At 69.4% G+C, this 46297-nt stretch carries 44 protein-coding genes, 2 tRNA genes, 1 rRNA gene and 1 pseudogene; 29 read left to right on the top strand and 19 right to left on the bottom strand.

Annotated features, from left to right (window positions below; all coding sequences use genetic code 11):
* Positions 1-497: 497 nt before the first annotated feature.
* Both EXE42_RS13570 and EXE42_RS13565 read left to right on the top strand, forming a co-directional pair.
* Positions 498-1694, top strand: a complete 1197-nt coding sequence (locus tag EXE42_RS13570) for a DUF418 domain-containing protein (protein ID WP_137693491.1) — start codon at positions 498-500, stop codon at positions 1692-1694.
* Between the two features lie 65 nt (positions 1695-1759).
* On the top strand, positions 1760-1987 hold the full coding sequence (locus tag EXE42_RS13565; protein ID WP_092924203.1) for a flagella cluster protein: 228 nt from the start codon (positions 1760-1762) through the stop codon (positions 1985-1987).
* A 134-nt stretch (positions 1988-2121) separates the two neighbouring features.
* Here EXE42_RS13565 and EXE42_RS13560 read toward each other — a convergent pair whose 3' ends face one another.
* The 3 genes from EXE42_RS13560 to EXE42_RS13550 all read right to left on the bottom strand — a co-directional run bounded on the left by EXE42_RS13560 (position 2122) and on the right by EXE42_RS13550 (position 5429).
* Positions 2122-2529, bottom strand: a complete 408-nt coding sequence (locus tag EXE42_RS13560; RefSeq protein WP_092924206.1) for a transcriptional regulator — start codon at positions 2527-2529, stop codon at positions 2122-2124.
* A gap of 141 nt (positions 2530-2670) precedes the next feature.
* Positions 2671-4290, bottom strand: a complete 1620-nt coding sequence (locus EXE42_RS13555; RefSeq protein ID WP_137706718.1) for an MATE family efflux transporter — start codon at positions 4288-4290, stop codon at positions 2671-2673.
* A 44-nt stretch (positions 4291-4334) separates the two neighbouring features.
* Positions 4335-5429, bottom strand: coding sequence for a mechanosensitive ion channel family protein (locus EXE42_RS13550; RefSeq protein WP_137706717.1), 1095 nt, complete (start codon positions 5427-5429; stop codon positions 4335-4337).
* Between the two features lie 294 nt (positions 5430-5723).
* On the opposite strand from EXE42_RS13550, the gene trmB reads away from it, so the two are divergent.
* The gene (gene trmB, locus EXE42_RS13545) at positions 5724-6776 is read left to right on the top strand and encodes an HTH-type sugar sensing transcriptional regulator TrmB (protein ID WP_092924215.1); all 1053 of its coding nucleotides are present in this window, start codon (positions 5724-5726) and stop codon (positions 6774-6776) included.
* 58 nt (positions 6777-6834) lie between these two features.
* Complete coding sequence (locus EXE42_RS13540; RefSeq protein ID WP_092924218.1) at positions 6835-7188, top strand: hypothetical protein; 354 nt, start codon at positions 6835-6837, stop codon at positions 7186-7188.
* A 20-nt stretch (positions 7189-7208) separates the two neighbouring features.
* On the opposite strand, the gene EXE42_RS13535 is transcribed toward EXE42_RS13540, so the two are convergent.
* On the bottom strand, positions 7209-7850 hold the full coding sequence (locus EXE42_RS13535) for a ribonuclease HI family protein (protein ID WP_137706716.1): 642 nt from the start codon (positions 7848-7850) through the stop codon (positions 7209-7211).
* Positions 7851-7987: 137 nt separating this feature from the next.
* Here EXE42_RS13535 and EXE42_RS13530 point away from each other — a divergent pair.
* Together EXE42_RS13530 and EXE42_RS13525 are read left to right on the top strand one after the other, a co-directional pair.
* Positions 7988-8329 (top strand): annotated as a pseudogene (locus EXE42_RS13530) (aldo/keto reductase); the annotation flags it as partial.
* Between the two features lie 145 nt (positions 8330-8474).
* A complete protein-coding gene (locus tag EXE42_RS13525; protein WP_092924224.1) occupies positions 8475-8945 on the top strand; it encodes a universal stress protein in 471 nt (156 codons plus the stop codon).
* Between the two features lie 12 nt (positions 8946-8957).
* Here EXE42_RS13525 and EXE42_RS13520 read toward each other — a convergent pair whose 3' ends face one another.
* The 6 genes from EXE42_RS13520 to EXE42_RS13495 all read right to left on the bottom strand — a co-directional run bounded on the left by EXE42_RS13520 (position 8958) and on the right by EXE42_RS13495 (position 16562).
* Positions 8958-9611 (bottom strand): DJ-1/PfpI family protein, encoded by a 654-nt coding sequence (locus EXE42_RS13520; protein WP_137706715.1) that lies wholly within the window; start codon positions 9609-9611, stop codon positions 8958-8960.
* Positions 9612-9678: 67 nt separating this feature from the next.
* On the bottom strand, positions 9679-12909 hold the full coding sequence (gene carB, locus EXE42_RS13515) for a carbamoyl-phosphate synthase large subunit (protein WP_137706714.1): 3231 nt from the start codon (positions 12907-12909) through the stop codon (positions 9679-9681).
* Between the two features lie 194 nt (positions 12910-13103).
* Entirely contained in the window at positions 13104-13328 is a 225-nt protein-coding gene (locus EXE42_RS13510) for a hypothetical protein (RefSeq protein WP_086221077.1), read from the bottom strand.
* A gap of 128 nt (positions 13329-13456) precedes the next feature.
* Entirely contained in the window at positions 13457-13990 is a 534-nt protein-coding gene (locus EXE42_RS13505; RefSeq protein ID WP_092924233.1) for a DUF5815 family protein, read from the bottom strand.
* Between the two features lie 68 nt (positions 13991-14058).
* Positions 14059-14280 (bottom strand): hypothetical protein, encoded by a 222-nt coding sequence (locus EXE42_RS13500; protein ID WP_092924236.1) that lies wholly within the window; start codon positions 14278-14280, stop codon positions 14059-14061.
* A 59-nt stretch (positions 14281-14339) separates the two neighbouring features.
* Positions 14340-16562, bottom strand: a complete 2223-nt coding sequence (locus EXE42_RS13495) for a CDC48 family AAA ATPase (protein WP_092924239.1) — start codon at positions 16560-16562, stop codon at positions 14340-14342.
* 227 nt (positions 16563-16789) lie between these two features.
* Here EXE42_RS13495 and larC point away from each other — a divergent pair, with 227 nt between their 5' ends.
* Complete coding sequence (gene larC, locus EXE42_RS13490; RefSeq protein ID WP_137706713.1) at positions 16790-18223, top strand: nickel pincer cofactor biosynthesis protein LarC; 1434 nt, start codon at positions 16790-16792, stop codon at positions 18221-18223.
* A 27-nt stretch (positions 18224-18250) separates the two neighbouring features.
* On the opposite strand, the gene EXE42_RS13485 is transcribed toward larC, so the two are convergent.
* Positions 18251-18598 carry a hypothetical protein gene (locus EXE42_RS13485; protein ID WP_137693485.1) on the bottom strand — a complete coding sequence of 116 codons (348 nt, stop codon included), beginning with the start codon at positions 18596-18598 and terminating at the stop codon, positions 18251-18253.
* A 553-nt stretch (positions 18599-19151) separates the two neighbouring features.
* On the opposite strand from EXE42_RS13485, the gene aspS reads away from it, so the two are divergent.
* The 3 genes from aspS (at position 19152) to EXE42_RS13470 (ending at position 21750) form a co-directional block, all read left to right on the top strand.
* Positions 19152-20456, top strand: a complete 1305-nt coding sequence (gene aspS, locus EXE42_RS13480) for an aspartate--tRNA(Asn) ligase (RefSeq protein ID WP_092924249.1) — start codon at positions 19152-19154, stop codon at positions 20454-20456.
* Positions 20457-20690: 234 nt separating this feature from the next.
* On the top strand, positions 20691-21002 hold the full coding sequence (locus tag EXE42_RS13475; RefSeq protein WP_137706712.1) for a hypothetical protein: 312 nt from the start codon (positions 20691-20693) through the stop codon (positions 21000-21002).
* A gap of 1 nt (position 21003) precedes the next feature.
* Entirely contained in the window at positions 21004-21750 is a 747-nt protein-coding gene (locus tag EXE42_RS13470) for a DUF4382 domain-containing protein (protein WP_394348002.1), read from the top strand.
* Between the two features lie 290 nt (positions 21751-22040).
* On the opposite strand, the gene EXE42_RS13465 is transcribed toward EXE42_RS13470, so the two are convergent.
* Entirely contained in the window at positions 22041-22736 is a 696-nt protein-coding gene (locus tag EXE42_RS13465; RefSeq protein WP_137706710.1) for a VTT domain-containing protein, read from the bottom strand.
* 75 nt (positions 22737-22811) lie between these two features.
* Positions 22812-23639 (bottom strand): NAD(+)/NADH kinase, encoded by an 828-nt coding sequence (locus EXE42_RS13460; RefSeq protein WP_137693482.1) that lies wholly within the window; start codon positions 23637-23639, stop codon positions 22812-22814.
* Between the two features lie 197 nt (positions 23640-23836).
* Here EXE42_RS13460 and EXE42_RS13455 point away from each other — a divergent pair, with 197 nt between their 5' ends.
* Together EXE42_RS13455 and EXE42_RS18605 are read left to right on the top strand one after the other, a co-directional pair.
* Positions 23837-25216, top strand: coding sequence for a KaiC domain-containing protein (locus EXE42_RS13455; RefSeq protein ID WP_137693481.1), 1380 nt, complete (start codon positions 23837-23839; stop codon positions 25214-25216).
* 111 nt (positions 25217-25327) lie between these two features.
* Positions 25328-25498, top strand: coding sequence for a hypothetical protein (locus EXE42_RS18605; protein WP_157746005.1), 171 nt, complete (start codon positions 25328-25330; stop codon positions 25496-25498).
* Positions 25499-25609: 111 nt separating this feature from the next.
* Here EXE42_RS18605 and EXE42_RS13450 read toward each other — a convergent pair.
* Positions 25610-25680 (bottom strand) — tRNA-Gly (locus tag EXE42_RS13450).
* A gap of 118 nt (positions 25681-25798) precedes the next feature.
* Between EXE42_RS13450 and EXE42_RS13445 the strand changes: the two genes are divergently transcribed.
* Complete coding sequence (locus EXE42_RS13445; protein WP_137706709.1) at positions 25799-27289, top strand: M28 family metallopeptidase; 1491 nt, start codon at positions 25799-25801, stop codon at positions 27287-27289.
* A 32-nt stretch (positions 27290-27321) separates the two neighbouring features.
* Here EXE42_RS13445 and nadE read toward each other — a convergent pair whose 3' ends face one another.
* Positions 27322-28254, bottom strand: coding sequence for an NAD(+) synthase (gene nadE, locus EXE42_RS13440; protein ID WP_137706708.1), 933 nt, complete (start codon positions 28252-28254; stop codon positions 27322-27324).
* A gap of 409 nt (positions 28255-28663) precedes the next feature.
* Here nadE and EXE42_RS13435 point away from each other — a divergent pair, with 409 nt between their 5' ends.
* Positions 28664-29197: an Rrf2 family transcriptional regulator gene (locus EXE42_RS13435; RefSeq protein WP_092924270.1), complete on the top strand. Its 534-nt coding sequence runs from the start codon at positions 28664-28666 to the stop codon at positions 29195-29197.
* Positions 29198-29221: 24 nt separating this feature from the next.
* On the opposite strand, the gene truA is transcribed toward EXE42_RS13435, so the two are convergent.
* Entirely contained in the window at positions 29222-30139 is a 918-nt protein-coding gene (gene truA / locus EXE42_RS13430; protein WP_137706707.1) for a tRNA pseudouridine(38-40) synthase TruA, read from the bottom strand.
* Entirely contained in the window at positions 30136-30651 is a 516-nt protein-coding gene (locus tag EXE42_RS13425; RefSeq protein WP_137706706.1) for a universal stress protein, read from the bottom strand. Before EXE42_RS13425 ends, truA begins: the two co-directional genes overlap by 4 nt.
* Positions 30652-30864: 213 nt before the next feature.
* Here EXE42_RS13425 and EXE42_RS13420 point away from each other — a divergent pair, with 213 nt between their 5' ends.
* The 10 genes from EXE42_RS13420 (at position 30865) to EXE42_RS13375 (ending at position 37641) form a co-directional block, all read left to right on the top strand.
* Positions 30865-31431, top strand: coding sequence for a peptidylprolyl isomerase (locus EXE42_RS13420; RefSeq protein ID WP_137706705.1), 567 nt, complete (start codon positions 30865-30867; stop codon positions 31429-31431).
* 139 nt (positions 31432-31570) lie between these two features.
* Positions 31571-31679, top strand: a tRNA-Glu gene (locus EXE42_RS13415).
* An 86-nt stretch (positions 31680-31765) separates the two neighbouring features.
* Complete coding sequence (locus tag EXE42_RS13410; RefSeq protein ID WP_092924282.1) at positions 31766-32959, top strand: cystathionine gamma-synthase; 1194 nt, start codon at positions 31766-31768, stop codon at positions 32957-32959.
* A gap of 111 nt (positions 32960-33070) precedes the next feature.
* The gene (locus tag EXE42_RS13405) at positions 33071-34018 is read left to right on the top strand and encodes a D-2-hydroxyacid dehydrogenase (RefSeq protein ID WP_092924285.1); all 948 of its coding nucleotides are present in this window, start codon (positions 33071-33073) and stop codon (positions 34016-34018) included.
* Between the two features lie 195 nt (positions 34019-34213).
* Positions 34214-35212 (top strand): phosphate uptake regulator PhoU, encoded by a 999-nt coding sequence (locus EXE42_RS13400; protein ID WP_092924288.1) that lies wholly within the window; start codon positions 34214-34216, stop codon positions 35210-35212.
* A gap of 95 nt (positions 35213-35307) precedes the next feature.
* On the top strand, positions 35308-35691 hold the full coding sequence (locus EXE42_RS13395; protein ID WP_092924291.1) for a hypothetical protein: 384 nt from the start codon (positions 35308-35310) through the stop codon (positions 35689-35691).
* Between the two features lie 77 nt (positions 35692-35768).
* Complete coding sequence (locus EXE42_RS13390) at positions 35769-36050, top strand: ubiquitin-like small modifier protein 1 (RefSeq protein WP_137706704.1); 282 nt, start codon at positions 35769-35771, stop codon at positions 36048-36050.
* On the top strand, positions 36047-36406 hold the full coding sequence (locus tag EXE42_RS13385; protein WP_092924302.1) for a hypothetical protein: 360 nt from the start codon (positions 36047-36049) through the stop codon (positions 36404-36406). The genes EXE42_RS13390 and EXE42_RS13385 overlap by 4 nt, the downstream gene beginning before the upstream one ends.
* Positions 36406-36846, top strand: coding sequence for a hypothetical protein (locus tag EXE42_RS13380; RefSeq protein ID WP_137706703.1), 441 nt, complete (start codon positions 36406-36408; stop codon positions 36844-36846). The genes EXE42_RS13385 and EXE42_RS13380 overlap by 1 nt, the downstream gene beginning before the upstream one ends.
* 69 nt (positions 36847-36915) lie before the next feature.
* A complete protein-coding gene (locus tag EXE42_RS13375) occupies positions 36916-37641 on the top strand; it encodes a fumarylacetoacetate hydrolase family protein (protein ID WP_092924308.1) in 726 nt (241 codons plus the stop codon).
* A gap of 39 nt (positions 37642-37680) precedes the next feature.
* Here EXE42_RS13375 and EXE42_RS13370 read toward each other — a convergent pair whose 3' ends face one another.
* Positions 37681-38505, bottom strand: a complete 825-nt coding sequence (locus tag EXE42_RS13370; protein ID WP_137706702.1) for a hypothetical protein — start codon at positions 38503-38505, stop codon at positions 37681-37683.
* Between the two features lie 113 nt (positions 38506-38618).
* On the opposite strand from EXE42_RS13370, the gene EXE42_RS13365 reads away from it, so the two are divergent.
* The 4 genes from EXE42_RS13365 (at position 38619) to EXE42_RS13350 (ending at position 44828) form a co-directional block, all read left to right on the top strand.
* Positions 38619-39761, top strand: coding sequence for a hypothetical protein (locus tag EXE42_RS13365; RefSeq protein WP_137706701.1), 1143 nt, complete (start codon positions 38619-38621; stop codon positions 39759-39761).
* Positions 39762-39890: 129 nt separating this feature from the next.
* A complete protein-coding gene (locus EXE42_RS13360; protein ID WP_092924317.1) occupies positions 39891-42143 on the top strand; it encodes an NADP-dependent malic enzyme in 2253 nt (750 codons plus the stop codon).
* A 93-nt stretch (positions 42144-42236) separates the two neighbouring features.
* Positions 42237-43049 (top strand): MarR family transcriptional regulator, encoded by an 813-nt coding sequence (locus EXE42_RS13355; protein ID WP_137706700.1) that lies wholly within the window; start codon positions 42237-42239, stop codon positions 43047-43049.
* A 573-nt stretch (positions 43050-43622) separates the two neighbouring features.
* Complete coding sequence (locus EXE42_RS13350) at positions 43623-44828, top strand: Cdc6/Cdc18 family protein (protein WP_137693472.1); 1206 nt, start codon at positions 43623-43625, stop codon at positions 44826-44828.
* Positions 44829-44949: 121 nt separating this feature from the next.
* Here the strand turns inward: EXE42_RS13350 and EXE42_RS13345 are convergent, their stop codons facing one another.
* Entirely contained in the window at positions 44950-45510 is a 561-nt protein-coding gene (locus EXE42_RS13345) for a TATA-box-binding protein (protein WP_004046033.1), read from the bottom strand.
* A gap of 661 nt (positions 45511-46171) precedes the next feature.
* Between EXE42_RS13345 and EXE42_RS13340 the strand changes: the two genes are divergently transcribed.
* A 16S ribosomal RNA gene (locus EXE42_RS13340) occupies positions 46172-46297 on the top strand; the annotation flags it as partial.

The following is a 46297-nucleotide window of genomic DNA, read 5'->3' as shown; positions in this document are numbered from 1 at the left end:
GCCCGCGAGGGACGCGGTGAGCGCTCGGAGAGCGCGAACCGCGAGGCTGGGGAGGTGTGAGGTGCGGTCGCTGTGCGGGGCGGGACTCAAAGGGGCAGCCGGGAGGACGAAGACGCGCGACGCAAGGACCACAGGGAGGGAGCAATAGCGACCGACCGAGGACCACAGCGAGCGCATCGAGTCCTCCCGGCTGGGGCTTTGAAGCCGTTTGTGGTCGATCCACAGTCAACCATTTATAAGCAAGCGACTGGGGTTTTGGAGACTGGCATCCCAGCAGCGGTGATCACTCATAAACAGCCGACAACAACACCACAACTCTCCTTATAAACGACCCCACTCACAACGTACTACACCTACTCCCGGTATCGATCGGGAAGCACCGGTCATCGATCGACTGTTTCAGATGAGAATCTGTCAGCGACGACGCCCCGACCGTCGGTGACGCCCGCCGCGATGGGAACCTATTCGGTGCTGGGGGCACTTCCGTCGGATAACTCGTGACCAGCGATCCCGGCCCGACGCCGCCCTCCGAACGGATCACCAGCCTCGACGCGCTCCGGGGGTTCGCGCTGCTCGGCATCCTCGTGATCAACGTCTGGGTGTTCGCGATGCCGGAGTCGACCCTGACGAACCCAACCACGTACGGCGACTTCACCGGCGCGAACTACTGGGCTTGGTTCGTCGGCCACGTGTTCGCGCAGAACAAGTTCATCACGCTGTTCTCGGCCCTGTTCGGCGCCGGGATCGTCCTGTTCACCGAAAGCAAGGAGCGGAAGGGACAGGACGCCGTCCGGCTCCACTACCGCCGGACCGCGGTGCTCATCGCGATCGGACTCCTCCACGCCTACCTCCTGTGGTACGGCGACATCCTCGTGGCCTACGGCCTCTCGGGGTTGTTCCTGGTGTTCGTTCGCGACCTGGAGGCCCGGAAGCTGGCCGCGCTCGGCGTCGGCTGCCTGCTGCTTTTCGTCGGCCTGCGGCTGTTCGCCGCGGTGTCGCTCGGTCCCGAGGCCGTCAGGGGGTTCTGGGCGCCCTCGGAGGCCGCGATCCGACGGGAGGTGATGGCCTACCGCGGCGGGTGGCTCGAACAGTTCGACCACCGCGCGCCGACCGCGTTCAACCGACAGGTCGGGATCGTCCAGAGCTTCTGGCAGATCGGCGGCACCATGCTGCTCGGCATGGCGCTGTACAAGTGGGGCGTCCTGACCGGCGACCGGTCGCGGCGGTTATACCGGCGGCTCGTCGGCGTCGGCGTCGTCGGCCTCGCGGTCGTCGTCGCGGGCGTCGCGTACATCCAGGCGAACGACTGGAGCGCCGACGCCGCGCTGTTCTACCTCCAGTTCAACTTCGTCGGGAGCTTCCTCGTGGCGGGCGGGTACCTCGGCCTCGTCATGCTGTACGCGGAGCGGCGCCCCGACGGTCCCGTGACGCGGGCGTTCGCCGCCGTCGGGCGGACCGCGTTCACGAACTACCTCCTCCAGACGGTGATCGCGACCACGATCTTCTACGGCCACGGCTTCGGGCTGTTCGGGTACGTCAGCCGCGTCGAGCAGTACGGGATCGTCGTCGCCATCTGGGCGGTCCAGGTCCCGCTGTCCGTGCTCTGGCTGCGGTACTTCCGGTTCGGCCCGGTCGAGTGGGTGTGGCGGACGCTCACCTACGGGGAGAAACAGCCGATGCGACTGAAGAGCTGACCGCGCGTTCTCCGAACTGAGACTCGCGAGGACACGTTCAACACCCCGCCGGCGAATCGCCGCCCATGACGAGTTTCGATGTCCACGACCACCGCCACGAACTGAAACAGCTCCGCGACGCGGGCGCGACGAGCCTCTGGGCGAACCGCGAGGGGATGGCGTGTCCCGTGTGCGACGACGCCTTCTCGCGCCTGTTCGTCACCCGACAGAGCGGGACGACGTTCCCCGAGAACGACGGCGCGCGGTTCTGTCTGCTGCGCGACGACGACGCGGTGTACCTGTTCAGACACTGAGCGCACAGGCGACCGGTTATCGGAGCGTCGGCTCAGCTGAAATCTCTTCTTCAGACGTATATTCGCCTGAAACGGCTGGTCGCTGAAGAGTGCGAATTGATCGCTGAGAATCCTCCAAGCTTGAGACGAACCGATTACGCACTCGCGGGGGCGCTGTCGGCATCCCCGTCATCGATGAGCGGGTAGTCCATGTGGACTTCGATGCGGTCGAATGGGACGACCGGTTGTATCGCGCCGCCGGGGCCGCCCTCTTCGAGCGTCAGGATACCCAGTACTTCCAGCTGCTTCAGGTTAGAGTGGACGTCGGACACGTCTCTCTCGACGAGCCGCGCCGCTTCGCGCATGCTTTCGGGGGCCTCCTCGGCGATCGCTCGGACGAGATTCAGGCGGAGCGGCGTGAGGCTGTCGACGAAGTCGTCGTAGGTTCCGAACTGGAGCGTCGCCTTTCCGTCTTGGTCGTCGTCCTCGACGTCCCGGACGAACTGGAGTGCGTCCTCACGGAGCTGTTCTCGGTCGCCGACGGTGATGTGGAGTGTGGTCATGGGTGGGGTGGCGGTGGATCATAAATGACCTCACTCATGATGTACTATACTCACTCCCGCAATCTCTCATCGCTACCCCAGTATTGAGCGCGATTGGGTCGGAATATCTCACTCGTGACGGATCGCAACTGATCCGGGGCGTCAGTCGTCGCCCAGCGGGTCGACGCCGGGGTCGGGGTCCTCGATGTAGCGCTCGGTCCACGTGCCGCGCGAGAACCACGCCACGCCGACGACGGCGCCGAGGACGTTCCCGAGCGCCATGCCGACCCAGACGCCGGTCTCGCCCCAGCCGGCGACGAACACGAGGTACCCCACGCTCGCGACTCGGCCCACCCAGAGGGTGAGAATCGAGATGACCATCGCGGTCTTCGTGTTGCCGGCGCCGCGGAACGCGCCTAAGATCACCTGCGAGACGCCGATGAAGGCGAACTCCACCGACCGGATCCGGACGTACTCGACCGCGTAGGAGATGGTCTCGGGCGCGTCCGGGACGTCGCCGAGGAACGCGCCCACGATCGGCTCGGTGAACGCGACGGCGACGACCGCGACGAGGAACATCACGCCCGCGCCGGTCGTGGCGGCGAACTTCACCGCCTTGGCGGCGCGGTCAGCGCGGTCGGCGCCGAGGTTCTGCCCGACCATCGTGTCGATGGCGCGGCCGAGCCCCATCGCGGGGAGGAAGACGAGCGAGATGAGGCGGTTGCCGAGCCCGTAGGCGGCGACGACGGGCGGCGAGAAGGTGACGATCATCGCGGTGAGTGTGATCATCGCGAGCGCGCTCGTCGTCTGCTCGACGCTGGAGGGGAGCCCGAGCCGGAAGATGTCCCGGATGAAGTCGAGGTCGGGCGCGAGGTGGCCGAGCGTCACGTCGGGGCCGTAGCCCGTCCCGAACAGGATCCAGAGCCCGATGGCGGTCGCGACGCCGCGCGAGAGGATCGTCGCGAGCGCGGCGCCCTGAATGCCGATCCCGGTGACTCCCGTCGCCGAGAGCAGGGTCGCCTCAAGCGCGACCGGGTCGAGCGCGGCGAGGCCGGGCACCGCGGCGAGCCACTCGAACAGGGGGTTGCCGTCGAACCCGAAGATGAAGAACGGGTCGAGCAGGACGTTCAGGAGGACGGAGACGAACATGACCGCCATCGGCGTCCGCGTGTCGCCGTAGCCGCGCATCAGCGCCGAGAAGACGAAGAAGCCGAACATCAGGGGGATCCCGGCGAAGATCACCTCCATGTAGTCGGCCGCGAGTGGGATCACCGTCGCCGCGGTCTCGGCGTCGCTCGGCAGGACCTCGAGGGCGGGTCGAGTGTAGAAGTACCCGCCGATCCCGATGAACACGGACAGCACCGAGACGGTGAAGATCGTCTGTCCCGCAACGAGCCCCGCGGACCCGTCGCCGTCGGCGCCGGTGTACTGCGCCACGAGGATCGCGCCCGCCGTCGTGAAGCCGCCGGCGACCGCGATCAGCAGGAAGATGAGGGGGAACGCGAGGCTGATCGCGCCGACCGCCTCGGCAGAGAGCCGGCCCAGATAGAGGGTGTCGACGATGTTGTACGTCACCTGTAACAGCTGGATCACGACGATCGGCCACGCTAAGCGGAACAGCGGCCGGAGGAGGCTCCCCTCGGTGATTGACTCGTCGTCGAGGGGACCGTCATCGTCGCCGGGAGGGCCGGAGGGGCTGTCTGGCGGACCGTCGCCGGAGGGGCTGTCTGGTGGAACGTCGCCGGAGGGATCCTCCGAGTCGGCAGCGGACTCGTCGCTCACTGGCGTACAGACGCGGGGCCCGCGCTATCAGGCTTCCGATCCGGTCACCGCTCCGTCCTACCGTCGCCGCTGTCGTCGCGGTCGACTTCGGGGACGCCGCCGCCGCTCGGACCTGCGGACGCGTCGTCTCCGGAGCGATCCGAGCCCGGCGGACCGTCGTCGGTGAGGTCCGGGGTGGCGGCCGCGGACGCGGTACGGTCACCGGGTCCGGAGGCGCCGGCCCCGGCGTCGACGCGCGCGACGCCGGAGGTGTCGTCGAAGACGAGGTGCCGGTGCGGGTACGCCATCGTGACGTTCGCCTCCGGCTCGCCGAGTCGTTCGCGGATCCGCGTGTTCACGTCCGACTGGATCTTCGCCAGCTTGTACGGTTTCTTCACCCAGTACCGGAGCCGGAGCAGGATCCCGTCGTCGCCGAACTCGTGGAGCCGGCAGTCGGGGCCCGCCATGTACCGCGCCACGCCGATTCGGATGTCGGGCCCGCCGTCGATGACGGCCTCGCAGTCGCGCGCGGCGCGTTCGATACGGCGGCGCGCCTCCGGGATATCGCTCTCGTAGGTGACGAGGACGTCGATCGAGCGCCGGGTCCGCTCGTCTTCGGCCGAGAGGTTCGTCACGTCGCGCTCGCGCATCGTTCCGTTCGGGACGACGAGGAAGGTGTTATCGAGGGTGAATATCTTCGTGTACCGGATCGTGATGTCCTCGACGAACCCCGCCGTCCCGTCCTCCAACTCGATCATGTCGCCGATCTCGAACGGCTGGTCGGCGAGGACGAACACGCCGTTGATGAAGTTGCCCACAAGCGGCGCGAGGACGATACCGATGACGGCCGAGAACACCGCGGTCCCGAGGAGGAGCTCCTCGAACTGGAAGCCGGCCGCGCTGAGACCGACGAGGAGCGCGGCGCCGATCGTCCCCGCCCGGACGCCGCGGACGATCGTCTGTGCGACGCTCTGCCGCGACACGCGCCGCGCGACCGGCCGGCCGATCAGTCTGACGAGGAAGTTGGCGAGGACGACGCCGACCGCCACCGACGCGACGACGGTCAGGAGCCCCGCTCCCGGGAGGTTCGCGATTCGGGAGGCGACCTCGGTGAGTCGCGAGACCACCCCCGGAGTCGGCGCCCCTGCCGGAAGTACCATAGCCGATCCGCCGTCGGCCACCCGAAAAAGCGTTTCTCCCCGCGGACGGTCGGCGGGTGCCCCGCCGAGCGGCGTGGTACCCGCGCCGCCGAACGCGCACCGAGGCTGGGCGCGTGGCTCGCCGCCGTTCTGCGAGGCGAGAATCCCACCGTGAACGGCCGGGAGCGAATCGGACAACACACTGTCCGCCACCGACGGCAGACCGGATGGTCCACACCGATAGAGGACGCTCCGAAAACGCGTACAACTCGACTCATAGTAAAAAGCTATAATCCCCGCCCCCGTTCTTCCGATATGACCGACGATCTCCGGGACACGCTCGATCGCGTCGGGGACCGATTCAACCTCGGCGAGTACGAGATCGACGCGTACCTCGCGGTGTTGGAACACGGGGAACTGACGGCGAGCGACATCGCCGACCGGACCGACATCCCGCAGCCGCGGGTGTACGACACCGTCCGGAGCCTCTCGGACCGCGGGCTCGTCGAACTCCGCGAGTCGCGGCCGATGAAGATCGTCGCCGTCGACCCCGACGACGCCTTCGGCGACCTGCGCTCGTCGTTCGCGGAGATGGTCGACGAGCTGGAGGCCCGCTACACCGCGCCGACCCGCGAGACCGAGGCCGTGTCGCTCGTGAAGTCGCGCTCGACGATCCTCCGGTACCTCGAGGAGGTGATCGAGAACGCGGAGTACGAGCTCGCGGTCTCGCTCACGCCCGGCCTCCTCCGCCGGTTCCGCGACGAGCTCGCCGCGAAAGTCGCCGCGGGCGTCAGCGTCGAACTGCTCGTCACGCCCGCGTCGAACGCGCCCGACCCGGCCGAGTTCGACTACCTAGAGGTCGCGACCATCGCGCGCGCTCGGCGGGGGATCACCACGCCGGTCCTCGCGGTCGGGGACGGGGAGTACTCCGTGTACGCCACTCAGGACGCGCTGCGCGACGACCGCGAGCGATACGGCGTCATCTTCAACCGCTCCGCGCTCGGCTTCCTCGTCTCCGGCTTCTTCGGAACGGTCCTCTGGACGACCGCCGAGACGCTCGCCGCCGACGGGGAGGAACGTCCCTTCCCGCGCCGCTACGCGTCGATCCGCCGCGCCGTGAAAGACGTCCGCGAGTTCGACGGCGAGGAGTTCTACGCGAGCGTGGAGGGGCGCGACATCGAGACCGGCGAGGAGGTGACGGTCCGCGGAAAGGTGGTCGACGTCGCGTTCGTCGACACCGAGGAGGTGGCGTCGCTGGTCGTCGAGACCGAGACCGGCCGCGTCGAGATCGGCGGTCGAGTCGCCGCCTTAGAGGACGTCGAGGGCCAGGAGATCGTGATCGGTCGCGGCGAGCCGCCGGCGCTGTGAGGCGAGGTCGAGGCGCGGCCCGGTCGCCGTTCAAGTGCGCGCGGCCCGAAGCGCACCCGTGACCGACGACGCGTTCTCCGACGGCGACCGCGAGGAACCGACCGTCTCCTGCGAGCGGTGCGGCCGCGAGTGGAATCTCGACCGCGAGCTCGACGACCTCGACCCCGGCGGTCACGCGGTCGAGCAGTTCGCGCTCGACCACGAGCGCCACACCGGCCACTACCCGGACGACGTGACGCCGTGGACCGCTCGGTGTCGGCGCTGCCCGGACGGCGAGCGGTTCCTCGCGGAGCGGCCGGCCCGGCGCTGGGCGGAGACGCACGCGCGGCACACGCGTCATCCCGTCCGGCTCGAGGCGCCGACCGGCGCCGAGGATCTCGTCTCGGCCGACGGAGAGGTAGACGGGTCGTAGCGGCCGTCTTCGGGCTCGAATCACGGGCCGAGCGCCGCGATGTCGGCGCCGACCGCCGCCCGGGCGTCCGCCGGGTTGGGGTCGCTGTCGGCCAGGTGCGTCCAGTCGCAGGCGGACAGCGCCGCGAGCCGGTCCCGGATGGCCGGCCGGTACGGCGCGGCCGAATCGACGCCGTCGCCGCTCCCCCAGACGTCGTCGATGACGGTCCGCGAGTCGATGCGGACCTCGACGGCGGCGGGGTCGCAGCGCGCGGCCAGCGCCTCCAGCCCCAGGTGGAGCGCCGCGTACTCCGCGGTGTTGTTCCCGGCCCTCCCGACCGGTCGCCCCAACCGGACCGCCGATTCGCCGTCGGTCCGCAGCACGGCGCCCGCGCCGGCAGGCCCCCGGTTCCCGCGGGAGCTGCCGTCGACGTAGAGGACGACACTGCGGTCGTCGGAGCCCCACGAGCCGTCGCCCTCGGCGGGCGGGTCGGCGGCCAGGACCGCCTCGACCGCGGTCCGGATCTCGCCGTCGCTCGTCCCCGGGTCGAACAGGCCGCCGTACCCGGTCACGGCGTCGTCGATCGCCTCGATGGCGGGGCCGATCTCGTAGCCGTACCGCGCGAGCACGTCGTCGACCCGCCTCGCGAGCGGCGAGAGCCCCTTCGTGGGGAGTCGGTCCACCTCACCCCTCCGTCGACGGCCGCGCTCCCTGTCGATCCATTACCGGCGTATCGGGAGGCCGAGACAAAAAGGCGCGGGCACCGCGAGGGCGCGGCCGCGACCCGAACGAATTCCTCCCCGCCGCGCGTGGCGGTCGGATGGAGTACACGACGCTCGGAGGGTCCGGGACGAAGGTGAGTCGGATCGGGATCGGGACGAACACGTTCGGCGGGGACGCGGACTGGTACCTCTCCGCCGAGGAGGCACGGGCGGTCGTCGACACCGCGATCGACCACGGGATCAACTTCTTCGACACCGCGAACGCCTACAACGCCGGCGAGAGCGAGCGCGTCCTCGGCGAGGCGCCCGACGGGTACGACCGGGACCGGCAGGTGATCGCGATGAAGGCGTACTTCCGAATGGACGACGACGACCCCAACGCTGGCGGGCTCTCGCGGAAGGCGATCGAACAGGAGCTGGCGAACAGCCTCGACTGGCTGGCGGAACCGTACGAGCCGGTCCCGATCGACGGCCACGGCTGAGCCGTCCTCGACCCCGACCGCGCTCGCCGGTCGACCGAGAGGGCGACCGCGGGGAGCCGTCGCATCGACAGCGTATTTACGCCCCGGGCCCCACCGACTCGACATGACGCTCGTCGTGGTTCCGGTCCGGTTCCCTCCCTCGTCGCACTCCGCCGCGACGCTCCGAGAGGCGGCCCGCGTCGCCGCCGAGCGCGACGCCGCCCTCACCATCCTCCACGTCGACCTCTACCAGCGGTCTGGCGGCGTCTCGCGCAGCGATCTCAAGCGCGCGGTCGAAGAGCGAATCGGCCGGGTCGACCGCGCGCGTTACGTCGTCCGGCGCGGGTTCCTCGTCGAGGAGACGATCCTCGAAGAGATCGTCGCCGAGGACGCCGACGTCGTCGTCATCGGCTCGAAGCAGGCCGGGCGGTGGCGCCGGATGGTCCAGAAGCTGCTCTCGGACCCCGACATCGACTCGTTCCTCCGCGGCGAGCTCGACTGCACCGTCATCACCGTCGACGCCGACGGCGAGACCACGGTCGACGAGACCGGCGACGACGCCGCGCCGCTGCCCGACGACGCTGGGGACGACTGAGTCGCGGGCGACCTACGCCGCGACCTCGTACCGCCGCTCGTACTCGACGACGGTCGCCACGCGGTCTGCGACCCCGGCGCCGAACTCGCGCTCGACCACGTACAGCGCCAGGTCGATGCCGGAGGTGACCCCGCCCGCGGAGAGCAGGTCGCCGTCGTCGACGACGCGCGCGTCGACGACCTCGGCGCCAGACTCCCGGAGTTCCTCGATCGCGGAGGTGTGCGTGACCGCTCGACGCCCGTCGGTGACGCCCGCCTCCGCGAGCAGCATCGAACCGGTACACACCGAGGCGATCCGGGTGCCGGCCGCGTGGTGCGCCGCGAGCGCGCGCGGCACGTCGCCCTTCCGCGCCTCCACCCACGCGCTCGCGTCCTCGTCGCGCGCGCTCCATCCCCCGCCGGGAACGACGAGCAGGTCGGGGGAAGCGTCGGCGTCCGGGTCGGGAAGGGTCCCGTCGACGCCGACGCGGGTCCCGTGGCTCGCGGTCACCGCCTCGCGTTCGTCGAGCGTGACGTAGCGGACGCGCCCGGCGCGGCCGTCGTCGTCGGCCTCGCCGTCTCCGTCGGACCCCTCCGCCGCGTAGCCGAGCGCGTAGTCGAACACCTCGTAGGGGCCGATCCCGTCCAGTTCGTCGAACCCGTCGTACAGCAGAATGTCGACGTTCACACCGCTCTGGAGGGCGGCGGGCGGCTTGTGCGTTCCCCCTCCGGACGGACGCGTCGCCCCTCCGACGCTACTCCGCCGCGCCCCACTCCGCGACGCGCTTCGGACGGTCCGAGACCGCCATCACGTCGAGGTCGTCGCCCGTGTGGTCGAGCGCTTCGAGCGCCGCCTTCGCGGAGGCGTGCGTCGAGAAGTAGGTGATCTCCTCTTCGACCGCCACCTCCAGCAGGTCGCGCTGGCGCGAGACGATGAGGTCGAGTTCGCCGCGCTTGGCCGCCTCGATCAGGTCCGTCGCCTCGCTCAGATCGAAGTGCTCCGCGTACCCCGCGACGAGCGCCTCGCCCGCCTCGGTGCCCGGGTCCGGGAACTCCTCGGCCGAGAGGTCGACGACCGCGGTGCCGGACTCCAGGATCGGCTTCCCGGTCGAGTCCTGCGCCTTGTCGTACGCCTTCCCGAAGGAGGTCGCGGTGCCCATCACCTCGCCCGTGGACTTCATCTCCGGGCCAAGCCGGGGGTCCGAGCCCGGCAGGCGGTCGAACGGGAGGACGACCTCCTTCACCGAGCGGTGTTCGGGGATCTGCTCGTCGACGTCGAGGTCGGCGAGCGTCAGGTCGTCCGTCATCACCTTCGCCGCGAGCTTGGCGATCGGGACGCCCGTCGCCTTCGAGACGAACGGGACCGTCCGCGAGGAGCGCGGGTTCGCCTCCAGCACGTACACCTCGCTTTCGGCGTCGGGGTCGTGGACGCCGGTCACCGCGAGCTGGACGTTGAGCAGGCCGACCGTGTCGAGCGCGCGAGCGATGTCCTCGGTGACCTCGCGCACCCGGCCGAGCGTCTCGTCGCCGAGCGAGCGCGGCGGGATCATACACGCGGAGTCGCCGGAGTGGACGCCCGCGCTCTCGACGTGTTCCATCACGCCGCCGAGAAGCACGTCCTCGCCGTCGGCCACGGCGTCGACGTCCAGCTCGACCGCGTCGTCGAGGAACTGGTCGACCAGGATCGGCTTGTCCGGCGAGACGCGGACCGCCTCCTCGATGTACTCCTCCAGCTCGGCGTCGTCCTCGACGACCCGCATCGCGCGGCCGCCCAGCACGTAGGAGGGGCGGACGAGGACCGGATAGCCGATCTCGTGGGCGAGCTCGAGCGCCTCGGCCTCGCTCGTCGCGGTGCCGCCCTCGGGCTGGGCGACGCCCAGCTCGTCCATCAGGACGTTGAACCGGTCGCGGTCCTCCGCGAGGTCCATCGCCTCGACGCTCGTGCCCAGGATCTCGCAGTCGAGCCCGCGGCGGTCGATCTCCGCCTTGAGGGGCTCGCCCACGTTGACGGAGGTCTGCCCGCCGAACTGGACCATCACGCCGTCGGCGCCGGTCGTCTCGATCACGTCGGCGACCTCCTCGGCGGAGATGGGCTCGAAGAACAGGCCGTCGGAGGTGTCGTAGTCCGTCGACACCGTCTCGGGGTTGTTGTTGATCACGTGCGCGTCGATTCCGAGCTCGCGGAGCGCGCGCACCGCGTGGACCGCGCAGTAGTCGAACTCGACGCCCTGCCCGATGCGGATCGGGCCGCCGCCGACGACCACGACGCTCTCCACGTCCGGGTCGACGCGGACCTCGTCCGCCGCGCCCGCGGTGTCGGCGCCCTGAAGGAACTCCGGCAGCCGCGCGGAGTAGTAGTACGGCGTGGACGCCTCGAACTCGCCCGCGCAGGTGTCCACCTGCTTGTAGGTGCGGTCCGGGACCTCGCTCTCGACCCGCCCCACGTCGGCGTCGACGCCGCCCGCGGTCGCGGTCGCGGCGATCTCCGCGTCGGTGCGGCCGACCATCGCGGCCTCGGTGAAGTCGCCCTCGGCGGCCGCGGCGGTGCCGTCGGCGATCTTCTCGAAGCGCTCGACGTACCAGCGGTGGATGCCGGTCAGGTCGATCACGTCGTCGACGTCGTAGCCGCGGTCGAACGCCTCGAACATCGCGTACGGGCGGTCGGGGGTCGGCCGTTCGAGGTACCCCGACTCGAGCTCCGCGTCGTCCACCTCGTCGAAGTCGACCGCGGGGTCGTACTCCGAGGAGCGCAGCGCCTTCACCATGCTCTCCTCGAACGTCCGACCGATGGACATCGCCTCGCCGGTGGACTTCATCGCCGTGCCGAGCTCGAAGTCCACGTCGTCGAACTTGTCGATGGGCCAGCGCGGCACCTTCGTCACCACGTAGTCGATGGCGGGCTCGAAGGCGGCGGTCGTCTCGCCGGTGATCTCGTTGTCGATCTCGTGGAGCCGCTTGCCGAGCGCGACCTTCGCCGTCACGCGGGCGATCGGGTAGCCGGTCGCCTTCGACGCCAGCGCCGAGGAGCGGGAGACGCGCGGGTTCACCTCGACGACGCGGTACTCGCCGCCGGGGGTGCCGTCGTCGTGCCACGCGAACTGGATGTTACAGCCGCCCTGGATGCCGAGGTCGCGGATCACCTCGAGCGCCGCGTCGCGCATCTCCTGGTGGCCGTCGTCGGGGATCACCTGCGAGGGGGTAACGACCGTCGACTCGCCGGTGTGGATCCCCATCGGGTCGATGTTCTCCATGTTACAGATGATGATGCAGGAGTCGTCGGCGTCCCGCATCACCTCGTACTCCAGCTCGACCCAGCCCGCGATGGACTCCGTGATCAGCACCTCGCTGTTGCGCGAGAGCCGGAGCCCCTTGCGAACGCGCTCGACCAGCTCCTCGAACTCGTCGACGACGCCCGAGCCGGAGCCGCCGAGGGTGTAGGTCGTCCGGGCGATGACGGGGAGGCCGCCGACCGCGTCGACCGCGTCCTGGACCCGCTCGCGGAAGTACTCCTCGTCGAAGTCGGTGACCGACTCGTCCTCGTCCAGCGAGATGGTGGTCGACTTGGGGACCGGCTGCCCCAGGTCCTCCATCCGCTGGCGGAACAGGTCGCGGTCCTCCGTCGCGTAGATGGTGTCGAGCGGCGTGCCCATCACCTCGACGTCGTGTTCCTCCAGAATGCCCTCCTCGGCGAGCTCGGCGGTGACGTTGAGCCCGGTCTGGCCGCCGAGCCCCGCGATGACGCCGTCCGGCTCCTCGATCCGGATGACCTCCGCGATGGCCTCGGGCGTGATCGGTTCGATGTACACCCGGTCGGCCGTCTCGGGGTCGGTCATGATCGTCGCCGGATTCGAGTTCACCAGGACGACGCGGGCGCCCTCCTCCTGAAGCGCCCGACACGCCTGTGCGCCGGAGTAGTCGAACTCGGCCGCCTGTCCGATCTGGATCGGTCCGCTGCCGATGAGTAGAATCGTCCGGTCCTCGCTCATTACGCGGACGGAATACGCTCATCGTAATAAGGTCGGCGGTAGAGTACGAATCTCGCAGCGAGTTTGCGATTTTCGCAAGTCATCGAGTACCACGGTGGTCGGTACTACACGGCATTCGGTCCGTCCCGATGGCCGTGAGCCCGCGTCGAGTCTCGAGCCCCTCGACGTGGGACCCCTTCCGCGTATCGACCGACTCAGGTCTCGAGCCGGTACCGGTAGGGCCGGCCCGCGATGACCTCGACCTCGCCGCGCTCGGCGCGGCGCCCGAGTACCGTTGCGACCCGGTGCGGGCTGTCGATCGCCTCGCACTCGTCGCACTCCTCGACGAGGGCGAGGATCTCCCGCGCCGTCAGCGGCTCGTCGGCCTCGGCGAGCACGCCGCGGATCCGGTCGTACCGGTCGTATTCGCCGGCGCTCATACGTCTTACGTAGGGTCTCCGAACATATAGGGTTCAGTGAGACAGGAGTCGGACGGTTGTCAGACACGAGCCGTGAGACGGCCGTTATCCGGCGCTTCGGTGTGTTTCGAGCGGCGCTCGGAGGGAGTTCAGGCGTAGGGATCCTCGGCCTCGAGGTCGCGCTCCGCGCGGTACTGCTCGACGAACTCGCTCACGTCGAACTCGACCATCTCCCGCTCGAACGCCGACAGCGCCTCGTCGTCGTCGGCGTGGCTCACTGCGTGTTCCATCAGTTCGATGACAAGTTCGACGACAATCTCGTGGAGTCGGCGCGAGTCGAACCGGGTGACCCACGCCATCGCGTACCCCACGTCCGCGTTCTCGCTGGCGTCGTGCGCGACGACGGCCTCCGGAAACTCCTCTAACACCACGCCGAGCAGGTGCGGCGTGTCGAACTCCGGCATCTCCTCGCTCGTCGTCTCGATCGCCTCGCGGAGCACCTCGACCAGGAACTCCGGGAGGAATCGCTCGGGGGGATGAACGTCCATCACGACCGCGTGCGCCTCGCCGCAGTCGCACTCGTACTCGCGCATTCCGAGGTCCAGGTCGCCGACGCCGATCGTCTCCCCGCAGGGTAGCTCCAGCGCGTTCTCGTCGCCGCCGGGGACGCGGGGCTGGGACATGGTCTCGCTTGGTCGCTGGCGAGGTTAAAAGGCGCGGAACCAGACGCTCGGGGTTCGGACGGGGACGACTACTCGGGGTCGCGTTCTCCGTGTTCGTCGTCGTCCCCGTGCGTGGCCTCCTCGTCCCCGTGACCGCCCCCGTGCGTCTCCACCTCGGCTTCGACCTCGATCTCGATCCCGTTCGCCTCGTAGGTCGCCTCGATCAGTTCGGCGTCGCCGCGTTCGATCTCCAGTTCGTCGCGGTCGACCTCCACTTCGACCTCCACGTCGACGGTGACGTCGTCGGACATGGCGCCCGCTACGCGCGCGATACGCAAAACGTCCCCGCAGGAAAGGCGCGTCGCCGGCGTTACTGGAACCCGATCCGGCCGCCGGTGTCGCGGAGCGACTCGCCGCCGCCGCCCTTGAACTGCTCTTTGATGTCGTCGTAGTACGCGAGGATGTCGTCGTTTACCGTCGGCCGCACCGACTCCATCGCGCGCCGGAAGTGTTTCATCTCGACCTCCTCGGCGTCGTCGTCGTCGCGCAGCGCCTCGATGGCGGCCTCGCGGGCGATCCCCTCCAGGTCGGACCCGACGTAGCCGTCGGTGATCTCGGCGACCTCGCGCAGGCTCACGTCGGGCGCGAGCGGCGTGTTCTGGGTGTGTATCTCGAGGATCCGCTCGCGACCCTCCTGGTCCGGCTGGCCGATCATCACGAGGCGGTCGAACCGCCCCGAGCGCAGCAGCGCCGGGTCGATCATATCGGGACGGTTTGTCGCGCCGATCACCATCACGTCGCCCATGTCCTCGAGGCCGTCGAGCTCCGTCAGCAGCTGGTTGACGACGCGCTCGGAGACGTTGTTCCCGGCCTCCTGCCCGCGCGAGGGCGCGAGACTGTCGAGCTCGTCGAAGAAGATGATCGTCGGGCTCACCTGCCGGGCCTTCCGGAAGGTCTGTCTGATCGCCTTCTCCGACTCGCCGACCCACTTCGAGAGCAGCTGCGGCCCCCGCACCGAGATGAAGTTCGCGTTCGTCTCGTTGGCGACCGCCTTCGCCATCAGCGTCTTCCCGGTTCCGGGCGGGCCGTACAGCAACACGCCCTTCGGCGCGTTGACGCCCATCCGGTCGAACTTCTCCGGCGAGGTGAGCGGCCACTCCACCGACTCTTGGACCTGCTGTTTGGCGTCGGTGAGTCCCCCCACGTCGTCCCACGATATCTTCGGGAGTTCGACGAGCACCTCGCGCATCGCCGAGGGCTCCACCTCGTTCAGCGCCCCCGAGAAGTCGTCGCGTTTGACGATCATCCGGTCGATAAGACTCGGCGGCACCTCCTCTTCGTCTAAGTCGATCTCGGGGAGATACCGGCGCAGCGCCTTCATCGCGGCCTCCTTCGTGAGGCTCTCGATGTCGGCACCGACGAACCCGTGCGTCTCGTCGGCGAGGTGGTCCAAGCTCACGTCGTCCGAGAGCGGCATCCCGCGGGTGTGGATCTGGAGGATCTCCTTGCGCCCCACCTCGTCGGGGACGCCGATCTCGATCTCGCGGTCGAACCGACCCGGCCGGCGGAGCGCGGGGTCGACGCTGTCGACGCGGTTCGTCGCGCCGATGACGATCACCTGCCCGCGCGTCTCTAACCCGTCCATCATCGTCAGCAGCTGGGCGACGACGCGGCGCTCGACCTCGCCGGTGACGTCCTCGCGTTTCGGCGCGATCGAGTCGAGCTCGTCGATGAAGATGATCGAGGGCGACTCCTCTTTCGCGTCCTCGAATATCTCCCTGAGCTGCTGTTCGGACTCGCCGTAGTACTTCGAGATGATCTCGGGGCCGGCGATCGAGAAGAACGACGCCGACGTCTCGTTGGCGACCGCCTTCGCGAGCAGGGTCTTCCCGGTGCCCGGCGGGCCGTGGAGCAGGACGCCCTGCGGCGGCTCGATCCCGAGCTTCGAGAAGATCTGCGGGTGTTTCATCGGCAGCTCGACCATCTCGCGGACGCGCTGGATCTCGTTTTGAAGGCCGCCGATGTCCTCGTAGGTGATGCCGCCGCCGGTCTTCTCGAACCCGGAGATCGGCTCTTCGCGCAGTTCGACCTCCGTGTCCTCGGTGATCAGGCAGACGCCGTCGGGCTCGGTCTCGACCGCGATCAGCGGGATCGCCTGGCCGGGCGACCGCATGAACGGGTGGTTCGTCGAGGACATCACCGGGACGATGTCGCGCTCGACGACCGGCCGCTTGAGGATCTGACGTTTCACCATGCCGGCGGCGTCGGAACCGAACTGGACCGACGCATCCTCCGGCGGGGCCAAGACGAGCTTGTCGGCCTTCTCGGCCTCCGCCTTCCGGATGGTGACGCGCTCGCCGATGCCCACGTCCGCGTTCTGTCGGGTGAACCCGTCCACCCGGACGGTGTCGGTGTTCCAGTCTTGGCGGTCGGCGCGCCAGACCTTCGCGGCGGTGGTCTCCGCGCCCTCGATCTCGATGATGTCGCCGGGCGAGAGCTTCAGGTGGAGCAGGGTGTCGGGGTCGAGTCGGGCGATACCGCGTCCCGAGTCGTTCGGGTACGCCTTCGCGACTTCGAGTTGGACTTCGTTCATGGTTCCTCGCGGGGGATGATCGTATCTGGACCCGGTCCGGGAATAAGCCTGTTGCCCGTCTCCGGCCCGCCGATTCCTCCGGTCCGATCGGCGGCCACGGTAGGCTGTGTGATCATATGGCACGGTACGGAGTCCGGTCATAAAACCCCGTCGTAAGCGTGCCTTTTCGCCGTCGGTTGGAAGCCCGAATCCGGAGGTATTTGTCCGCCAGTCGCCTCGGGGAAATCATGCGAACGCTCGTCTTCGACGGTCGGACCGGCGCCGCCGGCGACATGATCTGCGCCGCGCTGATCGCGGCCGGCGCCGACCCCGACGCCCTCGCCCCGGCGAGGGACGCGCTCCCGGTTCGGTACGCGATCGGCGAGACGGAGAAGAACGGGATCCGCGCGACGACCGTCGACGTCCTCGTCGACGACGGCGACGGTGCGGTCGAGGCCGACGCGGACCACGACCATGACCACAGCCACGGTCGCGACCACAGTCACGATCACGGTTACGATCACGACCACGGCCACGGGCACGACCATAGCCACAGTCACGACCACGACCGCGAGACGGACACCGCCGAATCAGAGACCCACGCCGAGGGCGCGGGCGTCCAGCGGAGCTACCGCGAGGTGGTCGACCTCGTCGGGTCGATGGATCTCCCCGACGCGGTCGAGTCGACCGCGCTCGACGCCTTCGAACTGCTCGGTCGCGCCGAGGCGTCGGTCCACGGCACCGACCTCGACGAGACGCACTTCCACGAGGTGGGCGCGGACGACGCGATCGCCGACGTGGTCGGCGCGGCGCTGCTGGTCGACGACCTCGGCCCGGAGCGCGTGGTCACGACGCCGCTCGCGGCCGGCGGGGGGACGGTCGAGATGAGCCACGGGACCTACCCGGTCCCGGCCCCGGCCACGACCGAGATCGCGAGGCGAGCCGGGTTCCGGATCGTCGGCGGGCCGATCGATCGCGAGCTGCTCACGCCGACCGGCGCCGCGATCCTCGGGGCGATCGCCGAGGGCGTCGATTCGGTCCCGGACCTCGCGATCGAACGCGCCGGATACGGGGCCGGCGACGCCGACTTCGAGCGCCACCCGAACGTCCTCCGCTCGCTCGTCGGGGACGGGGGAGGGGCGAGCGACGAACACGGCGAGGTCGACGGGAAACGCGACCCCCACGTCGGCCACGACCGCGGTGGGGCGCTCGCTCACGACGACATCGCCGTCTTAGAGACCAATCTCGACGACGCGGCACCGGAGGTGCTCGGCGGGCTTCAGGAGACCCTCGCGCGCGCTGGCGCGCGAGACGTGACGATCGTCCCGACGACGATGAAGAAGTCCCGCCCCGGCCACCTCGTGAAGGCGATCTGTAAGCCGGAGGACGCCGAGGCGGTCGCGGATCGACTCGCCCGCGAGACCGGAACGCTCGGAGTGCGTCAGTCCGGCGCGAGCCACCGCTGGATCGCCGAGCGCGAGTTCGAGACGGCGACGCTCCGGGTCGGCGGCGCGGACCACGAGGTGGCGGTGAAGGTCGCGTCGACGACGGACGGGGAGGTGTACGACGTCAGCGGAGAGTACGACGACGCGGCCGCGGTCGCCGCGGCGACCGGGCTTCCGATCCGCGAGGTGCTCCGGCGCGCCGAGGCCGAGGTGCGGGAGCGGCTCGACGGCGACTAGGTTGGAACACCGCGGTCCCGGACCCCGTCAGTCGGGCGGGTCGACCCGCTCGACGCGCTCCGGGTCGACGCCGAACCCGTCCGCGAGCCGCTCGCGGACGCGGTGGACGACGAACTCGTCGGCGCCGTCGGGCTCGGCGCCGTCGAACTCGGCGTCGGACGCCGCCCCCTCGTCGACCGCGAGGGTGGCGATCGCTTCGACCGTGGTGTCGTTGAGGCCGGGCCGGAGGCCGGCGATCTCGATCGCCTCGACGCTGAGGCCGTCGATTCGTTCGATCTGTGCTCTGGCGCCGGCGACGAGGTCGCCGGCGGCCGCCTGCGAGACGCGGACGGTCACCGTCGCCTCGACCGACGGCGTGTGGATGGCTGCCGCCATACGCCCTCGCCGCGAGTCGAACGCGGCGCGGCCGGTCGGTGTCCCGGATGACGATCCGGGAGCGACCGGTGCGCGTCCTTGAACGCCGCGCCGGCGACGACGGGGGTCGCCGACGGCGGCGCTCGCGAGGGTGACGGTCGTCCGACTCGACGCGCGCGACGGACAGCGGCGGCTGGAGAGAACGGGGTGCGGTCCGTCCCGGGGGAAATCTCCCCAGCCGACGCGCGTCACGCGGTCGGGCGGACGGACCGTGGATTCGGAATCCCGTAGCCGGTCCCGGTCCACCCGAGGAACGCGACGCTCGCGGACCGCGCGAGCGTCGAGAGGGCGGAACGGGTCATGGTCGGGATCCGCGGCGCGGGGTGCGCCGTCGTTCACCAGATTTGTCGGTTTCGTATTAAAATTATGTTAGTTATGCGACCACATGACACGGTGTGCGCGACCCGAGAGCCCCCGAGAATCCGCCGGAGCGGCCGCCGGCGCCCCGTTCCGTCGCCGTCGAGACGACAGGCCTATGACCGCCGCCCGACCAGTTGCGCGTAAGCAGTCCGTTATGATCGAGCGAATTCACACGTCGGACGTCGAACCGGACGCGGACGAGGTCGCCATCGCCGGCCACGTCCACGAGATCCGCGACCTGGGAGGCCTCGTCTTCCTCATCGTGCGCGACCGCGAGGGGCTCATCCAGATAGTCTTCAAGGAGGAGCGCGAGCCGGAGCTGTTCGAGGCCGTCCAAGACGTCGGGGCCGAGGACGTGGTCCGGGTCGTCGGCGAGCCCCTGGCGAGCGACCAGGCGCCCGGCGGCGTCGAGATCGCGCCCACCGAGTACGAGGTCATCGACGAGGCGGAGTCCCCGCTCCCGCTCGAGATCTCGAAGGACATCGAGGTCGACCTCTCCACCCGGCTCGACAACCGCGCGCTCGATCTCCGGAAGCCGGAGACGCTCGCGGTGTTCACGCTGCGTTCCGAGCTCATCACCGCCATGGAGGAGTGGTTCGACGACGAGGGGTTCGTCGACATCAAGACGCCCCTGATCTCGAAGGGCGGCGCCGAGGGCGGCGCCGAGCTGTTCCCGATCCTCTACTACAACCAGGACGCGTTCCTCTCGCAGAGCCCCCAGCTGTACAAGCAGATGCTGATGGCCTCCGGCTACGAGGCCGTCTACGAGACCGGCACCGCGTTCCGCGCCGAGGACTTCGCGACCTCCCGCCACGTCTCCGAGATCGCGATGTTCGACGTCGAGCTGGCGTACATCGACGACCACGACGACGTGATGGACGTCCAGGAGGCGTCGCTGCGCCACGCGCTCCGCGAGGTCGCGGAGAACGCCGAGCGCGAGCTCGACCTGCTCGACGTCGACCTGGAGGTCCCCGAGGACGACTTCCCGCGGATCACCTTCGACGAGGCGCTCGACATCTTGGAGACCGAGTACGGGCACTTCCCGGACGACCCGACCGACCTCGACACGAAGGGCGAGAAGCTGCTCGGCGAGCACTTCGAGGAGCGGGGCCACCCCGCGTTCTTCGTCGTCGGCTACCCCGACGAGAAGTTCTACTACATGCAGGACGTGCCCGACGACGAGATCGCCTCCCGGAAGTTCGACCTCATCTACAAGGGCCAGGAGCTCTCTTCGGGCGGCCAGCGCGAACACGACGTCGAGCGCATGGTCGAGGTCATGGAAGCGGAGGGCGTCGAGACCGGGAACTTCGAGTTCTACATCGAGGCGCTGAGCTACGGGACGCCCCCCCACGGCGGCTACGGGCTCGGCATCGACCGCCTCGTCCAGAAGGTCGCCGGCCTCGACAACATCAAGGAGGCGATCATGTTCCCGCGCGACCCGAACCGGCTGGAGCCCTGACCGGACGGCTCGGTCGACCGCGATCGGCCAGACGCGCCGACACCTCCCGAGACGAGGGCCGCGGCCGCGCCGCCGACCGCGACCGTTCGAGGCGTTCTGTTATATACTACCGCTGTTCGTGGCAGAAATCCCGCAGCAGACCGTCTTCCGGCGATAAAACCGGGTTAAATCGGGCGTAACTCGGCTGAACGGCTTGCGACATTAAAGCGCGTCGGGCACCGAGGGGAGTCCGTCATGAACGCGATCCGAACGACGCTGATCGTGGCGCTCGCCACGGTGGTACTGATCGGGACCGGCGCGGCCGCCGGCGCCGTCGCGGCGACTCCCGGGTCGGGCGACGCCCCCGGCGACGCGGGACCGCCGACCGACCTGCCGGACCAGGTGCCCGACTTCGTCGGCGGCATCCTCGACAGCGTGAACGAGTTCCTCGACGGCGGGCTCGACGACCTCGGGGAGACCGTGAGCGACATCGCCGGGAACGGCGCGAGCGAGGGTAACGGATCCGCCGCGAACGACGGGTCCGATGCGAACGAGGAGGGCGCGTAACGTGCGGGACCGCGCGCTCGACTTCGACGCGATCGACCGCCGGACGTACGTACTGGCGACCGGCGCCGCCGCGCTCGGCGCGACCGGCCTCGCCGGCTGCGTCGGCCGCGCGACGGGGACGCTCGCGACCGCCGTCACCGACCAGCCCGCCGATATCGACGACTTCGAATCGCTCGTCGTCACCGTCGAGGGGTTCTGGTTGGGACCGGAGGGGACACGGGCGGGGGCGGACGACGGGTCCGACACCGCCGACGGCAACGAGACCGACACCGCCGACGGCAACGAGACCGACACCGCCGACGGCGAGGAAGACGCCGCCGCCGGTGACGAGACCGACGGCGAGGAAGACGCCGCCGCCGGCCGCGAGTACTTCGAGTTCGACGAGCCGCAGGAGGCCGACCTCGTCGAGCTCCAGAACGGCGAGACGAAGCTGATCGACGAGCGCGAGCTACGGACGGGGACGTACCCGTTCCTCCAACTCGACGTCTCGTCGGCCGACGGGACGCTTACCGACGGGAGCGACGCGACGGTCGACCTGCCGGGCGACGCGCCGCTGAAGTTCAACGAGTCGTTCGAGGTCCGCGAGAACACGCGGACGACGTTCACGGCCGATTTCGCGCCGGTGTTGCGGGGGAACGGCCGGTACCTCCTCCGACCGGTGCCGAGCGGGATCGAGGTCGAGTACGAGGAGTCGGAGAACGCGGAAGGCGACGGATCGAGCGGCGGCAACGAGACCGACGGCTCGTAGCGACGCCGCATCCCCCCGGTCCCCCGTTGAAGTCGCGGTCGCGTCCGGCCGTTCGCGCGGAGCGAGCGCGGACCGCACCGCGGCTTCGGGGTCAGGGCTGGGTCGGTTCCCGGGATTCGGGGACCGGGGGAATGCGCGCGTCGCTGCGGTCGGTCTCCGAACCGAGGCACCCGTTCGCCGTCAGAGGCACACGATCCGCACGATCGCCCGCGCGACGACGCGTTCGGGCGATCTTCGCTTTCTCCGATCCGTTCGCCGATCGACGCCCTTGGAGCGTTTTTCGCGGCTCGTCACGCCGACGCCGTCGGGTCCGGCCCGAGGAACGTCCGGTAGAGGGGTCCGGCGAGTAGGAGCGCGCCGACCGCGGCCATGCCGAGGATCGCGGTCGGATCGAGGAGCGATCCGCCGCCCGCCGCGAGGCGGTCGAGCGAGACGCCGACCGCGACCCCGCAGAGCACCCACGGCAGTTCGCCGGCCGCGGTGCCGAGCAGGAACGATCGGGTCCCGACGCCGGCGGCCGCGGCGCCGACCGTCACCGCGTCGGAGGGGAGCGGCAGCAGGCGGGTGCCGGCCACGGCGCGAACGCTCCCCGATTCCGCCGCGAAGCGCTCGCCGGCGCGACAGAACCGCGCGGCGACGCCCGGCTCCTCGCCGGTTCCGGGGTCGTCCCGGAGTCGGAGTCGCCCCGCCCGGGCGAGCGCGTACGGCGGCAGCGCGGTGCCGACGACGAGCGCGAGCGCGAACGGGGTCCCGACCCAGCCGTACGCGAAGCCGACGGCGACGGCCAGCAGGGTCGTCGGCCACGCGAGCAGGGGTCTAACGGCCGCGAGCGCGACCGCGGCGAGCCCGAACCGTATCGGGTCGGTGGCGAGCCAGCGGAGCCGGGCGAGCGCCGCCTCGGGAGACGTCGCGAGCGCGAACGCCGCCAGCGCGGCGACGGCGACCCCCGCGAGGGCGTACCGTCCGAGCGTCGACCGGCGATTCACGCTCCCGGGTCGTCGGGCGTCCGATAAACGCTTTGTGGGTGCGTTCGACGGGACCCGAGGGCGCACGTTCCGGGCTCACGACAGCTTGCCGAGCGCCTCGAAGAAGTCGGAGGGCGGCCCCGCGATCCGTATCGGCGGCGCGGTCCGCTCGACGCTCACCTCGACCGGCCCGTCGAGGGCGGCGGTGTCGCGGCCGTCGCTGACGACCGTCGCGCCCGCGTCGCCCTCGATCTCGACGGTGACGGTCACGTCGGTGTCGACAACGAGCGGCGGCATCCCCTCGTCCGCGACCATCTCGTTGACGACCAGTCCGTCCACCTCGGGGTGGATCAGCGGCCCGCGCTCGGAGAGGTTGTACGCGGTCGAGCCGGTCGGCGTGGCCACGAGGACGCCGTCGGCGTGGCCGCCGGCGTACCGGGACCCGTCGACGCGAACCTCGTAGTCGATCCCACCGCCCGGCCCTCGCCGGTCGCCCTGAACGACCACCTCGTTCGCGGCCGGCGTCGACGTCCAGTCACCCGCGCTGGCGGCGAGCCGCGGGGCCTCGCGGACGTCCAGCCCGCCGTTGCGAAACGCTCTGATCTCGGCGCGGAGCGCGGCCGCGGCGTCCGCCGGCGGGACGGCGTTGAGGAACCCGACCTCCCCGAGGTTCACCCCGACGATCGGCGTGTCGCCGGCGTTGCGCGCGACGAACAGGAACGTCCCGTCGCCGCCGACGGCGACGACCAAATCGCAGTCGTCGAACCGGTCGACCGGCCGCGCGTCGTCCCCGGCGGCGAGCGCCGCGGCGGTCTCCTCGTCGAGCCAGACGGCCTCGTCCGCCTCGACGACGACGTCTCGAAGGGTCGCCGCGAGCGACGCCGCCCGCTCGCTTCCCTTTCGCGCCACGATGCCGACTTCCATGCGGAGTCGATCCCCGCCACCGGGTAAAAGCGTGCGGACATCGGCCGAATCGCACCGGGAGGTCGGGCGAATCGCGTCGGGACGTCGGGACAGACCGCTCCCACCGAGTTCTCGAAATCTGATAGCTCGCCGGAAAGTTTCAAGCCGCTCGGCCGCGTTGCTCGGCGCATGTCGACTCCCCACGGGCGGCGGAAACGATGAGCGAGGAGGACGACTGGTTCGAGCGCGCGTTACGCGAGACCGACGAGGAGTCCGACGAGCGGCCGGCCGGCGACGCGGGCCGGGAGCCCGACGGCGAGGAGGGAGAGGGAGACGGCGTCGACGCGGCGGGCGGATCGGACGGCGGGGAAGCCGGTCTCGCGGAGGAGGACGCGGACGATCCCTTCGGTGGCGTTCGCGAGGGGGACGAGCCCGGAGACGGCGACTCGGCGGCCGGCGGCCTTCCGGCGGAGGCGTTCGGCGATGTCGACGCCGATGCCGATAACGGAGAGTTCGACTCCTTCGGTGAGGGCGACTCCTTCGGTGAGGGCGACTCCTTCGGTGAGGGCGACTCCTTCGGTGAGGGTGACTCCTTCGGTGAGGACGGCGGCGACGCGGACGTCGACGCGGGTTCCGACGGTGGGAACGCCGAGACGGACCCGTTCGGCGCGGACGACCCCTTCGGCGGGCGCCGGAGCGGCGGCGGATCCGGAAGCGGTGCCGGCGGCGGGGACGGCGATGCGGTATCGAGCGGCGGCGGTGGCGACCCCTTCGGCGGCTACCGCGGCGCGGCGGGCGCGGGCGACGACGACTTCGGCTTCGAGGACCTCGGAGGCGGCGACGCCGACGCCGGCGGTGGCGGGGGCGACTTCGACGTCGACCCCGAGGAGTTCGAGTCGGAAATCGACCGGACCGACATCGGGATCGACGGCCTCGACGACATGATCCTCGGGGGGGTGCCCAGTCGGTCGCTGCTGTCCGTCATCGGCGGCGCCGGGACCGGGAAGACGACGTTCGCGCTCCAGTTCCTCAACCACGCCTTGGAATCGGGGAAGAAAGGGATCTACATCACCCTCGAACAGACCCGGGAGTCGATCTTCGACACGGCGACCGAGAAGGGGTGGTCGTTCCGCGAGCACGCCGCTGAGGACCGCCTCGCGGTCGTCGCCATCGACCCCATCGAGATGGCCAACTCGCTGTCGTCGATCCGCAACGACCTCGTCCGGCTCATCGCCGAGTTCGACGCGGACCGGCTGGTGCTCGACTCCGTCTCGCTCTTGGAGATGATGTACGACCACCCCGCGAAGCGTCGCTCCGAGGTGTTCGGGTTCACGCGCTCGCTGAAGGAATCCGGCGTCACGACGCTGCTCACCTCCGAGGCGAGCGAGGACACGGCGTACGCCTCCCGACACGGGATCGTCGAGTACCTCACGGACGCGGTGTTCGTCCTCCAGTACGTCCGCGGGTCAGATTTCCGCGAGACGCGCCTGGCCGTCGAGATCCAGAAGATCCGCGACGCGAACCACTCCCGCGAGACGAAGCCGTACGACATCACCGACACCGGCATCTCCGTGTACGACCAGGCGAACATCTTCTGAGCGGTCGCCGGGACCGCGTTCCAAGACGCGACCGCGTCCCGGACTCCGTTTCTGTCAGTCGCGCTCGGCGTCGTCAGATCGCTTTTCAGGCGTCGAACCCAATGCTAACGCATGTCACAGGACACGCTCTCCGAGTGCCCGTTCTGTGATTTCGAACCGGACGTCCCGCACGACGACGTCAAGAACGCGCCCGAGCAGGCCACGCACCGCGTCCACCAGCACGTCGAGGAAGAACACCCGGACCGAACGGACGAGCTCGACAGCTACACCGGTCCGGGATAGAAGCCAGCGCCCACGCGAATCCCCGGCACACCTGCGGCTCGCGATCTGCTCGCCGTAGGGAGTTCGCCGAGCGAAGCGAAGCAAACGTTGACTGCCGAAGTCAGTCAGAAGTGCACCGTCCGGGAATTGAACCCGGGCTATTAGCTTGGGAAGCTAATGTCCTACCACTGGACCAACGGTGCTCGATTCGAGGTACCCGACCGTCCCACTTCAACGTAGCGTTTCGGCCGACGCCGGCCGACCCCGACGATCCGGTGCCGCGAGCCATACGCTTAAGCCGTCACCGACGCAGGCACGCTCATGACCGACGACGCAGCAGACGCGACGCGAACGGGCGCGGGCGCCGCCGTCGACCGCGTGCGCGAGCGGGCGGCGGCCCTCGCCCCCGCGCTCGGCGCGACCTGGACCGAGGACGAACCGTGGCGCTTCCTCACGGACCTCACCGCGATCGGGAGCCGCATGGCCGGCAGCGAAGGGGAGCGCCGCGCCGCCGGACTCGTCGCGGACGCCTTCGAGCGCGCGGGGCTGGCGGACGTGCGCGCGGAGCCGTTCGACCTACCCGCGTGGGAGCGCGGGTCGGCGTCGCTCGACGTGACCGTCTCGGGCCGGGACGGCGAGCCGGCCACGCGCTCGTTCGAGGCCTTGGCGCTCCCGTACTCGCCGTCCGGGCGCGTCGCGGGCGAACTCGTCGACGTCGGCTACGGCACCCCGGCGGAGATCGACGAGCGCGACGTCGAGGGTCGGATCGCGGTCGCCTCGACCACCACCCCGGAGGGAGGCCGGTTCGTCCACCGCATGGAGAAGTTCGGCTACGCGGTCGAGGCGGGCGCGGTCGGCTTCGTGTTCGTCAACCACGTCGACGGGCAGCTACCGCCCACCGGGTCGCTCACGTTCGGGGAGGAGGCCGAGGCGGTCGCGGTCGGCGTCTCGAAGGAGACCGGCGCGTGGCTCCGCGAGTACGCGGTCGGCGGGACCGTCGGCGGCGCCGAGCGCGGCTCCGTCGGCGGCGCGGTCGACACGGCGAGCCAGGGGACGACGGGCGGATCGGGGTCCGTCGCGCGGGCCGAGCTCTCGGTCGAGGCGTCGACGACGCCGGGCGAGAGCCGCAACGTGATCGGGCGCGCCGGGCCGGACACCGACGAGCGCGTCCTCCTGCTCGCCCACTACGACGCCCACGACATCGCGGAGGGCGCGCTCGACAACGGCTGCGGGATCGCGACGGTCGCGACCGCGGCCGAGGTCTTAGCGGACGCCGCCCTCCCCCTCGGGGTCGACGTGATCGCGGTCGGCGCCGAGGAGGTCGGACTGCTCGGCGCCGAACACCTCGCGGACCGGCTGGACCTCGACCGCGTCAAGGGCGTGGTCAACGTCGACGGCGCGGGGCGGTTCCGCGACCTGGTCGCGCTCGCGCACGCCTCGACGGCGGCCGCGTCGGTCGCGGAGGCGGTGTCGACCGCGACGCGCCGGCCGATCGAGGTGGACGCGCAGCCGCACCCGTTCTCCGACCAGTGGCCGTTCGTGCGCCGCGGCGTGCCGGCGCTCCAGCTCCACAGCGACTCGGGCGACCGCGGTCGGGGCTGGGGCCACACCCACGCGGACACCCGCGACAAGGTGGACGACCGGAACGTCCGCGAACACGCGATGCTGATCGCCCTGCTCGTCGTCGAGTTCGCCGCGCCCGAACGCGACCTGCCCCGACTCGACCGGGACGAGCTCGCGGCCGCGTTCCGCGAGGCCGACTTCGAGACGGGGATGCGCGCGGCCGACCTCTGGCCGGCCGACTGGGACTGAGCGGTCGGGCCCGACCGGCGCCGACCGCTCGATCACTCCACGTCCGCGTCCGGGGTCGGCGGCGGGAGCCGCTTGTGCGCCGTCGCGCGGTGGCGTCCGAGCAGTTCCGCGACGAGCTCGCGGTCGACGTCGAGGTCGGCGTCGGCTCCCCCGATCCGCTCGACGACCGACTCCGGGTCGAGCCCGCGGTCGACGCCGAGGTGGAGGACGGGGTCGACGACCTCGTACGGGGCGCCCAGGTCGTCCGCGTCGCGCTGGCCCGGGAGGAACCCCGCGCTCGGCGCCTTTTCCACGACGAACTCCGGCACGTCGAGCTCGGTCGCGAGCGCTCGCACGTCCGTCTTGTAGAGGTGGCCAAGCGGGAACAGGTCGGCCCCGCCGTCGCCGTGCTTCGTCAGGTAGCCCAGCAGGAGTTCGCTCCGATTCGCGGTGCCGCAGACGAGGCGGTCCGTCGCGTTCGCGGCGAGGTAGGCGACGGCCATCCGGAGGCGCGCGACGGCGTTGCCGGACCGGACCGGCTCGTCGTGGAGGTCGAAGCGGTCCGGGACGACGGCGCCGAACTGCGCGAACAGCGGCTGGAGGTGGACCGTGTCGTGGTCGATCCCCAGCGCCTCGGCGAGCGCCTCGGCGTCCCGGGCGTGTGGCGCCCCGACCTTGTTACACGGGAGGATCAGCCCGTACACGCGGTCGGCGCCGAGCGCCTCGACCGCGAGCGCGGCCGTCACCGTCGAGTCGAGCCCGCCGCTCATGTTCACCACCGCGCCGTCGGCGCCCGCGGCGTCGACTCGGTCGGCGATGAACGACCGGACCCGGCCGCGCTCGACCGCGGGATCCCGGTCCGGAAGCAGCGAGGGCGGAACCGGCCGAGCCCGGGCGGCATCTCGGTCGCCGCCCGACGCGGAGGATCCCCTCGAACGCCCGTCTGCGGCCCCGTCCGGGTCGAACGCCGACTCGCGGTCAGCCATCTTCCCCTCCGGCGCGGGCCGTCCGGCGGGCCGGCCCGTCGGCGGCTCCTCGCGGAGCACGGGCGCGTCTCTGCGGGCGGTCGCGAGCGTCGCGTTGGATCGTCATCTGTCGCCCGCCGCTTCCGGTCGGGCTGGTAAATACTTGCGGTGTAGATGGTATAAGGAATTAGTACGTTTGTATCTCATAACAGAATTATCTCTCGTTTTCAGTCGATTTTCGTCTTATTCTATCCGGCATAATAACAGTGTCTCGGAGAATGCTCCCGTCACGGAGACCGATCTCTCATCTCGAAGAAATTGCGCCGTATTTAGCAACGTTTGTTGAAAAGTATGTCGTACAAAGAATTTTCTAAGAATATAATGTCGCTATATACGAACATTTATCAGTCAAATGCGCTTCAATCCGTACATGTCGGGAATTCGTCTGAGTTCGAGTCAGAAACGGGTGCTCACCGCGCTCGTGAACCTCTCGGAGGGCCGGGAGGCACCGGTACAGGGTCGAGAGATCGCGGACGCCATCGACCGCAACGCGGGGACGGTCCGGAACCGGATGGGGAGCCTCCGGACGCTCGGACTCGTCGAGGGGGTCGCCGGGCCGGACGGCGGCTACCTCCCGACCGACGACGCGTACGACGTACTCGGTATCGAGCGGCTGGAAGAGGCCGCGACGACCCCGGTCGAGCGCGAGGGCGACCCCGTCGAAGACGTCACCGTCGCGGAGATAGACCTGTCCAGCGTCGCGAACCCGGAGCTGTGCCGCGCCGAACTCGTGATCCGGGGTCCGGTCGGTCCCTTCGACGCGGGCGATCACGTGACCGTCGGGCCGACGCCCGCGACCGGACTGCGGCTCTCGGGCGTCGTCGACGCGACGAACGTCGACGGTAACAGCCTGCTGGTCCGCGTCGACGGGATGGAGACGCCAACCGGCGGGTCAGCGGCCTGAGCGGCGCCGCTTCGCGGATCGAGTTCACACCTCCTCGGCGGCCGAGAACAGCCTGTCCCGGACCGCGCCGGTCGCGGCCGCGGCGTGGCGGGCGTCCCGGTGTCGCTCGCCGAACGCGACGCGCGCGCTCTCCGCGGCCTCGCGGTCGACGGCGAACTCCGCGTCGGGATACGTCACGTCCCACAACACGAGCGGCTCCGGCGGTGCGGGACCGACGCCTCGCTCGCCGGGAATCGGTTCGGCGTCGAGCAGTCGGTCGATCCACGCGGGGTCAGCCGTCCCTCGGCCCACGGCGCGAGCCGCTCCGATAATGCGACGCACGAGCGCCCGCGGGAAGCCGTCCGCCGCGATCTCGACCACGAGCGCGTTCCCCTCGCGAGTCGCCGCCGTGTCGAGGTCGCGAACGGTTCCCGTCTCGTCGGCGGTCAGGTTATGGAAATCGTGTTTCCCGTCGAACCGCGCGAGTGCGGTTCGGAACCGATCGTCGTCCACCGCGTGTTCCCGGTCTCGGCGCGCGGCGCTCGAGGGAGCGTCCGCTCCGGACTCGGGGGCGTGGAGGTGATACCGGTAGGTCCGCCGAACCGCGTCGTGCGTCGCGTGGAAGTCGTCCGCGACGTCGGCGGCGGCCCACACGCGGACCGACCCGGGGAGGTGACCGTTGAACGCGCGCGGCGTGAGCCACGTTGGCGCCTCGAAGGCGACCGTCTGGGCCACCGCGGAGACGCCGGCGTCGGTTCGACCGGCGGCGGCGTAGCCGGGCGGCGTCGCGTGCGTCGCCCCCGATCCGCGGTCGACGACCCCGTGCTCCGCCAGCGCTTCGAGGAGCGCGTCCCCGACCGTGTGTGCGTGCGGCTGGCGCTGGAATCCGGCGTACTCACGGCCGTCGTACGCGACCCGGAAGGCGCGGGTGACCGTCTCCCGCGCGGTCGGCTCGTCCGTCACTGGGGACCGGACGCGTCGCCGCCGTCCGTCGAGTCGCCCGCGTCCTCGTCAGTGTCGGTCGGCTTCGTCTCTCCCCCGGCCTCGTCGGGATCGGCCATCGGAACGGTCACCACCGGCACCGACGCGACGCGGACGACCTTTTCCGTGACGCTACCGAGGAGCAGCCGGCGGATCCCCTGTCGGGTGTGGCTCGGCATGACGACGATGTCGGCGCCGTCGTCGATCGCGTTCTCGATGACGTCCAGCGGCTCGCCGCGGACGACGCTCCCGACCGCCTCGACGCCTCTCGCCTCCAGTTCGGCGGTCACCGCCTCGACGCGCTCCTCGGCTGCCTCCGCGAGCCGGTCGGAGAAGACGCCGGTCCGCGGGCCCGCGAGCGTGTCGACGGCGGTGTCGGCGGCCGAGAGGACGTGGACCGTCGCGTCGTACCGCTCGGCGAGGCTGGCGGCGTGCGGGATCGCGTCGTTCGCCTCGCCGCCGGGCGCGACGGGCAGGAGAATGTCGTCGTACATACGTGGTGCTGCTCTCGCCCGGCAGAAAACGATACCGGCCGTCGAGGCGGTCGGACCTCGGTCCGTTGCGGTCCGAACGCGGCGACGGACAGAACGGGGGTCGGACCTGTGTCGACGCGTCTGCGACGTTCGTTTATAAATGGGATGTTCGCGGTCCGCGAGCTTCCCGCACGGATGGGCAGGGTTTTCCGGCGCGCGTCCCTCCCGGAAAGCATGGCACGAGAGGTTTCCGACCCCGACAACCCGCAGGTGACGATTCAGACCAACCACGGCACTATCGTCGTCGAGCTGTTCGCCGACCGCGCGCCGAAGACGGTCGAGAACTTCCTCGGCTTAGCCCGTCACGACCCCGCGGCCGACGCGGAGCCCGCGCCGGAGACGAACACGTGGGAGGACCCCAAGACCGGCGAGGTGCGCGGCGACTCGCTGTACGAGGGGGTCGTCTTCCACCGCGTCATCGACGACTTCATGATCCAGGGCGGCGACCCGATGGAGAACGGTCGCGGCGGCCCCGGCTATCAGTTCGACGACGAGTTCCACGACGACCTCACCCACGACGGGCCCGGAATCCTCTCGATGGCGAACTCCGGCCCGAACACGAACGGCTCGCAGTTCTTCATCACGCTCGACGCCACGCCGCACCTCGACGGTAAACACGCCGTCTTCGGTCAGGTCATCGACGGGATGGACGTCGTCGAGGAGATCGGCGGGGTGCCGACCGGGCGCAACGACGACCCCCGCGAGGCCGTCGAGATCGAGAAGGTCGACGTCGACGAGTAACGACGCCGACTGCGCCCTCGACCGTGCGCTGATGCGCCCTCGACCGCGTGTCGATTGCGCCCTCGACCGCGTGCGCCGCCGTCCCACGCTGGGGGGACTTGAGAAGAGTTAAATCGCCCCCGACGTAACCACCGTTCGCGCTCGGTTGGTGTAGTCCGGCCAATCATGTTGGCCTTTCGGCGGACGCGGCGCCTCGGCGCCGGTTCGGAAGTCAGCCGACGACCAGGGTTCAAATCCCTGACCGAGCATCCACTCTCACACCGCGAGCGGCGCGCCTCATCTGCCGGTCGGTCCGAAGGGGAAGAATCACCAGCCTCGGAAACGAGGTGTCTCCATGAGCGACCGATCCGACGAGGGCGACGGCGAACTCCCCGACGACCGCCGCATCGAGACCCGAGCGATCCACGCCGGCCAGGAGCCCGACCCGGAGACGGGGGCGCTGATGACGCCGATCCACGCGAACTCGACGTACGAGCAGGACGCGCCGGGCGAGCACCGCGGCTACGAGTACAGCCGGACCGGGAACCCGACGCGCACCGACCTCGAAGCGAACCTCGCCTCGCTGGAGTCGGGTAGCCACGCGCGCTGTTTCTCCTCGGGGATGGGCGCGATCAACACCGTTCTCAACCTGCTGTCCGCGGGCGACCACGTCGTCGCCGGCGACGACGTGTACGGCGGCACCCACCGAATTCTCACGCAGGTGTACGACGAGTACGACATCGACACGACGTTCGTCGACACCACCGACCACGACGCGGTCCGGGCGGCGTTGCGCGACGAGACCGAGCTGGTGTGGGTCGAGACGCCGACGAACCCTCTGATGAACGTCAACGACATCGGCGCGCTCGCCGACATCGCCCACGAACGCGACGCGCTCTGCGCGGTCGACAACACGTTCGCGACGCCGTACCTCCAGCGCCCGCTCGAACACGGCGCCGACGTCGTCTCCCAGTCGCTGACGAAGTACCTCGGCGGCCACTCCGACACCATCGGCGGCGCGCTGATCGTCGACGACGAGGAGCTAGACGAGCGGCTCGGCTTCTACCAGAACTCCGTCGGCGCGACCCCCGGCCCGTTCGACGCGTTCCTCGTCCTTCGCGGGACGAAGACGCTCCCCGTGCGGATGGACCGTCACTGCGAGAACGCGATGGAACTCGCGGAGTGGCTGGAGGCCCACGACGCGGTCGAGCGCGTCTACTACCCCGGGCTGGAGAGCCACCCGGACCACGAGCTGGCGGCCGAACAGATGGACGACTTCGGCGGCATGCTCTCGTTCGAGCTGGCCGGCACCCTCGACGAGGCGTCGACGGTCGTGAGCGAGACCGAGGTGTTCACGCTCGCGGAGTCGCTCGGCGGCGTCGAGAGCCTCATCGAGCAGCCGGCGGCGATGACCCACGCGGCCATCCCGCGCGAGGAGCGGCTCGCCGCCGGGCTCACCGACGGCCTCATTCGGGTGTCGGTGGGGATCGAACACGTCGACGACATGAAGGCCGACCTTCAGGCCGCGTTCGACGCCGCGCTGTCGTAGGTCGCGTCGCTCGGCTTCGTCGGTCTCCCCGCTTCGGCTTCGCTGGTCGCGCCGCCACACTCGGCGGCCGACGACTGCACAATTTTTATCAGTACCGCCGAGACTCCCCGTATGAGCGACCCGGATATCCTGGTGCTCCGACAGACGATTCACGGACTCGGTCCCGACGAACTGACGGCCGCCCTCCGCGACCGACTTCCCGGCGCCGAGGTCGTACGAGCGCGGACACCGGCGGCGGAGCGCGACCTGATCCGGACGGCGCGGGTCGCCGTCGGCCTCAACGTCGACGAGGGACTGCTCGACGCGGCCGAGGAACTGGAGCTGTTCGCCTGCGTGTTCGCGGGGACGGGACATCTCCCCCGAGACCTGCTCGCGGACCACGGGGTCGCCGTGACGAACGCCTCGGGCGTCCACGGGCCGAACATCGCCGAACACGTCGTCGGGTCCATGATCGCGCACGCGAGGCAGTTCCACCGGGCGTACCGCCAGCAGTCCCGCCGCGAGTGGCGCACCTACGAGACGACGGAGGTGTACGGTTCGACGGTCGCCGTGGTCGGCCTCGGCGCCATCGGGCAGGCGGTCGTCGAGCGACTGGCGGCGTTCGACGTCGAGACGGTCGGCGTCCGCTACTCTCCCGAGAAGGGCGGCCCGACCGACGAGGTGTACGGGTTCGACGAGTTCCACGAGGCCGTCACCGACGCGGAGTACGTCGTGCTGGCGTGTCCGCTCACGGAGACGACGCGGGGGCTGGTCGACGCCGACGCGCTCCGGACGATGCGGCCCGACGCTATCCTCGTAAACATCGCGCGCGGCCCGATCGTCGACACCGACGCGCTCGTGACGGAGCTTCGGAACAACCGCATCCGCGGCGCGGCGCTGGACGTCACCGACCCCGAGCCGCTCCCCGAGGACCACCCGCTGTGGGGGCTGTCGAACGCGACGATCACGCCGCACAACGCCGGCCATACGCCCGAGTACTACGAGCGCGTCGCCGACATCCTCGCCGACAACGTGGCGCGGTTGGACGCCGGCGACGAACTCCGTAACCGCGTGGTGTGAGAGGGCACCCCGACCGACGGTGGCAGATACTATATATCTCTATATAATCTGTGCGTCTTCGGGGGATGACAGCCATTACTGTCGTCGTCAGCGTATGCTTTGCCCGTTTCGCTCGGATTCAACCGCCATATAGGGGCTCTTCCGAAGGTATATACTTTGATCAAAATTAAGGTGATCCGCTCCGGAGGGAGAGGTATGGAAACGAGGAAGGTCCAGGTCACCGGCGGTTCGACGTACACAGTCTCGATTCCGAAGACGTGGGCGACCGACAACGACGTCGAGGCCGGGACGGAGATCGAGTTCCACCCGGACGGCGATTCGCTGTTCCTCACGCCGCGATCCGAGACGGAGCGGACGCGGGGAACGCTGGACATCGCGAACCTGACCGGGCAGGCGCTCCGCCGCGCGGTGACGACCATGTACGTCAGCGGCTTCGACATCATCGAACTGGAGGCCGCGGAGATCACCACCGAACAGCGCTCGACGATCCGCGACGCGGTCCAGAGCCTCGTCGGCCTCGAGGTGTTAGAGGAGACCCGCGACCGCGTCGTCGTCCAGGACTTGCTCGACTCCTCGGAGCTTTCGATCCACAACGCGGTCACCCGGATGCGGCTGATCTCGCTGTCGATGCTCGAAGACGCGATCACCGCGCTCGCCGAGCGCGACCACGACCTCGCGCGCGACGTGATCGGGCGCGACGACGACCTCGACCGGCTGTGGCTCGTCGTCTCGCGGATCTTCCGCGCCACGCTGCGGACGCCGAAGGCCGCCGAGGAGCTCGGACTCCCGCGCGAGGAGTGTTTCGACTACCACTCCAGCGCCCGCCAGCTAGAGCGGATCGGCGATCACGCGACGAAGATCGCGCACCTGACCCTGAACATCGACGATCCCCTGCCCGACGAGGTCGTCGACGCGGTACGCGACCTCCACGGCGACGCCGTCGACGTGATCGACACGGCGATGGACGCGCTGTTCGACGACGACACCGAGGCGGCGACCCGCCGGGCCAACGAGGCGCGAACCGGGGTCAGGGCGATCGACGAGCGCGTCAGATCCATCGACGAACTCCTCCGCGACCTCGACCCGACGCGCGCGCAACTGCTCGGACTCGTCGTCGACTCCGTCCTCCGGTCGGCCGACTACGGCGGGAACATCGCCGAGACCGCGCTCCAGAAGGCCGCGCCGACGCCGTGAGGGGGGTTCGCCAGACCCCTGCCGAGAGGCTCGGTGCCGCGATCGTCGTTGCCGGGTGAACGGGTTTTTTGAGCGCGCTCCTCCGAGTGGATAGCATGCCAGAGATCGAACTCGGCGTGCCGAAGGGCGTCGTCGAGTCGCTCCCGGAGGAGGAGGGGACCGCCGAACGCGACATGCGGCGCGCCATCACGGGGATCCAGTCGCGCCTGAACGACGCCCTCGCGGACGCGGACCCGGACGAGGCCGCCGAGGTCGTCGCCGACGCGGTCGAGCGCATGGAGTCACAGGCGAGCACCTACCACGAGTTCGTCCCGGAGCTGCGCGCGTGGGGGCAGTCGCCCATCTACGCCATTGCGTGGCGGAACCTCTACCTCGAACTCATCGGGCAGCTGTACGACCACGAGTGGCTCGCCGACGACCTCGACCGCGAGCGTAACTTCCGACTGGTCGAGGACGGCATCCGGCTGTCCGATCTGTGACCGGCGGCGCGTCGACTCCGTGGGCGCGGCTTTCCGCGGCCGGCCGCTTTTAAGCCGCCGCGGCCCGAACTACGGGTATGAAACTGGAACTGCGGTTCTTCGCGACGTTTCGCGAGGCCGCCGGCGGGAAGACGGTGAACGCCGAGTTCGCTGACGGCTCCACGGTCGGTGATATTCTGCGCGAACTGGAGTCGGAGTACGAGGGGATGGAGGGTCGCCTCGTCGTCGACGGCGACCTCGCGCCCCAGATCAACGTCCTGAAGAACGGCCGCGAGGTGCTCCACCTCGACGGGCTCGACACGCCGATGACGGACGGCGACCGGCTCTCCGTCTTCCCGCCGGTCGCGGGGGGCGCATGAGCGGCGACGGCTCGGCGGCGGAGGGGACCGACGACGACGCGAGTGCCGACTCGCCCGGGCCCCCTGTCTCGGAGGAAGGCTGGGAGCGCAAGACGGTGGCGTACCGGGGCATCTCCCGCCGGCTCGCGGCTCACTACCTCCGCAACCTGGGCGGGGAACTCGTGGGGACCGACGACCCCGCGGAGGCGACCCGCGTGGACGGCGACGGCTGGCGGGTCACCCTCAGCGCCGAGAAGGTGACCGCGGCGGCCGCCATCAGACTCACGGAGGTGACCGCCGAGTTCGCGGGCGACCCCGAGGTCCTCGCCGAGCTCCTCCCGAAGTACCGGCAGAAGGCGATGCGCGCCGGCGGGTGATGTCGGACGACGCCGACGCCGGGGCTGGCGGCGACCGGGAGGACGCCGGCCGGGATCCCGGGCCGTACCCGATCGAGGGGACCGCGCTGGTGAAGACGGCCGCGCTCGCGAGCGTGCCGGCCGCTCGCGTGCCGACGCTGCTCGCGCGCGTCCAGGCCGATCTCGGCCCCAGGATCGACGCGTATCGCCGGCGCTACGAGCGGATCGCGGCCGAGCCGGACCGCGAGACGTTCCTCGTCGAGCCGGACCACTGGGTGGCGGTGGCCGACCGCGTCGGGCTCAGCGACCGCGAGCGCGACGCCGCGGTCCGCGCCCACGAGGCGGCCGTCGAGCGGATCGGGTCCGGGAGCGGTCGCCGGGCGGAGTTCGACACGGCGCTGGAGATCCGGTCGGGAGTCGTTATCGGGGTCGACGCGGACGGCGAAGCGGGCGACGACTGATCCGCGTCCCCCTCCGCGGTCGCCCGCGATCACCGACGCCTTTTCGTGTGACAGCGTGGACGTGTCCCCATGCGACTCGCTCGACTGCTCACGCCGGACGGACCCGTCGCCGGCCGCTACGTCGACGGCGCGGTCGTCACCGGCGACGGCCGCTACGAGGTCGGTCGCGACGGGCGGCTGCTCCCACCGTGCGACCCGACCGCGCTGTACTGCGTCGGTCGGAACTACGCCGAGACGCTCGAACAGATGGACTACGAGCGGCCGGAGGAGCCGGACTTCTTCGTCAAGCCGCCGGCGAGCCTGCTGGCGCACGGCGAGCCGATCCGGTACCCCGAGTGGACCGACGAACTGACGTACGCCGGCGAACTGGTCGCCGTGATCGACGAGCGGTGCCGCGACCTCGACCCCGAAGCCGTGCCCGACGTCGTGCGCGGCTACACGGTGATGAACGACGTCGACGCGCTGGACCAGCAGGGCCGGACCGCGCGCAAGGCGTTCGACGGGTCGGCGCCGCTGGGGCCGTGGGTCGAGACCGACGTGGACCCGACGAGTCTCGACATCGAAACCACCGTGGGCGGCGAGACGCGCCAGGACGCCAACACGGAGCTGATGCTGTTCGGCCCGCGCGAGGTCGTCTCGCATCTCTCGAAGCGGTTCACCTTCGAACCCGGGGACTGCGTCGCGTTCGGTAGCCCCGCGAATCCCGGCCTCGTCGAACCCGGCGAGCGCGTCGAGATCACCTACGAGGGGGTCGGTACCCTCTCGAACGCGGTGGTCGCGCCCGGCGCGGAGTGAGCGTCTCCGGGAGCGGCGGCGAGAGGCGGTCGGTCGGTCTCAGCGACCCGTCGGGTCGAGGTCGTCGACGTTCGCGTCGTCGATCAGGCGGTCGGCGTTCGTTAGCGCCGTCTCGTCGCCGGTTCGGACGTATTCACCGAGCGCGTCTGCGGCCTCGACGAGGGCGTCCGCGGCCGCGGGCGGCACGTCGCCCCCGAGCGCGTCGACGCGCGTGACCCGGTCGCGGAGGCGCTCGAAGGCGTCGCGAGCCGGTCCGACTCTCGCTTTTGCGCTCTCTCCCTCTACGGTGACCGCCGGACCGTCGCCCTCGCCGGCGTCGTCTGAATCGGCACCGGTTTCGAGTTCGTCGAGGAAGTCGAGCGCGTCGCTGCGATACGCCTCGACCGCGCGCACGGCCGCCATCCCCCGGGCCTCGCGGAGCGCGGTCGGGACCTCGTCCGCCGGGGGTCGGTCGCCGTCGTCGGCGCCGGCGAGGAGGTCGAGGAGGTACTCGCGGTCGGCGTCGGTCGGGTCGCGCAGCCGCTCGAAACAGTCGACGGCCTCCAGCAGTTCGCGGGCCGCGAGGTACGTCGCGTCGAGCGGCGCGAGCCGGCCGCCGTCGATGAACCCGCGCTTCCGGCAGTACTCCCGGAGGTCGGACCGGAGATCGTCCGTCCCCGACCGGGGGAGGGTCTCGGGCGCGTCCCCGAACCGCTCGCGGTGAGCGGCGAGGTCGAGCGAGACGGGGGCGTCGGTGTGGGCGGTGCGGGCGTCGACGCCGACGCTGCGCAGGTCGCCGCAGCTCGGACACGCGACGGAGCCCGTCTCGTAGTACGACCACCGCGCGCCACAGGACTGGCACTCGCGTTCGCCGCGGACCTTCATACGGGGCGGTTCGTCGCGTCCGCCCTAAACGACTGCGGGTCGCACGCCCGTCCCTCGAACGGGCAACCCGATCCGTGGCCAGCCTATTTCACGCTCTCCGGCGAACGGTCGGTATGACCTGGCACGCCGTCGACGCGGTCGACCGCGCCGTCGACGCGACGCGGCGGTTCCTCTTTCCCTTCGAGGCGGTGCGATGGGCGAAGCTCGCGTTTCTCGCGCTCGTGATGGCGGGCGGGGGCGCCGGAGCGTCGCGGGTCGGATCGGCGTCGCTCGGCGCCTCGGCCGGCGGAGTCGGCGCCTGGAGCGAGCCCGTCCCGACCGAGCTCGAGTCGGTGCCCGCGGGCGTCGAACGCGTCGCGGGCGTCGAACGCGTCGCGGGCGTCGAACGCGTCGCGGCCGCGGGCGCCGAGCGGCTCGCCCGGCTCGACGCCGCGCTGCTGGCCGGGATCGCGGTCGGTGCGGTGCTCGTGGCCTCCGTGTTCCTCGCGTGTTCGATCGCGTTCCGGCTCGCCTTCTACGACGCGCTCGCGACGACAGAGGTCGCGCTCTGGCGGCCGTTCCGCGACCGGTTCCGGCAGGCTTTGGGACTGCTCGGATTCTCGGCAGCCCTCGCGGCGGCGACCGGACTCCCCGCGGTCGCGCTCGCGGTCGCCGTCGACCCGGCGGCGTCGCGAACGGTCGGGATTCCGTTCGGCGGGGCCTCCGGGTCGTCGACGATCGCGTCCGCAGCGGTCGGGGCGTTCGCCGCGTCCGCGGTCGCGCTGGCGCTGATCGGGGCCGTCGGTTCCCGGCTCACCTTCGAGTTCGTCGCCCCCGCGATGGTCGCCCGCGACGCGGGCGTGCTCGCCGGGTGGCGAGCGGTGTGGGCGTCGATCCGCGAATCGCCCGGCGACGTGGCCGCCTACCTCGCGGTTCACGCCGTCCTCGCGGCCGGCGTCGGGATCGTTCGGGCCGTCGCCGTCGCGTTCGTCGGCGGCGTCGTCGCCGTGACGGGGCTCGTCGCGCTCCTCCTCGCGGCGGTTCCGCTCGGCGGGGTCGGGGCGTTGATCGGGACGACCACCGGGGCGGTCGTTCTCGCGACCGTTCTGGTCTGCGCGCTCGCCGCCGTCGCGATCCTGACGCTCCCGGTCACCCTGGTAGTGCGGACGTACCTGACCGCGTTCGAGGTCTCGACGCTCGCCGGGTTCGATCCCGACCTGGCACCGGTCGCGTCGACGCTCGCCGCTCGCGGCCCGTCGGAATCGGCCGGGGAGTGATTCGCCGGTCAGTACGCGTCGTCCGGGGTCTCCGCACCGGTGAGCGACCGTCGGATGATCGTCGAACGTCGAATATCGGGTTCGACGCCTTCGGATAGCTTTTTACTCCGTTCACGAATGGAGGGAGACATGGGACTGGATGACGACGCGCGGGAGTATCACCGACAGGATCCGCCCGGGAAGATCGAGATCGAGACGACGAAGCCCACGAACACGCAGCGAGACCTCTCGCTGGCGTACTCGCCCGGGGTCGCGGCGCCGTGTCGCGACATCGCGGCCGACCCCGAGTCCGTCTTCGAGTACACGGCGAAGGGGAACCTCGTCGCCGTCGTCTCGAACGGGTCGGCCGTCCTCGGGCTCGGCGACATCGGCGCCGCCGCCTCGAAGCCCGTCATGGAGGGGAAGGGGGTGCTGTTCAAGCGCTTCGCCGACATCGACGTGTTCGACATCGAACTCGATATCGACGCCGTCGACCCGTTCTGCGAGGCGGTGAAGGCGATGGAGCCGACGTTCGGCGGGATCAACCTCGAGGACATCAAGGCTCCAGAGTGCTTCGAGATCGAGGAGCGGCTCCGCGAGGAGATGGACGTCCCGGTGTTCCACGACGACCAGCACGGCACCGCGATCATCTCCGGTGCGGCCCTGATGAACGCGGTCGACATCTCCGACAAGGACCTCTCCGAGATCGAGATCGTCTTCTCCGGCGCCGGCGCGTCGGCAATCGCGACGGCCCGGTTCTACGTCTCGCTGGGCGCGCGTAAAGAGAACATCACGATGTGCGACTCCTCGGGGATCATCACCGAGGAGCGCGTCGAGGCGGGCGACGTGAACGAGTACAAGAGCCAGTTCGCCAGCCCGGTCGAGAGCGGCGACCTGGCGGACGCCATGGCGGGCGCCGACGTGTTCGTCGGGCTCTCGGTGGGGGGGATCGTCTCGCAGGAGATGGTCCGCTCGATGGGCGACGACCCGATCATCTTCGCGATGGCGAACCCCGACCCCGAGATCACCTACGAGGACGCGAAGGACGCGCGCGACGACACGGTGATCATGGCGACCGGCCGGTCGGACTACCCGAACATGGTGAACAACGTGCTCGGGTTCCCGTTCCTGTTCCGCGGGGCGCTCGACGTGCGCGCGACCGAGATCAACGAGGAGATGAAGGCGGCCGCGTCGGCGGCCCTCGCCGACCTCGCGCGAAAGGACGTCCCCGACGCGGTCGTGAAGGCGTACGGCGACGACCCGCTCCAATTCGGCCCCGACTACGTGATCCCGAAGCCGCTCGACCCGCGCGTGTTGTTCGAGGTGGCGCCGCGCGTCGCGGAGGCCGCGATGGAGTCCGGCTCCGCCCGAACCGAGATCGACCTGGAGAAGTACCGGGAGCGACTCGAAGCGAGGCTCGGGAAGTCCCGCGAGATGATGCGGGTCGTCCTGAATAAAGCGAAGAGCGACCCGAAGCGGATCGCGCTCGCAGAGGGCACCGACGAGAAGATGATCCGCGCGGCCTACCAGCTGTCCGAGCAGGGGATCGCGGAGCCGGTGTTGCTCGGCGACGCGGACAGCATCTCGAAGACCGCGGCCGAACTCGGGCTCTCGTTCCGGCCCGAGGTCGTCGACCCCGACGACCGGGACGTCTCCGGGTACGGCGACCGACTGTACGAGCTTCGCAAGCGCAAGGGTATCACGAAGCGGGAGGCGGACGACCTCGTCAAACGCGACACCAACTACCTCGGGAGCGTGATGGTCGAAAACGGCGACGTCGACGCGATGCTCACCGGGCTCACCCACCACTACCCCTCCGCGCTCCGCCCGCCGCTTCAGATCGTCGGGTCCGCGGACGACACCGACACCGTCGCCGGCGTGTACATGCTCACGTTCAAGAACCGGGTCATCTTCTGTGCGGACACGACCGTCAATCAGGACCCCGACGCGGAGACGCTCGCGGAGGTCACGCGACACACCGCCGACCTCGCGCGCCGGTTCAACGTCGAGCCGCGCGCGGCGATGCTGTCGTACTCCAACTTCGGCAGCGTCGACAACGAGGGGACGCGGAAGCCGCGGGACGCGGTCGACATCCTCCAGCGCGACGACGGCGTCGACTTCCCCGTCGACGGCGAGATGCAGGCCGACACCGCGGTCGTCGAGGACATCCTCAACGGAACCTACGAGTTCTCCCAGCTCGACGAGGCCGCCAACGTCCTCGTGTTCCCAAACCTCGAGGCCGGGAACATCGGCTACAAGCTACTTCAGCGGCTCGGCGGCGCCGAGGCCATCGGCCCCATGCTCGTCGGCATGGACGAACCGGTTCACGTGCTCCAGCGGGGCGACGAGGTGAAAGACATCGTCAACCTCGCCAGCGTCGCCGTCGTGGACGCTCAGGAGTAGTTCGTCGCACGTCCCACGCCGGTGGGAATTGTCGCACGTCCCACGCCGGTGGGCACACCAATTTTACTTGTTTCCAACTACGATAGTATTGATATGGGACCGAGCGAGGATCCGGGGGAAGCGACCGCACCGCGAGTGCTCGACGACAGGCGCGACGCGACTCGCTACCGGGTTCTCGTCGAGATCGCCGCGCGACAACCGGCTGTGAGCCAAGAGGAGATCGCGGACGTAATCGGCGTGACGTCGCAGGCGGTGAGCGATTACGTTCGGGATCTGGTCGATGGGGGCTTCGTAGAGAAGCACGGTCGCGGCCGATACGAGGTGACGAAGGAGGGCGTCGACTGGATCATCACGCGAACCGACGCCCTCTCGGAGTTCGTTTCCCGGGTGTCGGAGGACGTTCTGGGAAGCGTCGACGTCGACGCCGCGGTGACGACCGGATCGGTCGAGGAGGGAGACGAAGTCGGACTGGAGATGCGCGACGGCGTGTTACACGCCGTCCCCGAGGGCGGATCGGCGACCGCCGTCGTCGTTACCGGCGGTGAGGCGGGGGAGGCCGTCGGCGTCACCGACTTCGAGGGCGTCGTCGAGTACGACCCGGGGATGGTGACGGTGGTTCCCGTTCCGGCGGTAACCGAAGGCAGTCCGCCCCCTCTCGACGTCATTACCGATCGCGCTGCCGGGGCGGAGTTAGTCGCTGTCGGCGGGACCGAAGCGTACGCGCTCGCGACCCGAGCCGACCTTCGGCCGGACGTGCGCTTCGGATCCGCGACGGGCGTCTCGCAGGCCGCTCTCCGCGGCCTCGACGTACTGCTACTAGTGTCGACCGACGAACTCTCCCGACACACGACGCGACTCCGCGAAGACGGCGTTCGGTACGAGGTACGCGACTCCCTCGAACGATAGGTCGACAGGCGGTTCGGATTCGGTTTTCGATCGGAGAGACACACCGTGTTTCCGGTGAAATGGGGGTGTGGTGGGCTTCGGGTAGCGTCCGTGCGGCGGTGGCTGTCATTTGTGACCGAACTAAAACAACAGGATTTATTACTTACTCCAGAGTACAGCTCGCCAAGCCAGACGGGCGACAGCTCGCTGGGCGACACCGGGCGTTTCACCGGAAATGTGGTCTCCCCTTCCTCATGTGGTGACGCCCGGACTCCGACTCCGGACACCGTGTTTCCGGTGAAAGAGCGCAACCGGTCGGCGCCGCGCCGACTAGTGCCAGTAGTGGCCGCTCACCGACGCTCAGGGGTATTTTCTCTCACGCTGCTTGCTACTTCCGACTCCTCACGCTCCTTCGGGTCGTCACCCTGTCCTTTTCGACCGCCTGTTCGGCTTTCCCACCCGACCCCCCAACCGCCCACCCCCGTTTCACCGGAAACACGGTGTGTGTCTCGACCCGTCGATCTCACCACAAACCCCACCCCGCACGCGGTCACGAAACAGAACGCATTTCACCGGAAACCCGGTGTCTCTCTCATGGACGCAGCGGACGATCTCTTCACGAGAGAGGACCCTATCTTCGCGAACAAGGAACTCCTCGAGATCAGTCATCTACCGGGCGAGGGGCGCATCGTCGGTCGGGACGACGAGATTGCCGACCTAGCGACGGCCGTCAATCCGGCCATCTTCGGACAGAGCCCGAGCAACGTGCTCATCTACGGGAAAACGGGCACCGGGAAATCGCTGTGTGCGAAGTACGTCTCGAAGCGGCTCGTCTCGACCGCCAGCGAGGAGGGCGTTACCGCGACGTTCGCCTACGTCGACTGCGCGCAGGACACCACGGAGACGCAGGCGGTCCAGACGATCGCTGAGGGAGTCAACGACCCCCAAGAGACCGGTATCAACGTCCCCGATAAGGGCCTTTCCACCTCCACGTACTACAAGCGGCTCTGGCGGATCCTCGACCAGCGGTACGACGTCGTCCTGATCCTCCTGGACGAGATCGACAAGCTCGACGACGACGCTATCCTGATGCAGCTGTCCCGGGCGGGCGAGGCCGGCAAGATCACCGACTGTAAGCTCGGGGTCGTCGGGATCAGCAACAAGATCCAGTACAAAGACCGAATGGACGAGCGCGTCAAGTCGAGCCTCTGTGAGCGCGAGTTCGTCTTTCCGCCGTACGACGCGAATCAACTCAGGGAAATCATGCAGGCGCGAGCGGACGCGTTCCACGACGATGTCCTCGAACCGTCGACGATCCCCCGCGCCGCCGCGCTCGCCGCGCGCGAACACGGCGACGCGCGGAAGGCAATCGATATCCTCCGATACGCCGGCGAGATCGCACAAGCGAACGGCGAGCCCACGGTCCGCGAGGAGTTCGTCACGCAGGCGCGCGAGCGCGCCGAAACCGATCGGTTCCGAGAACTCATCCGCGGATCGACGCCGCACTCGCGATACGTACTCCAAGCGCTCGCGCTACTGTCGCTTTCGAACGGGCGTCAAGACGGGTTCCGAACGAGTCGCGTGTACGAAATCTACGAGAACATCTGTCGGCAGGAGGGCTCCGACAGCCTCTCGCTGCGACGCGTCCGCGACCTCCTGAAGGAACACGCGTTCCTCGACATCATCGAACAGTCGAAACACAGCGGCGGCAGCGCCGAGGGCAGTTACACGAAACACCAGCTGCTCGAGGACCCGAGCGTCGTCAAGGAAGTCCTCACCCAAGACGACACGGAACCATAGTCGGGCCACACTCGGTCACTCGGGATCGAACTACCGCCGGTGCAGTTCCGGGCGACTGACCGTCACCGCAACGCTCCCCGTCGAGACGAGGCCACCGAACAGACCGATCGATGCGATCGCGTCAGCCGAGCAGACCGAGTCCTTCGATGCGTTCGACGATTTCCTCGACCGCCTCCTCGGCGTCGTCGGTCCGCTTTCCGCCGGTGATAACGATCTTTCCGCTCCCGAAGAGGAGGATGACGACCTCCGGCTCGTCCATCCGGTAGACGAGCCCCGGGAACTGCTCCGGCTCGTACTCCACGTCCTCGAGCCCGAGGCCGATCGCGAGCGCGTTGAGATTGAGGTTATGTCCGAGGTCCGCGCTCGACACGATGTTCTGAACGGTGATCTCCGGATCGTCCTCCACGGGAATCTGGAGGCCACGGAGCTTCTCGAAGATGATGCCGAGCGCCTCGTGAACGTCGTCGATGCTCTTTGCGCCCGTGCACACGATCTTTCCGGAACGGAAGATCAGCGCGGCGGCCTTCGGCTCCTGGGTACGGTACACGAGCCCGGGAAAGTTGTCGGGGTTGAAATCAGCACCCGGGAGGTCCTCCGCGAGCGCCTCCAAATCGAGCTCCTGACCGATACCCGTCGATGCAACAACGTTCTGAATCTCGATCGAGTCTGCAGGGTTCGTCATCGTTCGCTTTTATATGTGGCCCCCTCCCTTATAAACGCCCGTGGTATAAACGACACGCCCGCTCCAAAACGCGTCTCTCTTCTGTTCCCCGTACGCGTGAGTCTCTGGATCCTACCGGCTCACTATGACAAGTATCGGATACCTTTCCGGATATCGACCCACCATCGAGCCACTCGACGGTCGCGTTCCTCCCTCCCCGCTACCTCTCCCTGTCGAAATCGCTCGTCGCGGATCGTTCCATGAAACCGCATGACGTGGCGTAGATGCTTCGACGGGGTTAAATACAACCCGGGCATTCGAATAAACGCGAGGCGCCCCCTACGAGGGGGCACCGACCGGCCGCAGACGCGGCCGGTCGAAGCGTTCCGACGTGCTTAAGTGTATAAGCCCGTTCGGTCGATACGCGAAGAAACGCACCGCGGACTCGGGCCGTTCAACTCGGCCCGGTTTCGCAGAGTCGGTTCGTCCGACTCATTTGATGAGGATCACGCCCCCTGCGCTCCGGCGTAAGCGGTGATCTGATGTGAGCCGTGGTCGTTCGGTGTCATCCAAGTCGTTGGCTGGCCCGGACACCACACAGACCAATGCAATGGTGTGTCAACACTACGTTGACACCCGCCAACACCCCCTTCAGGCCGGGAATCAGGCCTGAAGGATATTCATTCCGGTTGATCCTGCCGGAGGCCATTGCTATTGGGATCCGATTTAGCCATGCTAGTCGCACGAGTTCACACTCGTGGCGAATAGCTCAGTAACACGTGGCCAAACTACCCTTCGGAACACAATA

It is taken from the genome of Halorubrum sp. SP3 (assembly GCF_005435195.1).
Taxonomy (GTDB): Archaea; Halobacteriota; Halobacteria; order Halobacteriales; family Haloferacaceae; genus Halorubrum; species Halorubrum sodomense.
Note: the sequence above shows the minus strand (reverse complement) of the source record. Positions and strands in the feature narration are given on the sequence as shown.

Bases quoted from the DNA above. Each gene is read 5' to 3' on its own strand.
- EXE42_RS13565 (WP_092924203.1), top strand. From the start codon at position 1,760: ATGACGAGTTTCGATGTCCACGACCACCGCCACGAACTGAAACAGCTC.
- EXE42_RS13560 (WP_092924206.1), bottom strand. From the start codon at position 2,529: ATGACCACACTCCACATCACCGTCGGCGACCGAGAACAGCTCCGTGAG.
- EXE42_RS13550 (WP_137706717.1), bottom strand. From the start codon at position 5,429: ATGGTACTTCCGGCAGGGGCGCCGACTCCGGGGGTGGTCTCGCGACTC.
- trmB (WP_092924215.1), top strand. From the start codon at position 5,724: ATGACCGACGATCTCCGGGACACGCTCGATCGCGTCGGGGACCGATTC.
- EXE42_RS13525 (WP_092924224.1), top strand. From the start codon at position 8,475: ATGACGCTCGTCGTGGTTCCGGTCCGGTTCCCTCCCTCGTCGCACTCC.
- carB (WP_137706714.1), bottom strand. From the start codon at position 12,909: ATGAGCGAGGACCGGACGATTCTACTCATCGGCAGCGGACCGATCCAG.
- EXE42_RS13510 (WP_086221077.1), bottom strand. From the start codon at position 13,328: ATGAGCGCCGGCGAATACGACCGGTACGACCGGATCCGCGGCGTGCTC.
- EXE42_RS13505 (WP_092924233.1), bottom strand. From the start codon at position 13,990: ATGTCCCAGCCCCGCGTCCCCGGCGGCGACGAGAACGCGCTGGAGCTA.
- EXE42_RS13500 (WP_092924236.1), bottom strand. From the start codon at position 14,280: ATGTCCGACGACGTCACCGTCGACGTGGAGGTCGAAGTGGAGGTCGAC.
- EXE42_RS13495 (WP_092924239.1), bottom strand. From the start codon at position 16,562: ATGAACGAAGTCCAACTCGAAGTCGCGAAGGCGTACCCGAACGACTCG.
- larC (WP_137706713.1), top strand. From the start codon at position 16,790: ATGCGAACGCTCGTCTTCGACGGTCGGACCGGCGCCGCCGGCGACATG.
- EXE42_RS13485 (WP_137693485.1), bottom strand. From the start codon at position 18,598: ATGGCGGCAGCCATCCACACGCCGTCGGTCGAGGCGACGGTGACCGTC.
- aspS (WP_092924249.1), top strand. From the start codon at position 19,152: ATGATCGAGCGAATTCACACGTCGGACGTCGAACCGGACGCGGACGAG.
- EXE42_RS13475 (WP_137706712.1), top strand. From the start codon at position 20,691: ATGAACGCGATCCGAACGACGCTGATCGTGGCGCTCGCCACGGTGGTA.
- EXE42_RS13460 (WP_137693482.1), bottom strand. From the start codon at position 23,639: ATGGAAGTCGGCATCGTGGCGCGAAAGGGAAGCGAGCGGGCGGCGTCG.
- EXE42_RS13455 (WP_137693481.1), top strand. From the start codon at position 23,837: ATGAGCGAGGAGGACGACTGGTTCGAGCGCGCGTTACGCGAGACCGAC.
- EXE42_RS18605 (WP_157746005.1), top strand. From the start codon at position 25,328: ATGTCACAGGACACGCTCTCCGAGTGCCCGTTCTGTGATTTCGAACCG.
- EXE42_RS13445 (WP_137706709.1), top strand. From the start codon at position 25,799: ATGACCGACGACGCAGCAGACGCGACGCGAACGGGCGCGGGCGCCGCC.
- nadE (WP_137706708.1), bottom strand. From the start codon at position 28,254: ATGGCTGACCGCGAGTCGGCGTTCGACCCGGACGGGGCCGCAGACGGG.
- EXE42_RS13435 (WP_092924270.1), top strand. From the start codon at position 28,664: ATGTCGGGAATTCGTCTGAGTTCGAGTCAGAAACGGGTGCTCACCGCG.
- EXE42_RS13425 (WP_137706706.1), bottom strand. From the start codon at position 30,651: ATGTACGACGACATTCTCCTGCCCGTCGCGCCCGGCGGCGAGGCGAAC.
- EXE42_RS13420 (WP_137706705.1), top strand. From the start codon at position 30,865: ATGGCACGAGAGGTTTCCGACCCCGACAACCCGCAGGTGACGATTCAG.
- EXE42_RS13410 (WP_092924282.1), top strand. From the start codon at position 31,766: ATGAGCGACCGATCCGACGAGGGCGACGGCGAACTCCCCGACGACCGC.
- EXE42_RS13405 (WP_092924285.1), top strand. From the start codon at position 33,071: ATGAGCGACCCGGATATCCTGGTGCTCCGACAGACGATTCACGGACTC.
- EXE42_RS13400 (WP_092924288.1), top strand. From the start codon at position 34,214: ATGGAAACGAGGAAGGTCCAGGTCACCGGCGGTTCGACGTACACAGTC.
- EXE42_RS13395 (WP_092924291.1), top strand. From the start codon at position 35,308: ATGCCAGAGATCGAACTCGGCGTGCCGAAGGGCGTCGTCGAGTCGCTC.
- EXE42_RS13390 (WP_137706704.1), top strand. From the start codon at position 35,769: ATGAAACTGGAACTGCGGTTCTTCGCGACGTTTCGCGAGGCCGCCGGC.
- EXE42_RS13385 (WP_092924302.1), top strand. From the start codon at position 36,047: ATGAGCGGCGACGGCTCGGCGGCGGAGGGGACCGACGACGACGCGAGT.
- EXE42_RS13380 (WP_137706703.1), top strand. From the start codon at position 36,406: ATGTCGGACGACGCCGACGCCGGGGCTGGCGGCGACCGGGAGGACGCC.
- EXE42_RS13375 (WP_092924308.1), top strand. From the start codon at position 36,916: ATGCGACTCGCTCGACTGCTCACGCCGGACGGACCCGTCGCCGGCCGC.
- EXE42_RS13370 (WP_137706702.1), bottom strand. From the start codon at position 38,505: ATGAAGGTCCGCGGCGAACGCGAGTGCCAGTCCTGTGGCGCGCGGTGG.
- EXE42_RS13365 (WP_137706701.1), top strand. From the start codon at position 38,619: ATGACCTGGCACGCCGTCGACGCGGTCGACCGCGCCGTCGACGCGACG.
- EXE42_RS13360 (WP_092924317.1), top strand. From the start codon at position 39,891: ATGGGACTGGATGACGACGCGCGGGAGTATCACCGACAGGATCCGCCC.
- EXE42_RS13355 (WP_137706700.1), top strand. From the start codon at position 42,237: ATGGGACCGAGCGAGGATCCGGGGGAAGCGACCGCACCGCGAGTGCTC.
- EXE42_RS13350 (WP_137693472.1), top strand. From the start codon at position 43,623: ATGGACGCAGCGGACGATCTCTTCACGAGAGAGGACCCTATCTTCGCG.
- EXE42_RS13345 (WP_004046033.1), bottom strand. From the start codon at position 45,510: ATGACGAACCCTGCAGACTCGATCGAGATTCAGAACGTTGTTGCATCG.